Source organism: Mycobacterium montefiorense (assembly GCF_003112775.1).
GTDB lineage: Bacteria > Actinomycetota > Actinomycetes > Mycobacteriales > Mycobacteriaceae > Mycobacterium > Mycobacterium montefiorense.
Genome location: NZ_BFCH01000007.1, coordinates 231,697 through 289,367, shown reverse-complemented (window position 1 = coordinate 289,367; position 57,671 = coordinate 231,697). Strand labels below are relative to the sequence as shown.

The window sequence follows — 57,671 nt, the reverse complement described above, 5'->3', positions numbered from 1 at the left end:
TGTAGATATCCAGCTCGGGATCCCGCTTGGTGGGATCGGATTCGTCGAGGATCGACGCGTCGAGCCATTCGGTCAGCGTGCCGTGCCGGCTGATGTGCGCAGCCAGCAGCATGATTGCGTCGGCGGGGGGCAGCTCCAACGCGGTCAGGTCCGGGCCGTCCCCGGTCAGGCTCGACGTGATCGTCGCGTGCTGGGCCTGCTGCTGGTAGAACACGGACAACGAGCCGCCGCCACTCCACCCGGCGAGCACCACTCGGGAGTAACCCAGCCGGTTTTTCGCATCCTTGATGCACTCGCCGAGATCCTCGACGACCTTCTCCATCAGCAGCGCCGAATCCGTGCCGCGGAACCGGCTGTTGCAGTAGATGACGTGATGGCCGGCCCGGGCCAGCGCGTTGATCATCGGCAGGTAGGCGCCACCGCCGATCGGATGCATGAACACCAGCACGGTGTCCGACGCCTTGTCTTTCGGCTTGAGCAGGTAGCTCTCCAGCACGGTGATCTCGGCCAGCCCGCCGTAGACATCGCGGACGCTGGAATTGTTCTGGAAGGCAACCAGATACGGAATTCGTTCGTAGTCGTGCTTGACGGCTTGTTTCACAGTTTGCGCGCTCCCCATGTCAGTGTTGTCCCAAGTCGTGTGCCAATACTTCGGGTGACGGTGTCAGGCGCCGACGGCGATGACTTGCCAGTCGACGCGTGAGTGCTCGTCGAACTTGCGGCGTGCTCGTTCACGCGCCTTCTCCGGCGCGCCGTGGTGAACCCCTTGCGGCGCATGGCTAATCAGACCCGGGGGCATCGGGATGCCGTAGAGCGAGCCGCCGTGGAAGAACGCGATCTCGTCATAGTCGACATTGCGGTGATACCAGGGCGTGCGTTCGGTGCCGGCAACGCCCTCGGCAGGCTTGGGCAGGAAGTTCATCACGTAGACGCCGGTGGCCTGCATGAACAGATGCACGGTCGGCGGCAGGTGGACGCTGTCGGAGGTGATGACGTTGTAGTCGTCGATATTGAAGGTGAAGGCGAAGTTGTCGCCACGCCATCCTTCGACATCGAGCGGATTGTGTTGGTAGAAAAGTGTTGTCGGACCGCCCTCGTGGACGAGCCGGACCTGGTACTCGTCGCGGCCGTCGTCGTCGATCGGCGCCGGCTCGGGGATGGTGGCCTGCGACGGATCGAACGGGAAGTGCCGGCCCAGCGGGCCAGGCGGTGGCACCCGGAACTCGTCGGTGGCCTCGATCATCAGCAGCGTGGTCTCGCGATCCGGTACCTGGCGCCAGGTGCAGGCCTTCGGGATGTAGACCCAGTCGCCCTCCGAGTAGCGCAGCGGACCGAACTCGGTCTCCAGCAGCCCGGTGCCTTGGTGAACGAAGGACAGCAGATCGCCGTCGACGTGGCGGGCGAAGTAGGGTATCTCGTCGGCGCGACGGCTCAGCAGGATGCGGCAGTCGTCGTTGCTGAACATCAGCAGCGGTCCGCCGTTGGCGTCGGAGGCGTCGCTGGGCTTGAGCTCGCTGGACAGCACGTCGACCGGGCGCAGCGGTCCGGCCGACCGATACGCGGTGGGGTCGTGGCGGCGGTAGATGTTGGCCGTCCGTCCGGTGAATCCGCCGCGGCCCAGCTCGTCGTCCTTGAGGCCGTCTAGATCGGCGTGCAAGCGATGCGGGGTCTTGCCTTTACGCAGGTGAACGAACGATTCCATGGTGACTCCCGAGTGGTGGGCGGCCCGTCAGGCGATCAAAACTGAAAGTGACATTACTTTCTCTTTTGGACGCGCACAAGGGCCTCCCGTCCGCGGTTGCCGGGTTCAGCGGACGCGAAGGACGACCTTTCCTTTAGCGGTGCGGTTCTCCATGGACGCGACGGCGGCGGCGGCTTGGTCCAGCGGGAAGACCTGCGGCTGCGGGGCGGCCAGCTGGCCGGAGCGCAGCAGGCGCTCGAGTCCGGCCCACTGCTCGTCGAGCGCGTTGGGGTGCGTCGCGGTCCAGGCGCCCCAGCCGACGCCGACCACGTCAATGTTGTTGAGCAGCAGCCGATTTACCTTAACGGTCGGAATCTCGCCACCGGTGAAACCGATGACCAGCAACCGTCCGCCCGGGACGAGCGAGCGCAGGGAATCGGTGAATCGGTCACCGCCGACCGGGTCCACGACCATGTCGACGCCGCGGCCGCCGGTCAATTCCTTCACCGCGTCCTTGAAGCCGTCGGCCAGCACCACATCGGTTGCGCCCGCCGCGGTCGCGACCTGGGCCTTCTCCTCGCTGCTGACCACCGCGATGGTGCGCGACGCCCCGAGCGCGGGCGCCAGGCGCAGCGTCGAGGTTCCGATCCCGCCGGCCGCGCCGTGCACCAGCACCGTCTCGCCCTGTTGCAGGCGGCCGCGCACCGTCAGCGCGAAGTACATCGTCAGGTCGTTGAACAGTAGGCCGGCGCCCGCCTCGAAACTCACGTTGTCCGGCAGCTTGAACGCTCGGCCCGGGGAGAGCACCGCGACTTCGGCCATGCCGCCGGTCAGCATCGTCAGGCCGACAACCCGGTCGTCGGGACGGAAGTCAGAGTTGTCCGGTGCCGATCGAACGACCCCGGCGATCTCGGCTCCGAGCACGAACGGTGGGTCGGGCCGGTACTGATAGAGGCCGCGGGTGAGCAACGCGTCCGGGAACGCGGCGCCCGCCGCGTGCACCTCGACGACGATCCCGTCGCTGGTGGGTTCGTCGACCTCGCCGACCTCGATCGCGTCTGGACCATCTAGCCGCGTCACCCGTGCTGCACGCATGCTGCCTCCGTTGTCGATGGGGCCGAAACCTTCCGGCGAGCGCTCGAATAGCCTACTGCCAGCTCAGAATCCGCCGGCGACGCGTACCACCGCGCGACCGGAGAAGGTGCCCGCGCGCAGTTGATCCAGCACGCCGACGACGTCTTTGACGTCAACATCGCTGGTGACTGTGTCCAGATGCCGCGGCCGCAAGGAGTCGCCGAGCAGCGCCCACAGCTCGCGGCGTCGGGCGATCGGCATCAGCACCGAGTCCATCCCGAGCAGGGAGACGCCGCGCAGGATGAACGGCATCACCGTGGTGTGCAGCGCCGGTCCGCCGGTGAGGCCGCTGGCTGCCACGGCCCCGCCGTATTCGATGGTACTGAGCACATCGGCCAGCGTCGCACCCCCGACGCAGTCCACCGCGCCTGCCCAACGCGCCTTGGCCAGCGGTCGCGGCTTGGCGTCGGGATCGGCGGGTAGCCGACCGATAACCTCCGCGGCACCAAGGTCTTTCAGCATTCCGGCGGCTTTCTCCTTACCGCTGGAGGCGACCACCTGGTAGCCGGCGGCCGACAGCAGGTCCACGCTGACCGACCCGACGCCGCCGGAGGCGCCGGTGACGACGATGGGACCGTCGTCGGGCGTGATGCCCCAATCGATCAGCGCTTGCACACTCATCGCGGCGGTGAAACCGGCGGTTCCGATGGCGGCACCCTGGTGCGGGCTCAGCGCGCCCAATGCCACCAGCTGGTCGGCAGGCAGCCGCGCATACTCGGCGTAGCCGCCGTGGTGGCCGGTGCCGATCTGATACCCGTGGGCCAACACCTTGGCGCCCACGCTAAAGTCCGGTGACTGCGATTCGACGACTTCGCCGGTGATGTCGATGCCGGGCACGATCGGATAGTCGCGGACCACGCCGCCCTTAGGCGTCAGCGCCAGCGCGTCCTTGTAGTTGACGCTGGAAAACAGCACCCGGATCGTCACTTCACCGGGCGGCAGGTCAGACAAGCTGAGCGTCTCGACCGACGCGGAAACTTGGTCACCATCTTGGCGGGCTACCAGCGCGTGAAAAGTGTCCATACGACGACGCTAACCTCACCCTATGGATCGCTTTCCACTCGGTCGCTTCTCGGTAGCCCGGATTGGCTTCGGCGCCATGCAACTGCCTGGTCCTGGTGTGCTGGGGCCGCCGCGCGATCGCGACGAGGCGCTGGCCGTGCTGCGCAGGGCCGTCGAACGCGGCGTCGACCATATTGACACCGCACAGTTCTACGGCCCGGATGTCGCCAATGAGCTCATCCGCGAGGCGCTGCACCCGTACCCGGAGAACCTGGCTTTGGTGAGCAAGGTCGGCGGGCGTCGCGATGACGCGGGCGGCTGGCTGCCGGTCAGCGAGCCGGCCGACCTACGCCGCGACATCGAAGCGAATTTGCGGACGCTCGGCGTCGATCGATTGGCCGCGGTCAATCTGCGGCTCTTCGAGAGCGACGGGCCCAACCAGCAGTTCGACGATCAGCTCTCGGTCATGATTGATGCTCGCGACGAGGGGTTGATCGACGGAATCGGGTTGAGCAACATTAACCGTGAACACCTGCTGCATGCCGTGGAGCGCACCGAGATCGCTTGTGTGCAAAACGCTTTCAATCTGGTCCAGCGGGACTCGGCCGCAGTGCTGGACGAGTGCACCAGGCAGGGGATCGCGTTCGTTCCGTTCTTCCCACTGGGGGCGGCTTTCATGCGGCCGAACCCGGTGCTCAATCACGAGCTGGTAGGCAAGGCCGCCGAACGACTCGGGCGCACCCCAGCGCAGGTCGCGTTGGCATGGACGCTGAGCGTGGCGCCCAATGTGCTGCTGATTCCGGGCACCTCCACGGTGGCGCACCTCGAGGAGAACCTGGACGTCGCTTCGATCGAGCTCGACTCGGACACCCGCGAGCAGCTGAACGCAGTCGCTGCCTGATGCCGCCACGCGTTCGACGCGCGACCGCAGCCGACGCCGCGGCGTGCGTGGACATCTACCGGCCCTACGTGCTGGACACTGCGATCACGTTCGAGACCGACGTGCCCACGGCGGGGCAGATGGCCGAGCGCATCGACAAAGCGCTCGCAACGCACGAATGGCTGGTGCTCGAGGCGGATGACAACGTCATCGGTTATGCCTATGCGCAGCAGTTCAATCCACGTGCCGCCTACCTATGGTCGGTCGAGACGAGCGTCTATCTCACTCAGCACAGGCGTGGCGCCGGCGGTGGCCGGATGCTCTATGCCGAACTGCTACATCGGCTGGGCGAACGCGGCTTCCGGCGAGCGTTCGCCGGTATCGCGCAACCCAACGAGGCTAGCAATGCGCTGCATGCGGCGTTCGGCTTTCACCCCGCGGGTCACTACCAGCGCGTCGGATGGAAACTCGGCGCGTGGCATGACGTCGCCTGGTGGCAGCTTGACCTGCTCGGGCCCGACGACGAGGTCGACCCGCCGCGTCCGATCGCTACTTGAGTTCGGCGGACGAGAGACCCAGCAGGCGGCGGGCCACGACCAGCTGCTGAATTTGTTGGGTACCTTCGAAGATATCCATGATCTTCGAATCGCGTGCCCACTTCTCCAACAGCGTCTGCTCTGAATAGCCTGCAGTACCAGCCAATTCGACGGCCTTCAGGGTGATGTCGGTGCCCACCCGGCCGGCCTTGGCTTTGGCCATCGATGCTTCTTTGGAGTTGGGGATCTTGTTGTCGGCTTGCCAGGCGGCGCGCAGGGTCAGCTGGTAGGCCGCCTCCCAGTCGGCCTCCATCCGCAGAAACTCGGCGGCGGCAGCGCTTTGGGCGTGCGCCGGCCTGTCGTAGGAAATCTCCACCCCGGCCTCGGTCAGGATCGTTCGCAGCTCTTCCAGCGAGGCGCGGGCAATGCCCAGGGCCATGGCGGCCACCGCCGGCCGGGTGCTGTCGAAGGTCTCCATCACACCGGAAAACCCTTTGCCGGACTCGATTTCCGGCTTACCCAGCAGGTTGTCTTTCGGTATCCGCGCGTTGTCGAACCGGAGAACGGCGGTGTCGGAGCCCTTGATGCCGAGCTTGTTCTCCAGCCGCTCGACGCTGACACCCGGATGTTCGCGCGGCACGACGAATGATTTGATCGCCGCCCGGCCCTGTGATTTGTCCAGCGTCGCCCACACCACGATATGGGTGGCTCTCGAACCCGCGGTGACGAAGATCTTTTCGCCGTTGATCACATACTCGTCGCCGTCCAGTTTTGCGGTGGTGGATACCGCCGCCGAGTCGGACCCGAACGCGGGTTCGGTGATGGCCATCGCGGCCCAGACTCTGCCTAGCCGCTGCAATTGCTCGTCGGTTGCCACACCCGAGATCGCCGCATTGCCCAGACCTTGGTAGGGGATGGACAGCATCAATGCCGCGTCGCCCCAACAGGCTTCCAGGGTTTGCAGCACCGCAGCCATGTTGGCGCCATTGCGGTTTTCTTCCTTGCCTTCGGCGCTACGGAGCGCTTCGGCTCCCGCCAGGCCCAGGGCGTTGGATTCAGCGGCCCCGGAGAACAGATTGGCCAACGTGTCCAGCTCCACCGGATACGCGTGTTCCTTGAGGTCGTATTTGCGGGCGATCGGGCGCATCATTTCGGCGCCGGCCTGGTGTGCCTTGTCGACCACCGCTTGCATCTTGCGGGGCAGTTCCAGATTGATTGCCATGAAAGGTCTTTCGCTAGATGACGACTTAGATAAGGACTACGCCTTCGGCGACGCCGACGGCCCGCAGGTCGCGGTACCAGCGTTCGACCGGGTGTTCTTTCGTGTAGCCATGGCCGCCGAGCAGTTGCACGCCGTCCAGGCCGATCTGCATGGCCTTGTCGGCGCCCAGTCGCTTGGCCAGTGCCGCCTCGCGAATGAACGGGAGTCCTTGTTCGGCCCGCGCGGCGCCGCGCCAGGTGATCAGCCGCAGTCCGTCCAGCTCGATGGCGATGTTGGCGCACATGAACGCGACGGCCTGCCGATGGGCGACGGGTTCGCCGAATGCCTCGCGTTCTTTCACATACGGGATGACGTAGTCCAGGACCGCGTGCGAGGTCCCGACGGCCAGTGCCGCCCAGCCCAGCCGGGACAGCGCGATCGCCTCGGAATAGTCGTCATCGGTGGCTTCGTCTTCACCCAGCCGGGCATTCAGCGGCACCGACACCCCAGAGAGCTCGAGCTGGCCCAGGGCCGCGGCACGGATACCCATGCTCGGATCCGCCTTGACGGTAAGGCCTTTGGCGGCGGACTCGACGATGAACAACGCGGGCCTGCCATTCAGTTGCGCGCCGACGATGAACAGCTCAACGTCGGCCGCGGCCGGGACCAAAGACTTCACGCCGTCGAGCCGGTATCCGCTGGGTGTACGCACCGCGGTGGTCTTCAGGCGGGTGGGGTCGAACAGTGGCCGCGGTTCTGCAATGGCCACGCAGGCCTGCGGAACATTCTCGCCCGCAAACTCTTTCAGATATGTTGCCTGCTGGTCCGCGCTGCCCCAATGGGTCAGCGCGGACGCCACGCCGCCCGGCGCCAGGATCGGCAGTGCCAGCCCCATATCGCCATAGGCCAGCGCCTCGGCCACCAGCACGTTGGTCACGCTTGAGCGGTGTGCGGCAATGCCGTCGAAATCCTCGGGGATGTTGATCGCGGTGATACCCAGATCGGCGGCCTTCGCGATCAGCTCCGGTGGGTAGCTCGCGGCGGCGTCAGCGTCGGGCGCCGCGGGCCGCAGCACTTCTTCGGCGAATTCCTCTAGGGTCTCGACGATCATCTTCTGCTCGTCGTCGGGCGTCAGGTCGTAGAAATCCTTGCCGCTGGATTTGAGGCGGGTCGGGCCACCGCGGAGGTTCTGCACGCGTTTGAACTGCCGGGAAGCGGCGCCGGCGGTTGAGAAGATCGTTTTTGTGCCGTAGCGCAGGCCCCGGTTTATCGGGTCGCGCAGATGGTATTTGTCCAGGAACTCCTGGCCGACAATCGGCGTGAGCAGCGCCATGGTGATGTCGATCCCGGTGCGTTTGTGCGGTTGCAATCCGACGCCGGTGTTGCGGCCGCGCCGTTTGGCGCGCGGGCGGGAGGTATTTGAGCCGGAAGCAGAGTCCGTCATGTCAGCAGCCTCGGTAGTTGGGGCGATGCAGTCGGAAGACTATCTTACTCCGGAGTAAGATAAAGAGAGCTTGTTAACTAATTCACACCAAGGCTGCGCAGTACACGCTCGTGTAGCAGGCCGTTTGTCGCCACGACGTCGCCGCCGTGTGGGCCCGCGGCGCCGTCCAGGCCGGTGAATGTGCCGCCCGCCTCGCGGACCAGGATGTCGAGCGCGGCCAGGTCCCACACCGAGACTTCCGGTTCTGCCGCGATATCGACGGCCCCCTCGGCAAGCAGGCAATACGAGAAGAAGTCGCCGTAGGCGCGTACCCGCCACACCGCATCGGTCAGCTCGATGAGGCGTTCCCGCAGGCCGCGCTGCGCCCACCCCGACAGGCTGGAGAACGAGAGGCTCGCCGAATCCAGTTGTGCCACCGACGATACCGACAGCGGGCGCGGCGGCGCACCGTTGACCGACACGAAGGCCCCCCGGCCGCTGGCCGCCCACCACCGACGTTGCAGCGCGGGCGCACTCACGACGCCTACCACTGGGACGCCGTCTTCGAGCAGGGCGATCAAACTCGCCCACACCGGTACTCCGCGAACGAAGTTCTTGGTGCCGTCGATCGGGTCGATGACCCATTGACGCCCGGTGAACGTGGTGGTCCCGCCGAATTCCTCGCCGACGACGCTGTCGCCGGGCCGCTCGCGCCCGAGCACCTCACGCAGGTCGGCTTCGACCGCCCGGTCGGCGTCGGTGACCGGAGTCAGGTCCGGTTTGGTGTCGACGTGCAGGTCCAGCGCGCCGAACCGGTCGCGGGTCAGCGCATCGGCGCGGTCGGCAAGCGTTGTCGCCAACGCGAGATCATCCTGACTCATGCCAGCAGTCCTACCACGGCGGTCAGTGGCCGTGTGCGGCGTCTGTCATCCCCGGTGGTTGAAGTTGTCGACGACGCCCCGCAGCGCCTCGGGGTTGCGCAGGAACGGCGTGATGATGTCGACGGGGAGGGGAAACACCACCGTCGAATTCTGGTCGGCGCCCAACTCCAACAGCGTTTGCAGATATCGCAATTGCAGTGACGCGGGGCTCTTCGACAGGGTCTCGGCCGCTTGGCGCAGCTCGTCGGAGGCCTGCAGTTCTCCGCGGGCGTTGATGACCTTGGCGCGGCGCTCGCGCTCGGCTTCGGCCTCGCGGGCCATCGCCCGTTGCATCGACTCGGGTATCTCGACGTCCTTGATCTCGACCACCCGAACCTCGATGCCCCACGGCTCGGTCATCTTCTCGATGATGGTGCGCAGATCGCTGTTGAGGTCTTCGCGATGTGCCAGCAGCGTGTCGAGATCGGCGCGGCCCAAAAGCGACCGCAGTGTCGTTTGGGCGATCTGCGAGGTGGCGACCGCATAATTCTCGACCGCCAGAATCGCCTTCAGCGGGTCGGTCACCTGGAACATGACGACGGCATTCACCCGGGCCGGGACATTGTCGCGGGTGATCACCTCCTGCGGCGGAATGGTCAATGTAACCAGCCGCTGGTCAACCCGAATCATCTTGTCCACCAGAGGAATTAGTAGCCGCAGCCCTGGACGATAGAGCGGGCGGACATGACCCATCCGGAACACCACGCCACGTTCGTACTCGCGCAGTACCGACAACGACCGCCACGCAAGGACGACCAGGACAACGATCAGCGCGGCGATCATCGCGATTGCTACTCCGGTCATGTCGTTCTCTCCTTGTTGGCATCCCGGCTGCCCCAGCGAGTCGAATACCGGTCGATGGTGGCGGCGATTTGGTCCTCGATCGCGGTACGGTGCGGTAGGTGCTCGGGCGCGTTGGACGGCGTGTTCCACAGGTGGCGCACAAGGGGCAGGCCCAGCACAACCACGACCAGGATTGTTCCCGTCAGCACCAGCAGATCGCTCACGGAATGATTGGCAACCGAGGTGGCCAGCGGCAGGATCACCCCCAATGAAGCCACGCAGCAAGCGATTCCACGGTGGAACCGCCCGGCATCCGAATGCGGCCAAGGGTCGATGTCACGGCTGATCTCCCGGCCGTGATCCGACGTCGTGCAAGTGGCTTTGATCGGACAGCTATTGCACACCACGGGTAGCGCGCGATAACGCATCACCCGGTGCTGCGGATCGAACGAGCTCGGCCACAACCAGTGTTCCTGTGGGCACACCCAGGCGTCATGGTCGGGCCGGTAGGCGAATTGCCCGGTGCGCCACTGGGCGGCGCGGGCCGACGCGTGCCGCGCCATCGCGTCGAAACCCCATCCGATGGCCACCAGCGCCACCGAATATCCGGCGATCAGCCACACCGATGTGGTCGGAGGCGGCATCGGTCAGCCTTTCGCCGACGCGGTAGCACCGGCGGCGGTCTCGGTGTAGAGCGGGTGCTCCGGCAACTCCTCAACGGTCGTACCGGAGCGGAAATTGCGCAGCGCGGTCCATGCGATCCAGACGAAGGGCACCACACCGCCGACGATCATGATGGCATCGCCGGGGAGCCGCAGCCATTCCAGTAGCGAGTTTCCGGGTTTGGTGATGTAACCCAATGATCGAGCTTCGAAGTAGCCTTCGCCGACCGAGTGATAGAGCTGCATCACACCGAGCGGCAAGAGGGTGGCGAACACCATCCACGCCAAGCCGATGTTCATGCACCAGAACGAGATTCGGGCAAGTCTATCGGGCCACTTCTGCGGTGGAATCACGTAGCGGAACGCGAACATAGCCAGACCCACGGCGAGCATGCCGTAGACACCCATCATCGCCCCGTGCGCATGGTTGGCGGTCAGGGCGGTGCCTATCTCGTAGTAGGACACCACCGGCAGGTTGATCAGGAAACCAAAGATGCCTGCTCCCAAGAAGTTCTAGAAGCCGACCGCGACGAGGAACATCACCGCCCATCGATGCGGGAACGGTTTTGCGTCGCCCGACTGCTGGCGCGCACCCAGCTGCAGGAACGCCCAGGCCTCGACGGTCAGGAAGGTCAGCGGGATGACCTCGCCCGCCGAGAAGAACGCGCCCAGCGCCATGTGCTCGACCGGGGTACCGGAGAAGTACAGATGATGCATGGTGCCGATCACGCCGCCGGCCGAATACAAGATGACGTCGAGGAAGATCACGCCCAACGCAATCCGCTCACGCACCACTCCCAGTAGCACGAATATGTAGGCCACCATCACCGTGGTGAACAGCTCGAGGAAGTCCTCGACCCACAGGTGCACCACCCAGAACCGCCAGAAGTCGGCGACACTGAAATGGGTGTCGCTACCGGCCAGCAGTCCAACGGCGTAGAACGCGGGGATCGCCAGCCCCGCGAAGAAGAACATCCACGGCATGTTCATCTTCGACTCGCCTTTGAGCCGGGCGCGCATGCCGCGCCAGATGATCGCGATCCAGACGAACAACCCGACGACCAGCAGGATCTGCCACAGCCGCGGCAGGTCAAGATATGCCCACTGCTGCGAGAGCAGACCGCCCTGCGGAATGACGCCGTAGATGGACAGCGCCTCACAGATCATCGATCCGAACACCACCGCCGCGACCGCGCCAAGCAACACGTAGGTGAGCAGTCCCTGACGTTTCGGCTCGCGGCCCGCGATGAACGGCACCAGGAAGATGCCGCCGGCGAGAAAGGCCGCCGCGGTCCAGAACAGCGACAGCTGGACATGCCAGGTGCGGGCCAGGTTGTAGGGCAGCACTCGGGCCAGGTCCAGACCGAAGAATGTCGACAAATCGGCCCGGTAATGCTCGACGGCCCCACCCAGCACGGTTTGCGCCAGGAACAACACCGACACCACGGCGAAGATCCAGATGCAGGCCCGCTGCGCCGACGTCAGGCTGACCTCGCCGGGCTGGCGAAACGACAGGTTCGAGGCCTCGGCGCTGTGCCAGCCGACGTTCTGACTCCATCGCCCGTAGACCGCGAACATGATCCCGATCCCGCCCAGCAGTGCGATCAGCGACAGGCCCGACCACACGATCAACGCGGCGGTGGGACCGTTGTCGACTCGCGTCTCGGCCGGCCAGTTGTTCGTGTAGCTGTACTTGTGGCCGGGCCGTTCGGCGGCGGCGGCCCATGCGGTCCAGGCGTAGAACGCCGTCAAGTCGCGGATCTGCGTCTTGTCGGTGATGAACTTTGGCTTTAGCCCGTACTTGGTTGAATCCTCGCCGAAGTAGGTCGCGTAATAGTTTTGGATGTGGTCAAACGCCTCGGCTTGGCGGTCGGTGAACACCAGCGTTTTGGTGTTGGCGTTGTAGCGGTTGGTCCGGAATTCGGTGACCAACCGGTCATGCGTATCGGCCACGCCCTGCGCGCGCAGTTGATTGGACACGTCGTCGGTTGCCATCCGCAGGTACTCGGCGGTGTAGTCGGGGCCCAGGTAGGCGCCATGCCCCAGGATCGAGCCGTACTGCATCAGGCCGCGGGATTGAAAGAGTTCCTGCCCGCGGGTGATGTCTGCACCCGTGAACAGTGTTTGGCCTGATTCGCTGACCACCTTGTCCGGCATGGGCATTGACGCCGTGTAGGTGCGATAGGCCAGGATGCCCATCACGAGAAACCCGAAGATCATCACCAGGGCAACGCCCTGGAGCCAGCCCTTTCCGATGAGGGGTTGCGACGTTGGCTGATGAACGCTCTGGTCGGTGGTGATTTTGACGACCTTCCTGTCGGGCGGTGGGTTCTAGCGGCGTCGACCAGGGGCGACGCCAGCTGAACATCCACGGCGGGCTGGGCTGCGGTGGCAACAGTATTGGCCGCAGAATTTGACCGATAGGGACCAATGGCCTTGATTCGGTGACCAATACCATTGGGGGACAGAGGCTTCGGGGCCCAAACCGTAGCCAATCAGGGCGCGGCGGAGAAGGGACTTTTGGCCCTAACGTGCAACACCTCGGGGCGGGATGATGTTACTGCGGGTTGCAGATAAGCCGCACGTAGCTCGGAAGGTCGCTGATCATGAACCGCCTGACGACACTGGACGCCGGTTTCCTCAAGGCCGAAGACGCCGATCCACGGGTCAGCCTGGCCATTGGTGGTGTGGCGGTCATCGAAGGTCCGGCACCGGACCAAAGCGCGTTGACGTCGGCATTCGCCGACCGGATGCGCGCCTGTCCCCGGTTCGGTCAGCGGTTGCGGTTGCGCCCGTTCGACCTCGGCGCTCCGCAGTGGGTGGAGGATCTAGGCTTCGACATCGGCCGTCATGTTCGGCGGGTGGCGCTGCCACAGCCAGGAGACGACCAGCAGCTGTTTGCGGTGGTCGCCGATTTGATGGCGCGGCGTTTGGACCGGGATCGACCGTTGTGGGAGATCTGGGTCATCGAAGGTCTCGCCGACGGCCGATGGGCGATGCTGACCAAGATCCACCACTGCATGGCCGACGGAATCGCGGCCACACACATGCTCGCCGGGCTGTGCGATGACGGCGTCAGTGACAGTTTCGCCCATCACATCAGGGCCGCAAACGAAGTGAAAAAGCCTGCACCCGAGGTCAATCCGCTGGCCATGTTGGGCGGGCTATGGAACATGTCTACCGCCGTGGTTGCGGGTGCCGCTCGAGCGGCCCAGGGCGCAGCCGAAATTGCCCTCGGTCTGCTGCGTGCGGCACCGTCGCCGCTGAACGGGCGCATCGGCGATCTGCGTCGATACAGCGGGGCGCGGGTGCCATTGGCCGACGTCGAGCAGGTATGCCGGGCTTTCGATGTAACGATCAACGATGTTGCGCTGGCAGCGATTACGGAAAGCTACCGCAAGGTGTTGGTCAAGCGCGGCGAGCGACTGCAGCCGGGTTCGCTGCGCACGCTGGTGCCGGTGTCGATGCGATCCAGCCAAGCCTTCGACAAGACCGACAACCGCGTTACGGTGATGCTTCCGCAGTTGCCGATCGACGAAGAGAACGCGGTGCAGCGGTTGCGAATAGTGCACGCGCGGCTGCACCGGACGAAGGTGGGCGGGCAACGGCAAGCCGGAAATACGTTCGTGTCCATGGCAAATCACGTTCCGTTCGCGTTCAGTGCGTGGGCCCTCGGGTTGCTCACGCGGCTGCCGCAACGTGGCGTCATGACGTTGGCCACGAACGTGCCCGGTCCGCGCCGGCCCCTGCGAGTGATGGGCAAAAAGGTGCTGGGTGTGTTCCCGGTCCCGCCGATTGCGATGCAATTGCGAACCGGCGTCGCGATGCTCAGCTATGCCGATGATCTGTTCATCGGCATCCTCGCCGACTACGACGGTATCGCCGACATCGACGAGCTGGCTCGTGGAATCGAAGCCGCGGTGGCTCGTCTGGTGACCATCAGCAAGCGGCGCGAGGCGCACTACGCGCGCGGACCGTTGTCCCTGGTCGTGTGACGATGAGCAAAAGCCATGCGGATCTGGTCGACCGCGCCGACATCGAGGATCTGCTGCGTCGCTTCTATGACCAGGTGCTGACCGACGAGGTGCTGGCCGAGCCGTTCGCGCAGCTGCGGTCGGAGGGATTGGATGCGCACATCCCCGTGATGTGCGACTTCTGGGAGACGGTGCTGTTCCGCGCGGGCCGCTACCGCGGCAGCGCGCTCACCGTGCATCGGGTGGTTCACCAGCGGACTCCGCTATCCGGCAAGCATTTCGTGCGTTGGTTGACCGTCTGGCGCGACACTGTCGACGAGATGTACCGGGGGGCGGCGGCCGAGCGGGCCAAGGTACAGGCCGCCAGGATTGCGTGGGCGATGCACCGGCGGCTGACGGGTGTTGACGCACAGGAACTCGACGCGCTGCTTGCGGGCTGACCGGCTCAGGCGAAAGAGGCGTTGGGATCGGGTTCTGGACCGAAGGTGAAGTGGCGTCCGGTGATTTCGGTCGGGGTCACCCGGACGTAATGCTTCTTGATGGTTGCGGTCCACGGCATCAGCTGAACGCGTTCGGCTTCCTCGATCTCCGCCGCGGTGCGCAGCACCCGGGCGCGGCCGCGGACAATCACACTCCAGCCCTCGGCGACGTCGTGATCGTCGGCCTCGAACACCACCACGCTGTTCGCGACGGCGGAAAACAACTTGGTGCCCTCGGCGGTGCGGAACAGCACGGTCCGGTCTTGCACCGCATAGTTCACTGGGAAGATCTCGGGTTCACCGGCGAAACTCGTCACGAGTCGGCCCAGGGCGGCGCCGCCCAGCCTGCGCCAACTCTCGCCTTCGGATAAAACGACCGCGGGCTCATCAGTCATCGACCTCACCTTTCCTCGGCGCAGCAGTGCCCACGACGCTACGGTGAATCCGCGTGCGACAGTAGGGCCCTAGGTCAACTCCGCCGAACGCCGCCATCGGCCGGGGACCATCCTGGCCGCGGCCGTCCTACCATGGCGATGTGTGGGAATTCGGTCTGCTGCTTTTGCTCGTCGCGGTCTTGGGCTTATTTCTTGCCCAGCGGTTCGTCCCGCGCGGCCCGCGCGGCGAGCTCCTCAACGGGACATTGCTGGTGACCGGGGTGAGCCCGCGACCCGATGTCAGCGGGGAGCAGTACGTCACGCTCGCCGGCGTGATCAACGGGCCCACCGTCAACGAGCATCCCGTCTACTGGCGGTTGGTGGTCGACGTCGACCAATGGCCGGCCATGGGTGAACTGCACCCGGTGGTGTATTCCCCGAAGAATCCGGACAACTGGAAGTTCGCCCCGCCCGAATCACCCGCGGGCTAGCTCGACGATCACTGCTTGCATTGTGGGTGTCAGGTGGCATTCTGATGTCATGGCGGGCAAAGACATCGAGCGGATGCGGGCAAAGAGTGCTCTCGAAGTGATCAGGCAGCACCCGGTCCTGGTGCTCTTCGCGGTGTCGCCCGCGATCGCGGTGCTGGGCGTCATCTGGTGGGTCGCCGGGGCGGGGTGGGCCATCGCCGCGGCCACCGCCCTGCTGCTCGCCAGTGCGGGCTTCATCGTTTTTAGGAGCTGAATCGCACTCAGCCCCAACATAATTGGGCCATCGCGGGACGGTCTGCGATCAGCCGTGGCTGATGCGCAACAGCTCGGTGAGGTTCGGCAGCTTGACGCGCGGGCGCCCGTGCGGCTCGCCGGCCGCACGTTCGTGGGCATCGATGATGTCCCAATGCGCCGAGGTAACCAGCTTCGGCTGACGCGACGCCAGCCAGTCCGCCAGCTTGTCGGCGTGGTCGTTCGGGAACTCGGATAGCTCTGCAGCGCCGGTCAGATCGTTGATCAGGGTATCGACGGTGTCCTGGGAGTCCTTTTTGTTGGTGCCGATCACACCGGTCGGCCCACGCTTGATCCACCCGACGACGTACTCGTTGCGGCGGCCCTGGACCCGGCCGTCGGTGTTAGGGATGGTCGCGCTCTTGTCGTCGAACGGCAGGCCGGGAGTGGGCACGCCGCGGTAGCCTACCGAGCGCACCACCAATTGTGCCGAGAGCTCCTCGCGTTCCCCGGTGTCCTTGGCCGATACCCGCCCACTCTCGTCGGCGACCAACTCGTTGCGGCCCAGCACGATTCCCTCGACCCTGTCGTCGCCTTTGATCTCGATCGGAGACGTCAGGAACCGGAAAACCATGCGGCGGTGTCCCGGACGGGGCTCGCGGCTGGCGTAGTCGCGCAGCACCTTGATGTTGGTCTTGGTGGTCTTGCCGGCGGCTTCCGCTTCCTCGTCACTGATGCCCTCCAGCTGCGCGGGATCGACGATGACGTCGACGCCTTCGAGGTCGACGAGCTCACGCAGCTCCAGCGTGGTGAACGCGGTCTGCAGCGGCCCGCGCCGGCCGACGACCACCACTTCTTCCACGCCGCGTGGGCGCAGCGATTCCAGCGCGTGATCGGCGATATCGGTTTCCGCCAGCGCGTCGGGGTCGGTGATCAGAATGCGTGCCACGTCGAGCGCGACATTGCCGTTGCCGATGACGATGGCCCGGGCGCCCGACAGGTCGGGCGAGATCTGCTCGAAGTTCGGGTGCGCGTTGTACCAGCCGACGAAGTCGACGGCGGCGACACTGCCGGGCAGCTCCTCGCCCGGGATGTTCAGGGAACGATCGGACTGCGCACCGACCGCGTAGATCACGGCGTCGTACTGCTCGGCGAGTTCGGCGGCCTCGACGTGCTCGCCGACCACCACATTGCCGAAGAAGCGGAAGCGTGGATCACCGGCGGTTTTTTCAAACTGCTTGCTGATCGACTTGATCTTGGGGTGGTCGGGCGCGACGCCGGAGCGCACCAGGCCCCACGGCGTCGGCAACATTTCGAGCATGTCGACGGCGACGTCAATCTCATCGGAGGAATCGGCGGCCTTCAGCAAAGACGCCGCGGCGAAGAATCCCGACGGTCCGGAGCCGACGATGGCGACATGGAATGGACGCATATACAAGCCTTCTGTTCATGCCCGGCTGCGACGCAAGGGGCTGAGAACGGGCTGGGCGTCGCAGTCGCGGGCGCACATGATGGTGATTCGATGCTAGACGCTGAACCCCGGCAGTTGGTCAAAGTGCCGCACGTCGTGACCTGAGCATTCGCCTCCGACCAGCGCGCCGGTAACGTGGTCGGCTGTGGAACCCGACCGTCAAGCCGATATCGCCGCCCTCGACTCCGCCCTGACCACGGTGGAGCGGGTGCTCGATGTGGATGGTCTGCGCAGCCGCATCGAGAAGCTCGAGCAGGAGGCGTCCGATCCCAAACTGTGGGACGACCAAGCCAACGCGCAGCGCGTGACCAGCGAGTTGTCACACACTCAGGGGGAGCTGCGCCGTATCGAGCAGCTGCGGCAGCGGGTCGACGACCTGCCGGTGCTCTACGAGCTGGCCGCTGAGGAGGGCGCCGCCGACGAGCTGGCCGAGGCGGACGTCGAGCTGAAGGCTTTGCGTGCCGACATCGAAGCCGCCGAGGTGCGCACCCTGCTGTCGGGCGAGTACGACGAGCGCGAGGCGCTGCTCACTATTCGCTCCGGCGCCGGCGGCGTGGATGCCGCGGACTGGGCCGAGATGCTGATGCGGATGTACGTCCGATGGGCCGAAGCGCACAAATATCCGGTCGAGGTGTTCGACACGTCTTACGCCGAAGAAGCCGGCATTAAAAGCGCCACTTTCGCGGTGCACGCACCGTTTGCCTACGGCACGTTGTCGGTGGAACAGGGCACGCATCGGCTGGTCCGAATCAGCCCGTTCGACAACCAAAGTCGGCGTCAGACATCGTTCGCCGAAGTCGAGGTGCTGCCGGTGGTGGATACCACCGATCACATCGACATTCCGGAAGGCGATGTGCGCGTTGACGTCTACCGTTCCAGCGGCCCGGGTGGCCAGTCGGTGAACACCACCGACTCCGCGGTTCGTTTAACCCATGTCCCGACGGGTATCGTCGTAACTTGCCAGAACGAAAAGTCGCAACTGCAGAACAAAGTTTCGGCAATGCGAGTGCTTCAAGCAAAGTTGTTGGAGCGCAAGCGTTTAGAAGAGCGCGCTGAGCTGGACGCGCTGAAAGGGGAGGGCGGCAGCTCCTGGGGTAACCAGATGCGCTCCTACGTACTGCACCCGTATCAGATGGTCAAGGACCTGCGGACCGAGTACGAGGTTGGCAATCCTGCGGCCGTTCTGGACGGGGACATCGACGGGTTCCTGGAAGCGGGCATCCGGTGGCGCAATCGAAAAGATGACGACTAATACAACTTTTCTTTCTATGGCGATGACGCAGCAGTGGCATAACTTTTGGCACGGCCACATCGGGGGATGGATTCTCGACCAGGGTCTGCGCATCGTCATGTTGCTGATCGCGGCCGTGCTGGCGGTCCGATTTGTCACCTGGGTAGCCCAGCAGGTCACCCGGCAGCTTGACGTCGGATTTGCCACTAGCGACGCGTTGGTGCGCTCGGAGGCGAACAAGCACCGCCAGGCCGTGGCGTCGGTGATCCAGTGGGTGTCGATCGTCCTGATCGCGATCTGGGGCGTCGTCGAGATCGGCGAGGTGCTGAACTTTTCCGTCGGCGGTTTGGTCGCCCCCGCCACCGTCATCGGCGCGGCGCTGGGTTTCGGTGCTCAGCAGCTGGTCAAAGACCTGCTCTCGGGTTTTTTCATCATTGTCGAGAAGCAGTACGGCTTCGGTGACCTTGTCTCGCTGACCGTCAGTGGGATCAACGCCGAGGCGCGCGGCACGGTCGAGAATGTGACGTTGCGGGTGACCCGACTGCGCTCGTCGGACGGTGAGTTGTTCACCATCCCCAATGGCCTGATCGTCAAGACCATCAACCTCTCCAAAGACTGGGCACGCGCGGTGGTGGACATCCCCGTCTCGACCAGCGCCGACCTCAACCGGGTCAACGAGGTCTTGCATGAGGCCTGCGACCACGCCATGGACAACCCGCTGCTTGGTGAGTTGTTGCTGGACGCGCCCACTCTGATGGGCCTGGAGAAGATCGAAGTCGACACCGTCACGCTGCGCATGGTGGCCCGCACACTGCCCGGCAAACAGTTCGAGGCGGGCCGGCAGTTGCGCGTGGTGGTCATGCGCGCACTCGCGCGCGCCGGCATCGTCACCATGGCCGAGGCAACGGTGAGCCTGATCGACGACGACCCGGGGGCCAGCGCCGCGCAGGCCGCCGAGGCGTCGCGTGAAAGCGAGCACGAGTCGGTGAAAAAGTGAAGCTGACTCTCAACGTCCTCGAGAAGCACCGCGACGACGAGGAACGCCGTTGGCCGCGCTATGTGTTCGGTGGCCGGATGCGCACCTCGACGGTGGCATTGATACTCGCCTTCCTCGCCATCTGGTGGGTCTATGACGTGAACCGTCCGCAGCCGGCTCCCAAGCAGGCGCCGTCGCAGGTGGTGCCGCCGGGCTTCGTCCCCGACCCGAACTACACCTGGGTGCCGCGCACCAGGGTGCAGATGCCGGCACCGACCAACACGTTCGTGCCGACTCCGACCAGCACGGTGCCGCCGCCCCTGCCCACCACGTCGACGCCGCCGCCACCGCCTACGACCCCTTCACCGCCGCCGTTCCAGCTGCCCTGCTTGCTGCCGCCGCCCTTCTGTCCGCCCAGCCCGAGTCCCTCTCCACCCGCCCCACAGCAACCGCTGCCGGAGCCCGGTCCGGCGCCCACATCGGCGCCACCGGCGAGCTGACCTTCGCGTTGCAGCGAAGTTCACCGCTACACTGGCGTGCCGTGATGATCACCCTTGACCATGTCAGTAAGAAGTACAAAGCGTCGGCACGCCCGGCGTTGGACGACGTCAACGTCAAAATCGACAAGGGTGAATTCGTCTTCCTGATCGGCCCTTCGGGTTCGGGGAAATCGACATTCATGCGGTTGCTGCTGGCTGCGGAGTCGCCGACCAGCGGGGACGTGCGGGTCTCGAAATTCCACGTCAACAAGCTGCCCGGCCGGCATGTGCCGAAGCTGCGCCAGGTGATTGGCTGCGTCTTCCAGGACTTTCGTCTACTACAACAAAAGACGGTGTATGAAAACGTCGCCTTCGCGCTGGAAGTCATCGGCAAGCGCGCCGATCAGATCAACCGGGTGGTGCCCGATGTGCTCGAGACAGTTGGTTTGTCCGGCAAAGCCAACCGGCTGCCCACCGAGCTGTCGGGTGGTGAGCAGCAGCGGGTTGCGATCGCGCGCGCGTTCGTCAACCGGCCGCTGGTTCTGCTGGCCGACGAGCCGACCGGCAACCTCGACCCCGACACCAGCAACGACATCATGGATCTGCTGGAGCGGATCAACCGCACCGGGACGACGGTGCTGATGGCGACGCACGACCACCACATCGTCGACGCGATGCGGCAGCGCGTCGTGGAGTTGTCGCTCGGCAGGCTGGTCCGCGACGAACAGCGTGGCGTCTACGGGATGGATCGCTAGTGCGCTTCGGCTTCCTACTCAACGAGGTCCTGACCGGGCTTCGCCGCAATGTGACGATGACGGTCGCGATGATCCTGACGACCGCGATTTCGGTCGGCCTGTTCGGCGGCGGGCTGCTGGTAGTTCGGTTGGCCGAGCACTCGCGCGCCATCTATCTCGACCGCGTCGAGACGCAGGTCTTTTTGACCGAAGACGTGTCCGCGAACGATCCGGCCTGCAGCACCAATCCGTGTAAGGCGTTGCGGACCAAAATCGAGGGCCGCGATGACGTCAAATCGGTTCGCTTCCTTAATCGTCAGGACGCCTACGACGACGCGATCCGAAAGTTCCCGCAGTACAAGGACGTTGCGGGCAAGGATTCCTTCCCCGCGTCGTTCATCGTCAAGTTGAACAATCCCGAGCAACACAAGGATTTCGACGTTGCGATGCAAGGCCAGCCGGGAGTGTTGTCCGTACTCAACCAGAAAGACCTGATCGACCGGCTGTTCGCGGTGCTGGATGGCTTGGGCAGTGTCGCGTTCGCCGTCGCATTGGTGCAGGCAGTCGGTGCGATCCTGTTGATTGCCAACATGGTTCAGGTTGCCGCATATACGCGGCGCACCGAAATCGGGATCATGCGACTCGTGGGCGCCAGTCGCTGGTACACCCAGCTGCCCTTCCTGGTGGAGGCGATGCTCGCTGCCGCTCTTGGTGTGGCGATCGCGGTAGGCGGTTTGCTCGTGGTGCGGGCATTTTTCCTGGACAACGCGTTAAATCAGTTCTACCAAGCCAATTTGATCGCTCGGGTTGACTACGCCGACATCCTTTACATCTCACCGATTCTGTGCCTGCTCGGCGTGTCGATGGCCGGGTTGACGGCATACGCGACGCTGCGCCTATACGTACGGCGTTAGCTGTGGCCGATAAGTCCGGTGGGCGCAAGGCGAGTGGCGGCAAGCGGGACAGCAAAAAGGTTGTCGCCACCAATCGCAAAGCCAGGCACGACTACGCCATCGTCGAATTATTCGAGGCTGGAGTGGCTTTAGTCGGCACCGAGGTGAAAAGCCTGCGGCTGGGCCAAGCTTCGCTCGCCGACGCGTTCGCAACTGTCGATGACGGCGAAGTGTGGTTGCGTAATTTGCACATTCCCGAGTACGAGCACGGTAGCTGGACAAACCATGATCCTCGCCGCAATCGCAAGCTGTTGTTGCACAGGGCACAGATCGACACGCTGATCGGAAAAATCCGCGATGGTAATCTCGCCTTGGTGCCGCTTTCGCTGTATTTTTCCGAGGGCAAGGTCAAGGTCGAACTCGCACTGGCACGAGGCAAGCGAGCGTACGACAAACGTCAGGACCTAGCCCGCCGTGACGCCCAGCGCGAAGTTGTTCGTGAGCTGGGGCGACGAGCAAAGGGTATGAACTGATCGGAGCCGCTTACGCTCAGCTGTCCGCCGTTTCGTACGGGGTCAGCGATTTTATGGGCGGCGTAGCAGCACGGCGGGTTGCCGCGCTGCGCGTGATGTTGGCCGCGTACCCGGTCGAGGCAGTGTTGCTGGGCCTGCTGGCACTGAGCGTGGGCGGGCCCATTCATTCCGGTGCCATCTTGTGGGGCTGCCTGTACGGCGTCGGCCAGGCGTTCGGAATGTGGGCGTTCTACGCAGCACTGGGCTCCGGCCCGATCTCGGTGGTGGCGCCGTTAGCGGGCGTACTCAATGCCGCCGTACCCGTGGCGGTAGGTGTCGCTCTGGGGGAGAGACCCGGCTCAGCGGCGTCGGCCGGCGTCGTGCTGGCAATCGTCGCGGTCACGTTAGTCAGCCGCGAGGCCACGGTCGAGGGCAAGACACAATTCCGGTTCACTCCAAAAGTGGCCTGGCTCACAATATTTGCCGGCTGCGCGTTCGGGCTGGACTTGGTGTTCTTGCACCAGTCGCCGCACGACTCCAAACTGTGGCCGCTGATGTTCGCCCGGCTGTCGGCCACCGTGGTGATCACGATTCTGGCGGCCTCGAGACGTAACCTGCGGCTGCCGCGGGGGCAATCGATGAAGCTGGCTCTGGCCGTTGCGGTGCTGGATATCTGTGCGCTGGTGACCCAACTGATAGCGATACAGTCGTGGCTGCTGTCGTTGGCCAGCATCATGATTTCTCTGTATCCCGCCGCCACCGTCGTACTGGCGATGATGGTGTTACGCGAGCGGGTGAGTCGCTGGCAGGGCATAGGCATGGTGATGGCCATGGGATCTGTGGCCATGATCGCCGCCAACTAACTTCTGCGCCGCGACCTACTATGGACCCGGCGGGACTATGTCGGGAGAAGACGTTGCGTGAAGACCCGGTAATTCGGGAGTTGTCTGTTGCCGTCGAACGCACCCCTGATGTGGTCGAGCTGCGGTTGCATCTGGCCGGCCTACTGGCCGACCGGGGACGCTACGCCGAAGCCGTGGGTCACTGCAGCGCGGCGCTGGGTCAAGATGCCGGGAACGCCAACGCGTTAAGCCTGTTGCAGCGATGCAGCACGGCGCTCGCGGCGCCCGCTGCGGCGGCAGCAGCCGAAGAAGCACCCGCGGCGGGGCGACCTGCCGCGAACGACCAGTTCGACTGGTCTAGCGCCGAACGGCAAGTCGCCGACATCATCGAGCCGGCATTCGTCGAGGTGCCCGCCGACGTCATCAATGAAGGTGACTTCGACGTTTTGAAGCGCAGCAGCGTGGGGCTCGACGATGTAGCGGGCATGGCCGATGTGAAACGGCAAATTGAGCTTTCGCTACTCGGTCCGATCCGAAATCCCGAGCTGATGAAGGCATACAAGGTCTCTGCACGCGGTGGCTTGTTGCTCTACGGGCCGCCCGGTTGTGGCAAAACCTATATCGCCAAAGCTATTTCGGGTGCGCTCGGGGCGAATTTCTATCAGGTGGGAATCGCCGACGTTCTGCACCATTGGTTCGGCGAGAGCGAACGCAGCATCCGTTCGGTCTTCGACAGCGCTCGCCGCAACGCTCCCTGTGTGCTGTTCTTCGATGAACTGGACGCCCTAGGGCATCGGCGATCGGCGCTGAGTGGAACCTCCGGGATGCGTCCGATTGTCAATACGTTGTTGGAAGAAATGGACTCGGCCACTTCGACCAACGACGGGGTGTATGTGCTCGGTGCCACGAATGCACCCTGGGATGTCGACCCGGCTCTGCGTCGGCCCGGCCGGTTCGATCGCATGATCTTTGTGGGATTGCCCGACGCCGAGGCCAGGACGGGGATTCTGCGCTCGCACATGGTGGATCGGCCGGTGGCGGGCATTGATTTGAAGTCGATCGCGAAGCGTACCGATGGGTTTTCCGGTGCTGACCTTGCGCATGTGTGCGACAGCGCAACGCAATTGGCGATGTCGGCGTCCATGCGCAGCGGGCAGGTTCGTCCAGTGACGATGGCCGACGTGGATGAAGCCGCGGCGCAGATCCGTCCGAGCACCGGGCCGTGGTTCGAGGTCGCACGCAACATCGTCGAATTCGGCAACAACGATGGAACTTACGACGATCTAGCAAAGTATCTGCGGCGCAGGAAAATTCGGTAGCCGCCGATGACATCGCAGCCCGGTGTCGATCAAGCCGACCAAGCGATTCGCATTGCTGAGGCGTACTTCGACACCGAGAATTACGAACGCGCGCGTGAAGTTCTGCGCAGTTCGTTGTCGCAACACCCGGACGATCCGGGCCTGTTGGCCCAGCACGCTCGCGCCGAATATCTGCTCGAAAACTATGATGGCGCGGCGCGCAGCGCACACGCCTCGTTGTCCGTCTCGCCGCAGCACGAATTGGCTATGCGGATCTACGCCTTGTCCCTCGATGGTCTCGCTCGGCACGGTGAGGCGCTGTGGATGGCTTGGCAGGGAGTAAGGTCCCATCCGAATGAGACTCTGCAACACCGGGTTTACGCTCGACTACTGCAGAAATCTTTGCAACTGCAATCGGCGCTCGTGGTCGTCGACGAGGCGTTACGGCTCGACCCGGCGAGTCCTGACGGGCTGGTCTTGCGGGGCTCGATCCTGCATGACATGGGCCGCATCAGCGAATCGACTGAGTCGTATCGACAAGCGTTGGCTTTGGATGCGAACCATGCTGCGGCGCTGAACAATCTGGCTGTCAATCGGCTTCAGCGCGGCAAGTTCGGCCACGCTATGCGCGGGTTTCTCGGTGCCGCCGGTAGCGACCCGGCGCTCGGCGAGCTGGTGCGCAGGAATATCGGCGCGGTGCTGGCAAAGATGTTGCGGCGGCTGACTGTCGTTGCCACTGTTCTGGCGGTCCTGATCCAGATTGTCGGGATTGCCCGCGGCGACGGTCATCCGACCGGGACACTGCGCGTGGTCACCGGCTTGGTCACGGCGGCACTGATCGTCATTCTTGGCTGGCTGCTACACACCATCCCACGCTCGGTGCTGTCGTCTGTCTTACGGCAGCGGGGCTTTGTCGTTGCCCGTCTCGTCCATGCGCTGCTGGTAATCGGTCTCGGAGCGTGGGTTACCGCCTTCGGTGGATCGACCTGGACGATCGCGGCAGCCGGCATTCTGACGATCATCGGTCTGATTCTGGCGCGCGTGGGGCTAACGTTGGATCGGTAATAGGCCTAGCATCCGACCATGGCCACGCGTGCTGTCACCACACTCGACAAACCGGATGTGCTGAACGGTCTGTTCGCGGTGTGGGACTCGATCGATGCGCTGCTCGCCGCGCTGCCCGAGGCGCAGTGGCGGGCGGTGACCCCACTGCCAGGCTGGGACGTGCAAGGCGTGGTGTCGCACATCATCGGCACCGAGTCGTTCCTGGAGGGGGTTTCCGCACCCGAACCGGACATCGACGTCAAGGCCCTCGACCATGTGCGCAACGACATCGGGGCAATGAACGAGTGCTGGGTGCGCCACCTCGGCGGGCAATCCGGCAGCAGCGTTCTGGCGAAATACCGCGCGGTGACCGAAGGTCGTCGCGATGCCTTGCGGGCGATGTCCGAGCAGGACTGGAACGCCGAGACGTTCACGCCCGCGGGTCCAGACAGTTACGGGCGATTCATGCGGATCCGCGTCTTCGACTGCTGGATGCACGAGCAAGATATCCGCATGGCGATCCAGCGGCCGTCGACCGACGCGGAACTGCAAGGATCCGCCTCTCAACTGTCCCTGGATGAGGTCGCCGCCACATTAGGCTTCGTCGTCGGCAAACGCGCCAAAGCGCCCGACGGCTCACGCATCCATTTCGATCTGACCGGACCGCTGACGCGCAGCATCCGCATCAACGTCGACGGGCGCGCTCAGTTGGTCGAGGACTTCGACGGGCGCGAGCCCACCGCGACGGTCCGCGCGGACGCGCTGCAGTTCACCAGGCTCGCCGGCGGGCGACCGATGTGCCCGGCGCGACCGCAGGATGTCGAACTCGCTGGTGACGCCGACGTCGCCGCCCGGATCGTCGAACGACTGAACTTCGTGATCTAGGACCAGCCTGCCCAGGGTGTCGGGCAGATAATTCCGTTGCCGCTGGTTGCAGCTGCCGTAGAATGGGTTGTCCTGCCGAAAAGCGGTAGGTGCGAAAAGTGCTAGAGCGCGAAAACACAAGACAAGGGGCTGAACGGTTTCGACTTCGCGCATCGAATCAAGGGAAGCGTGCCGGTGCAGGCAAGAGACCACCGTAAGCGTCGCTGCAACCATATAAGCGCCGATTCACATCAGCGCGACTACGCACTCGCTGCCTAAGCGACTGCGTGTCCGTCAGACCGGGAAAGCCCTCGACCCGGACCCTGGCGTCAGCTAGAGGGATCCACCGGTGAGTTCGGTCGCGGGACTCATCGGGACACCAACAGCGACTGGGATCGTCATCCTGGCTAGTTCGCGTGAACAGGAGATCCGAGTAGAGGCATAGCGGACTGCGCACGGAGAAGTCTTGAGGGAATGCCGTAGGACCCGGGTTCGATTCCCGGCAGCTCCACCAAAGGGCCGCAGCGATGCGGCCCTTTCGTTTGACTGGATCATGAGCAGTAATTTCGACGCACAGGTGGGTTACGTACGACAGCGAGGAGCGCCTGTGGGCGGCAAACGATTGCTTGTACTGATCGGTATCGCCGGTGTCGCGGGGTTGGCGGCATGTAGCAACACGACCACCACACCCGCAGAGCCGCCGTCGATCGCCAGCGAGCCGTTCGGTCAGGTGGATGGGACCCCGGTGACCCGCTACACGCTCACCAACGGGCACGGCATGCGTGTGCGAATCCTGACCTACGGCGGCATCATTCAGTCGATCGAGGTCCCCGATCGCAGCGGGCATGTCGACAATGTGGTGCTGGGCTTTGCGACCCTGGCCGATTACCTGAACAACACCGGATCCGCCAAGACCTATTTCGGCGCGATCGTCGGCCGCTATGGCAACCGGATCGCCAAGGGAGCTTTCTCGTTGAACGGCAACGAGTATCACTTGCCGATCAACAACAACGGCAACAGCCTGCATGGCGGCACTACGGGTTTCGATGCAAAGGTGTGGCAGGCCAGTCAACGCAACGCTAGCGACAGCGTGAGCCTGAAGCTCCAATATGTCAGTCCCGCAGGCGAAATGGGCTACCCCGGAACACTGACGACCACTGTCACCTACACCCTGAACCAGAAGAGTGAACTGCGCATCAACTACCACGCGACCACCGATGCGCCGACCGTGATCAACCTGACCAATCACAGCTACTTCAACCTGGCAGGTGAGGACACCGTAGACATCTACGGCCAGAGGGTCACCATCCATGCCGATAACTACACGCCAACTGACCCCACGCAGATCCCTACCGGCCAGATTGCCCGGGTGCAGGGCACACCTTTCGATTTCACCTCACCGACCGCGATCGGCGCGCATATCACCGCGAATGACCCGCAACTGTTGTCGGCCCACGGTTACGACCACAACTGGGTGATCAACCGCGGCGACAACACGGGGCTGGTGGAGGCGGCCAAGGTCGAGGATCCGCAGACGGGGCGCACCCTGACTGTGTCCACGACCGAGCCCGGGGTGCAGTTCTATACGTCTAACTTCCTCGACGGGGCGTTCACGGGCACCAGCGGGCATATCTACCGGCAGGGCGCGGGATTCGCGATGGAGACCCAGCATTACCCGGATTCGCCGAATCACCCGAACTTTCCGACCACCACGCTCAACCCGGGCCAGACCTACGATTCGACAACGGTTTTTGCCTTCGGCGCGCAATGAGCGCCGGTGTCAGCGCGCAAGCCAGTTCGCGCGCTTTCGCATTGTTTCAAGCAGATCAAGAGACCTACGGGTTGGCCTATGCCTGGGGTGAGCCGCTTTAATCGTCAATGACGCCGATGGCACGTTGTGCACGCCCGACACTGCAGCACGAGAACGTGAGGAGCCCTGATGACCTATCGCCGTCTTGCGTGGGCGCTCGGCGCCGTGGTGGCGGCGGCGGCCGTCATTCCCGTCACGGCCCACGGCGAGCCGCCGACGAAGTGCCTGACCAACACCCCCAAGGGCAAGCAGGTCTACGTGCCCTGCGATCTGCTCAACGCCGGCGCCAATTTCCCGCCGGGGCAGCGTTGTCCTCCACCGCTCGAGCAGTACCCGAAAGATGTGGCGGACTGGTGTGGCGAAGGGCCAGGCCTCGCCAGCACCACGCCGACGAGTCCCACGACTCCGACGAGTCCTACCACTGCGACGAGTCGTCCCACCCCGACGAGTCCCGCGCCCACTACGAGTACTACGAGTACTACGACTACTACGAGATAGCATCGCGCTGCCACCAGCGCATTGGCGTCCGTAAATCCCGAGATCGACGTTAGCGTGCAGTTCACCGGCGTTTCTTCGCGCCAGCGTCGATCTCGAGGAAGAGTCGCAGATAGCACCGCGCCGCCAGGCTGAGGCCGGGCATTACAACAGGCCGAGTTCTCGCCCCCGGCTGACTGCCGCGCTGCGGTGCTCAACGCGCAGCTTGCGGTACACGGCGCGCTGGTGGGTCTTCACGGTATTGAGAGAGACGTAAAGCCGCTCACCGATTTCACGTCGCGATAACCGGGTGGCGAGCAGACGGAGAACCTCAAACTCCTTGGGGGTCAGCTCCTCACCTACCGCGACCCGCTCGTTGCGCGAAGTCACCGCGACGCCCGCGCTCCGCTCGGCCGAAGCGAGCAGCGTCGAGGCGATGCCGGCGTCCGGGCAGCCGCGCACCATGGTGGCGACCTCTTGGAGGATGCTCTTCGCGGTCTGGCGGTCGCCGAGATGTTCGGCGATCTCCGCTCTGACCAACAGCGTCTTGGCCACCTCGAGGACGGCTCCACCTTGGCGGGCCGACATGACCGCGATGACGGCGGCGGCCTCCGCGGCAGCCGTGTCACCGTGCACACGCAGGAGTTCGGCCGTGGCAAGCGACACCATCACGTCCACGAGGTGTTCCGCGTCCGCCAGGTCCCGGGAGCTGCCGGAAGCCTGACGGATCTGACGTTCGGCGTCTACGAGCTGCCCATCTTCGGCCGAAATCAGTGCCAGATGGCCCAACGCGTAGATGCGGGCGCGACGATCACCGGCCTTTTCGGACAGCTCGACGGCCCGTCGGAAGGCGGCTTGCGCCTCCTGGGTGTTACCCGAAAAGTACAGCGCGGATCCATAGATGCAGTAGGCGCTTGATCGGCCTGGCGGCGTTTCGCCGAGGTCGAGGGTGATCGCCCGGCGAGCCGTCTCGAGTGCCACGGTGACTTCAGCCGTCTTGAACGAGTGAACCGCGCGCAACAGGACGACTTGAGCGCTGAAGACGCCACCATCGGTGGCTGAGCGAGTGTCGACAGCCTCGATCCACTCGGCGGCGTCATCGAGTTGGCCAACGCTCAGGGCGATCCAGGCGCGGGCCACGCCCAGCTGCGGATCCTGTAGCACGGTCTCCTCGGGAAGCAGGTCAAGCATGCCGGAGACGGTCGACAGGCCACCCCCGTTGAATTCATCGACCCAGTCCGCGGCGATCAGGTCAGCACCGCGAGCGAGGTCGTCGCCAGCGACCAGATGGCGCACCGCCTCATCGATGAGGCCCTCGCTCTCGAACCAGGCCGCGGCTCGTCGGTGCAGATCGGCGACGAGATCGGGTTCGGTGCGACGCAACTCGGTGCGCAACAACTCTCCGAACAGGTGGTGATAGCGGTACCAGTGACGTGACATGTCCAGCGGCACCACAAACAGGTTTTCGCGCTCGATCTCCTCCAGGACCGAGGCCGAGTCAGATGTTTGCAGCATCTCGTCGCATAGCGGGCCGCTGAGTCGTCCCAAGATCGAGGTGCGCAGCAGAAAGCTGCGCAGCTCGGCGGGCTGACCGCCGAGCACCTCGGCCATCAAGTAGTCGACGATGTGACGGTTATCGCCGGCGAACGTCCTGATGAACGTGGCGCTATCGGCACGCCCGGCAAGTGAGAGGGCGGCAAGGTAGAGGCCGGCCGCCCACCCTTTGGTGCGTTGGTGCAACAGTTGAATATCTGCGTGGGCCAAATCCAGCCCAAGGACATCGTTCAGCAGATGGCCCGCCTCAATGGCCCCGAAACGCAAATCGTCTGCTCGAACCTCGGTGAGCTCGCCGCTGGCCCGCAGCCGGGCCAACGGCAGCGTCGGATCCGATCGGGTGGCCAATACCAAGTGAAGATTCGCCGGCATCCGGCTGACAAAGAATGCGAATTGCTGATGGACCGCTTGACTTACCACCAGGTGGTAGTCATCAACAATGAGCACCATCGGGCTCGCGATCGTGTCCAGCTCATTCAGCAGGGTAGGCAGAACGACCTGTACGGGGTCCGCGCCCATCGCCAGGAGGTCGACCGCGCGCATCCCCACCCCGGGATTGATCTGCTGCAGCGCGGCGATCGTGTACATCCAAAACCACACCGGGTCGTTGTCGGAGGGATCAAGCGACAGCCAGCCGCACCGCCGGTCCTCCCCGGCCCCCAGAGTCCACTGCGCCAGCAATGTCGTCTTGCCCCAGCCCGCCGGCGCACTCAGTAGGGTCAGCTTGCCGTGGCTCCCCGCCGACAGCGCGTCGAGCAGGGCGGCGCGGTGAACGAGCTGGGCCCCGATGGTCGGGACGTGCAGCTTGGTGGCGAGCAGGACTGCGCGCGCGGCGGCTTCTCCGGCGCCGCTATCGCTACGCCCAGCTGAGCCGACCATGTCCGAACCCCCCGCACTCCGCGAATCGGTTGAACCGAGCGTCCGGGCGGCAACACTCGGTGTCGACCCATCCTGGGCGGGTGCCGACTTCTGCGCATCCCAGTTGTTGCCCGTTGGGCCGGATGGGCTCGTGCTGCGTGGCGATCGCGGTGACCCTATTGAATCAGGTGCGTTCTCCGCGAATACCTCTGGTGCACGCGGTCGGTGCCCGTTTGGGCTGGTCGGCCTGCGTACCTCCAATGGTCCGATGATGTTCTCGTGAGCCGCGCTCACGCTGTGCCCGCTCACCGAATTTCGCCTCTTTCCAATCGATGCGATGGCTGGTCGCGGCGATCCAGAACTCACTGAACACGTTGGCAGCGCGGGCACCGCCGCCGCAATCGCCCAGCGGCTGATCTTTAGGGCCGGGTCGGTGTATGGCTAGTGGCCTGGATTTTTGACGGACCGGTCAATCCGGGCGGCGCATGAGTTGCGTCAGTTGAGCTCGAGACGTGATGCCGAGCTTGGCAAACGCATTGTGCGCGTGGGTCTTCACCGTGTGAGGGGACAGGTGCAGTTGTTGCGCGACGGAGCGGTTGGTCGCGCCTTCGGCGATCAGATGGACCACGGTGAGTTCCGATTCGGTGAGGCTGTCCCAGCCCGTTTTTGCCCGCGGGTGGTTGACGATGCGTCGTTCCACGCCCAACCCGCGCAACGCGCGGCCGACCCGGCGGGCATCGGCGGTCGCCCCGCACTCGATGTAGGTGTCGAACGCCGCATTGAGCTGGCCAAGCGCCTCAGCGTCGCGCTGTGCGCGACTCAGCTCGGCTCCGGCGTCCTCGGCAGCGCTGGCATAAAGCAGCGGCCTTGAAGACGCGCGAAGCAACTCCGCAACTGCCACCAGCGCCTTTGCATCGTGTTCGAGGATCCCGCGGGCATACCGAGCCACCGTCGCCAACAGCGGCACCGCAGGTCGTTCACGCTCAAGCACCTCGGCGGCCTGCAGGACCCGCGCGCGCAAGCCGGCATCACCGGCGGCCGAGGCCACCCGCGCAGCCAAGATCAGCCGCACCAACGCATGGGGGAAAAAGGGGTGTCCCCAGCAGGCTGATGTCGCCAAGCCAGCGCGCTGCCTCATGAACGTCGTCGCGATACCACGCCGCCCGCGTCAGCACATACGCTGATGCTCGATGTTGGCCAGGTGAACCCACGGAGTGGGCATCGCGTGCATCATTGGCCGTCTGCTGCAGCAAGCTCCGGTTGTCGGTGTGCGCCGCCACCTCAGCGAGGGTCAGCATACGATGTACGTCCTGCTCAGTCGCGCCTGTCGGCTGTGGGGGCGGCAGAGAATCAGCCGCGTCGCGAGCGGCCGACAGCCGCCCCGCAGCGAGGTGGACCCAGCCACTGAAGACGGTCCAGGTAGTAAGGGCCAACGAGTTGCCTTCCCGGCTGGCTTGCCCTATGCCTTCGGCGACCCGGGCGGTCGCGTCGTCCAATCGGCCGACGACTGCCAGCAGGTTTGCGTGGAACATCCCGGCATAGGCATGTGCCAAGGCCGTTTCATTCGTGTAGGCGATGGGGCGAAGCTGTTCGAGGCGGGCTAGGGCGCGGGCCGCATACCCCTCGCCAGAATCGAGCAAAGCGTGGGTGACCTCGGCCATGATGGTGGCCTCGAGATCACCGGTGGCGGCTGCAGCGGCGGCGGCTTCGTCGGCTGCGGTGCGCCATTGCCCGCTTTTGTCCTGCAACGCCAGGTTGAAGGCCAGCCACGCCAGATGCCGTGTCCGGGTGACCTCGCTGATGCCGCTCAACTGCAGCGCTCGGCGGTTCTCCGCTACCCGACGCGGCGAGCTGTGCTTGGTATGCGTCGGAAGCCGGAGGCGGATCTCAGCCTCGACTTCGGGCGAAGCCGCCTCCGCGATGGCCACGGCGGCCAATTCTTCCGCCTCGCCATAGCGGCTGGCCCGGTTAAGCCACTCCGCCGTTTCCGCGACCAGGGATCCACGCTCAGCGTCGTCGGCGGGCAACAGCTGCAACGCGCGTTTGCTCAAGTCCGCGGCCGCGCTCGCATCGCCGCGGCCGACGGATTGCGCGGCTTGGCGCAGTGCATTGATCGCCTCCCGGTCTCCCGGCTCGGCGCTGCGTGCCAGCTGGGTGGCCACTTCGGCTGGCGCGGCGCCCATCCCCAGCATGACCGACGCCGACTGGCGCTCCATCGCTCGCCGCAACGACTGCGGCAGCGACTGCCGGGTGGCCTCGCGCAACAGGTCGTGCCGAAACCTCAACTGCTCGCCGTCTTCGACGAAAAGATCCGCGCGCACCGCCTCCTCGAGCGCCGACAGCAACGACGTCGGCGAGCGTTCCAGCATCGCGGCCAGCAAGCCGGCCGAGAACCGGTCCGGCAGCACCGCGGCCACCCACACCACCTCGGAAGCACTATTGGAGAGCAGGTCCAGCCGCTGCTGCATACCGGCGCCCAGCCGTCGCGGCAGCCCGTCACCGGCTGCCACGGCCAGGCCGCCGCTGACATTCAGACGGCCCTCCTCGCCCAGACCCCCGACAAGCTCGCTCACCAGGAACGGATTTCCGTGCGCCTTGGCGGCCAGATTCAGGAGTGAGGGATCCGGCCGCGCCCGCACCGCGTCTTGGACCATATCGGCGACCGCGTCCGGCGTCATGGCCGCCAATTGCAAGAAAGTGGCGTTCTGGCGGTGCAACGCCGACAAGGTCTCGTGCGCCGCCGGTCCGCCGGTCCCGGTGCGCGCGGTCAACACCCATAACACCGCCACATCCGGCCGCGCGGTGGCCAACGACCGCATCGCCAACAGCGTGCCCTTGTCCGCCCAGTGCAGGTCCTCTAACACAATCACCAGCGGGGTCACCGCAGCCGCCGCGTTGATCGCATTGTGCAGATCGTTGACTACCCAATAGCTCAGGTCCGTTGAGCCGCCCAGCCGGCGCAGCGCCTCGGCGTCTCCAACCGGGGGATCGGCGCGCAGCGTCGCCATGAACAGCGAGAAAAACGGCACCGTCTGCTGATACTCGAACGCTTCGCCGAACAGTGTTCGCACACTTGCCTTTTCGGCGAGCGCCAAGACCTCGGTCAATAACCGGCTCTTCCCGATGCCCGGCGGGCCCTCGATGACCAGTACGCCCCCGCGCCCCTGCGCGACCGCCGCGATCAGCCGGCTGATCACCTTCAGCTCGCCCGCCCGCCCGCGAATCGGCGGTATCCGCATTTTCCCTGACGCCCTCGCGGTGCTCACGCGAACTACCGCCCTCCGACGTGAAGTCGGTGGGCGTAAACCCTCCCGGTTGTGTCGTCCACAGTCCTCGCCACCGCTAGCGCTGGTAGTCAGTGTAGGAGGAGGCGTGTTTGCTGCGCCATCCGCGGTGCTGGCGACGGCGGAACGCTGGCGGGCCACCCTGATTCCATTCGTCTGCCCAGTGCTGCCGTTGCACTCACCCGGGTGAATTAGCTCTCCGGGTGATGACGAATCACCCCGCCGCGATGAACGCTGGATCAGCAGTTGGCGAGCGGAGGGTTACATGCAGTCGACGATGTACCGGATCTGCATTCGCGGCCGCGTGACTGAGCGACTCGGGTCCGCATTAGAAGGGATGCGGCTCGAAGCCGCCGGGACCGAAACCGTGTTCACCGGCGAAATTCGCGACCAGTCGCAGCTTTACGGACTGCTCGATCGGGTCCGTGATCTAGGCCTTGAGCTCATCAGCGTGCAACCGCAGCTCGCGGCCGACCCGACAACAAATGCCCACATCAGGAGGGACCCGTAATGCAAGCCATCGCTGTTCCAGATCATGTAATGCAAGCCATCACGGTTTCAGATCGCGACGCCGGTGTCGCCGGCCTGTCGCTGACGGAGCTGCCCTATCCCGAGGCGGCCGACAACGAAGTCATCGTGCGCGTACACGCCGCGGGCTTCACACCCGGCGAACTTGACTGGCCGCACACCTGGATCGATCGTGCGGGCCGTGACCGGACACCGAGCGTGCCCGGCCACGAGCTGTCCGGGGTGGTGGTTGAGTTGGGTTACGGCACTACCCTTTTGAGTGTCGGTCAGCGAGTGTTCGGACTCACTGACTGGGCCCGCAACGGCTCGCTAGCCCAGTACACCGCTATGGAAGCCCGGAATCTCGCACCGCTGCCGATGGACATCGACCATACGGTGGCCGCGGCGCTGCCGATCTCTGGATTGGCCGCCTGGCAGGGCCTGTTCGACCACGGCCGCCTGGCCGCTGGCAAACGGTTCTGGTCCATGGTGCCGCGGGTGGGGTTGGGTCGATCGCGGTGCAGCTCGCTGGCGAGGTCGGTGCGCGTGTCATAGGTACCGGCCGCACCGCAGACCGAGACCGGGCAGCGGAGCTCGGCGTCCACACCTTCCTGGACCTGGAGACCGAAAAGCTGGAAGACGCAGGCGAAGTCGACGTGGTGTTCGATGTGATCGGTGGAGACATTCTGACCCGTTCGGCGGCTCTGGTGCGGGCTGGCGGAACGCTCGTCACCATCGCCGAGCCGCCAAAGACCCTGCCGCGCGACGGCCGGGCGATTTTCTTCCTTGTCGAAGCCGATCGCGGCCAACTCGCCGACCTCGCAACACGAGTGCGGGATGGGCGCCTCAAGCCGGTGGTGGGTGCCGTGCTACCGCTGGCCGAAGCTGCCGCCGCATTTGCTCCCGGCAAGCGCACCCCTGGCAAGACGATCCTGCGTGTAGCCGAAGACTGAAGGTAGCCAAAATGGCCTTAAAGATCCCATTGGCGGCATTGGCAGTCGCAGTGATACTCGCGCCCGCGGCTCACACCGAGCCGACGCCACAGAATTCAGGTCAAAACCCGGTTGTCCGGCCAGTTTTCAATCAACCTGCCAATGTTGCGGGCAAGTCACTCGAGGCAGTGACCGTCAGCTATCCGCCCGGAGCCAAAAGCGGTGCTCACCACCACGCGAAATCGGCGTTCATCATGGCCTACGTGATTTCCGGAGCGATCCGCAGCCAAGTTGAAGGTGAGCCTGCACGCGTCTACCAGGCCGGTGAGACGTGGAGCGAAGCTCCGGGCGCGCACCACACGATCAGTGAGAATGCCAGTGCCACCGAACCCGCTGAATTGCTCGCAGTCTTCCTGGTCGACACCGGAGACGGTCCGCTCACCACCGCTGACGACGCGAAAGTCACTGGCTCGTAACAGCTGTACGCACCGAGCCGCGTCAACGATTCCACACCAGCAAGGAGTCGAGAGATGACCATCGTTACCCCGATCTACACCGGAGTGGCCGCTCAGATCGGCACCGCCATCCCGCCGACATGAGCGATTACGCGAAAGTCGACTTGACCATCGACGCACTGCTGACCACGACCCGTTCAGCGTCGTGCGATCGGCGATGTGTACAGCCGCACATGGGACCGGATCGTCCGACAGTGCGGCATTTATCGCCGAGCATTTCGGCGTGGAGCTACCTGCTCGCCGCGCGTTCTCAGGGCTTGGGAACCACGTGGCTGCATTTCGACCGATGGTGAGCTCGCGATGACGCTGCGCGACACGGCACCGACCAGGCGCGCGATGGTGGTCGCGGTGATGGTGTCGATGGTTGCGTTTCTCGACTCCACCGTGATCAACCTGGCTTTGCCGGCCACCGAGCACGACCTCGGCGGCGGTCTGGCGATGCAGCAGTGGGTCATCGACGGCTACCTGTTGGCGATGGCGGCCGCGATTCTGCCCGGCGGGTCCATCTCGGATCTGTTCGGGCGCGTTCCAGTAATGCGGTTCGGGCTGTTGGCTTTTGGGGCAGGCTCTGTGCTGGCGGCCGTTGCCAGCTCACCGGCGTTGCTGATCTCCGCGCGCCTTATCCAGGGCCTGGGTGCGGCGTTTCTCGTGCCTGGCTCGCTGGCGCTGATCAACACGGTATTCGACAAAGCGCACCAGTCTGCTGCGATCGGTGTCTGGACGGGGTGGACGGGAACCGCCTTCGCGTTGGGTCCCTTGCTTGGCGGGATGTGCGTCGATTTCCTCGGCTGGCGTTGGATTTTCGTGTTGTCAGCGATCCCCATGGGGATCGGATATGCGCTGACGTTCTGGCTGTGCCCAATGTCGGGGCGGGTTGAAGGCGCCCGCGTCGACACCGCCGGGGTGGGCCTTTCGACGGTAGGGCTGTCCGCGACCGTGTATGCGTTGATCGAATCACAACGCAATGGCTGGACCGATCCGATGGTCAGCACACCATTGGTCATCGGGATTGCTGCTCTCGGCGGGTTCGTAAGCTGGCAGCGCCGCAGCAAGTCGCCGATGCTTCCGTTGCCGTTGTTCACCTTTCGCAACTTCGCTGCCGCCAACCTCGTCACCGCGTTCGTCTACGGCGCGTTGACACTGGGATCGCTGGCCATCGCCCTCTACACCCAAGAAATCGGCGGATACTCCGCCACCGCGGCCGGACTGGCCACCCTGCCGATCCCGGTGGTGTCGTTCGTGTTCGCCCGTCATGTCGGCCGCATCGCCGCGCGGGTGGGACCACGAGCATTCCTGATCGCGGGCCCCGCCCTAGCGGGGATCGGGCTGCTGCTGATTCGCCCGAAACCCAATGGATTCCACGCAATCGCCGACCTGGTCCCCGGGATGACCGTGTTGGCCATCGGGCTGGTCGCGACTATTACACCGCTGACGTCGGTGACGCTGGCCTCGGTGCCGATCGAACGCAGCGGCCTGGCGTCGGCAATCAACAACGCCGTCTCGCGGCTCGCCGCGCTGATGTCGATCGGGTCCATAGGCCTGATCAGCGTTGGCACGCCGAGCGCCACCGGTTTCGCCCACGTGCTAGAAGTGAGCGCGGCACTATTCGTGTTGGGCGCGTTGTGCGCCGCGCTGTTGATAACCAACCCGCCCGCCGGGTGCCAACCCGTTCCCTGCGACATCGCGGCGCTGTGCCGCGACCGGCCCGGTGTGCAACCCGCCCTGGCCAGCAGCGCTTCGGCTGCGAGATGAACGCTGCTGCCACGGCGCGCCGGTATGGTGGCCACGGCGGGAATCAGCGCGACCACTATGGCGTTTGCCCTGCGGTGGCGTGGTCAACGATCTGTCCTAATGTCAGCCCATCGAGTATTCCGGAGTGGGAGGCACTCGGTTGCTGACACTTCTTAAGCGAGCTTGGGTTCCGCTGGTCGTAGTCGCGGCTCTGATTATCGGCGGCGTTGCAGTGGACCGACTCAACGGCGTCTTCCCGGGACCGGGCTTGCCCAAGCCTGATCCCCGCGATGCCACCCCGCCGTATGCGGCCAAGACCGCCGTATACGAAATATTTGGACCACCCGGTACGACCGGCGTCGTCAACTGGATGGACGCGGAGTCACTACCGCAGAAGGCCAACTTCACCGCGTTGCCATGGTCGACGACGATCGTCGCCGAGATGCCCGGCATCTTCGCCTACGTCGTCGCCCAAGGTGACAGCTCCTCCATCGGATGCCGGATCACCGTCGACGGCAAATTGGTCGACCAACAACAGGTCGTCAACACCCGCGACGCGCAGGTTTCCTGCTTGGACAAATCCGCATGACGAGCGACGCGCGCGACGCTGAGGACACCGACGAAATCCCGGTCCCGCAGCGCACCGTAGTCGAGCGCAAACCACGTGTGGCCCGCACCCTCCGCGTCCTGGCGCTGCCGATCATCGTGGTCTGGCTGCTGATCGCGGTCGGCGTAAACGTCTTTGTCCCACAGTTGGAGAAGGTTGCCGAGGACGTCTCGGTGCCGCTTTCGCCGTCCGACGCGCCTTCGGTAACCGGGATGAAGCACATCGGGGAGAAATTCAAGGAGTACGACTCCGACAACCTCGTCCTGGTGACCCTGGTCGGTGACAAACCTCTGGGCGAGGAGGCTCACCGGTATTACGACGATCTGGTCACAAAGCTGCAGCAGGACCACGAATACGTTGAGCATGCGCTGAATTTCTGGGGGCAGCGATTCACGTCCTCGGGTGTCGAGAGCTACGACCACAAAGCCGCCTACGTCCAGGTCAACCTGCGCGGTGACCAAGGCGGAGCCGTCGGCGACAAATCGGTTGCCGCGGTTCGCAAAATCGTCGCGGACTCGAAGCCGCCGCCAGGGGTGAAGGCTTACGTCGCCGGCCAGGGAGCCCTGACCGCCGACACGATCGTTGTCGGCGACGCGAGCCTGGCCAAGATGACGATCATCACCATCATCATCATCGCGATCATGCTGATATTCGTCTACCGATCCATCGGCACCGTGCTGCTGACGATGGTCATCCTGTTCGTCGGACTGGCCACCGGCCGAGGCGTGGTAGCGCTGCTGGGCGAAACCGGCATCATGGGGCTGTCGACTTTCGCCGTCAACTTGCTGACGGCGTTAGCCATCGCGGCGGGTACCGACTACGCGATATTCATGGTCGGCCGCTATCAAGAGGGCCGCGCACGGGGCTGGACCGCGAAGCCGCCTACTACGACACCTTCGCCGGGGTCACCAAGGTGGTGCTGGGTTCGGGTTTGACGATCGTCGGGGCGCTGGCCTGTTTGCATTTCACTCGGCTGCCGTACTTCAGTTCGCTGGCGTTTCCGTGCGCCGTGGGTCTGCTGGTGGTGGTGGCCGCCGGGGTGACCCTGACGCCGGCGCTGATCGCGTTCGCAAGCGGGTTCGGCCTCTTCGACCCGAAGCGCGAGTTCAACTACACCCGGTGGCGCCGTCTGGCGACGGCTATCGTGCGGTGGCCGGCGCCGATCCTCGCCATCTCCGTCATCCTGGCGATCGTCGGCGCCCTGGGCTTGGCGGGCTTCACCCCGCGCTACAACGACCTGTATTACCTGCCGCAGAGCGCGTCGTCGGTGAAGGCATACACCGCGGCCGATCAACACTTCACCCAGGCCCGTTTGAACCCGGACCTGCTGATGATCGAATCGGACCACGATCTGCGCAACACCACCGACATGCTGGTCCTGGACAAGATTGCCGGCGCGATCTTCCGGGTGCCCGGCATCGAACGGGTGCAGAGCATCACCAGACCACTCGGGCCGCCAATCCAAGACGGATCGATTCCGTTCCAACTCAGTGTGCAAAGCGCGCCGATCCGCGACAACCTCAATTACCTGAAGTCCCGTGTCGGCGACATCAAGAAGATCACCGGCTTCCTCGACACCCAGATCGCGCCCTGTTAGAGCGCCAGTACGCGGTGACCCAGAAGCTCGCGAGTGCCGCGGACGACAGCTCGAAAACCACGGGGGAGACGGCTGCCATCACGGACGAGATCCGGGACCATATCGCGGATTTCGACGACTTCTGGAGACCGATTCGCAGTTACTTCTACTGGGAGAAGCACTGCTACGACATCCCGATTTGCTGGTCGCTACGATCGCTCTTTGACGCGCTGGATGGGTTCGATCGGCTGGCCGAGAAGTTCCACGCCCTCACCAGCGACCTCACCGACACGGCTGCAGCCACCCGCGAATTGTTGGCGATCATTCCCGAGAATATCGCCGTCACGAAGGCGATCCGTGACACGACGCTGACCATCTACAGCTCGTTCGACAGCCTGATCGATCAGTTCGACCGGCTGACCGACACTAACGCCGTGATGGGCAAGTCTTTCAACGACTCTCGCACAGAAAGCCTGTTCTACCTGCCACCCGAGATCTTCCAGAACCCTGACTTCCAGTTGGGGTTGCGATTGATGGTATCGCCGGACGGAAAAGCCGCTCGCTTCATCATCACCCACGCGGTGGACCCGGCGACGACGAAGGGAATCGCGTCCGTCGATCAGGAGCGCCAAGCGGCCAAGGAGGCGCTGAAACTCACGTCGCTGGAGAACGCCGATATCTATCTCGGCGGCACGGCCGCGACGTTTTACGACATCGCCAACGGCGCTAAGTACGACCTGATGATCGCCGGGGTGGCCTCGATCGTGCTCATCTTCATCATCATGGTGATCGTCACCCGCGCTTTGGTCGCAGCGGGCGTCATCGTCGGCACCATTGTGATGTCGCTAGGGGCGGCCTTCGGATTCTCGACACTGATCTGGCAGCACCTTGGCAATTTCCAGTTGCACTGGGTAGCAACCGAATTCGCGTTGATCGTGCTCTTGGCGGTGGGATCCGATTACAACTTGATGCTGGTGTCGCGGATAGAGGAGGAGATCGGTGCCGGCCTGAAAACGGGACTCATCCGTGGTATGGGTGTGACCGGCCCGGTGGTGACTGCTGCCGGTGTGGTGTTCGCCGTCACCATGGGCACGATGATCACCAGCGATCTGCGGGCGATCGGCCAATTCGGCACGACGATCGGAATCGGCCTGTTGTTCGATACCTTCGTCGTCCGATCGCTCATCACGCCGTCGATCATGACGGTGATGGGACGCTGGTTCTGGTGGCCGAAACGGGTGCGGGTCCGCCCGGCCAGCCAGATGCTTCGGTCCGTCGGGCCGCGCCCGCTGGTTCGTGCTCTATTACACCAGCCGCGGCACGGGGTCCCGCCGACATAGCACCCGATATTGTCCGCGCTGCCGATTGCGGATTGGGCTGCACCGACAACACGTCTTGTCCATAGCTTGTTTAACGAATTTGCGAATGGCGCCAACGAATTTGGTTGATTTCACGCCACCGAGATGGGGTCAACGCGCGTAGTCTGACCTTTATGGTCAAGACCAAGACCTGCGTACACTGCGGCCATACCTTCCATCCGGACGCCCGGCCGCGTGACCTTTCTGATCCGGAATGGCTTCCGGTGGCATCTGTCTATTGTTCGCGTGAATGTAGTGACCGGTTCCATTGCGATATGGGGCATCGCTGCTCCACCCATGTGAAAGAAAAGGCGCAGCGCGAGGCCGCCAAGACGGCGCACTCCAAAACGTAGACCGATCGACACCGCGTTTAACATCGCCGCACGCCGGCTCCACCGCGCGACCTTCTCGGTATCCGTGACCTCGCAGTCCGCCTCATCTGCCGCACAGGCTTTTCGGCTTTCTGGCTCTCAGCCACCCACACGTCGGTTCACCTCGCGCCGCCAAAACTCGCCCGGGTGAAACAACTCCTGGGGTGATGACGGCTCACCCCGCCGGGCAGCAGTCTCGGTATGACGGCGTGGTCGATACGAAGAACGGCGGTTCGGTCGGAGCCGTCAGGAGAGCCTGAAGGGACCCGAATATGCATTTTGACGCCAAGAAGGTCATTGTCGTCGGAGGTAGCGCCGGCATGGGCCGGCAGGTCGCCGTTGATATCGTGCGCCACGGCGGCCGTGCGGTGATCGTCGGACGCTCGCAAGACCGTGTCGACGACACCGTGACCGACCTGACGAGCGGGGGTGGCCAAGCCTGGGGGATCACCGCCGACTTGACCGATCGCAGCGCGGTCGCCGATGTGCAGCGTGCGATTTCTGAGCAGCACGGCGATGCGACACTGTTGGTCAATGCGGCCGGATTCTTTATCCCCAGACCGTTTCTCGAGTACGACGCGCAGTTCTACGACTCGTACCTGGATCTCAACTATGCCTTGTTCTTCCTGACGCAGACCGTCGTCGCGGGCATGATCGCGCGCGGGGAGGGCGGTGCGATCGTCAACATCGGCAGCATGTGGGCACATCAGGCCATTGGTCTGACCCCATCGTCGGGATACTCGATGCAAAAGGCCGGCTTGCATGCGCTGACCCATAACCTGGCCATCGAGCTTGCCGGGCACAAGATTCGGGTCAACGCGGTGGCGCCGGCTGTCGTCAAGACCCCGCTCTACGAGGGCTTCATCCCCAAAGACGAGATTGACGCCACCTTAGATACTTTCGCGCCATTGCATCCGTTGGGACGTGTTGGCACTCCCGCCGACGTCGCCAACGCCGTCATGTATCTGCTGTCTGATGAGGCGAGCTGGGTGACCGGCGCGATTCTCAACGTCGACGGTGGCATCATGGCCGGCCGCAACTAACCCGATGGAGGAGTATCCGTGCCACACGAATATAACAAGAACCCTGCCGCTGTTGATGCGTTGAGCCCCGAGCAGTACCACGTCACCCAGGAGAACGGCACCGAGCTTCCGTTCACCGGCGATTATCACAACAACCATGAACCCGGCATCTATGTTGACATTGTTTCTGGTGAACCGCTTTTCGCTTCGGTGAACAAATTCGACAGCGGTACCGGTTGGCCCAGCTTCACCGAGCCTATCGACGCGGATAACGTCGTCGAGAGGCGAGACCGGAGCCATTTAATGGACCGCGTCGAGGTGCGTTCCGCCCACGCCGACAGCCATCTGGGACACGTATTCCCGGATGGCCCAACAGAAGCCGGAGGATTGCGCTACTGCATTAACTCGGCATCGCTGCGGTTTATCCACCGCGACAACCTTGACGCCGAAGGCTACGGCCAGTACCAGAGTCTGTTCACGAACGCGGTACCGGCGCACAGGGAAGGAACAGGAAAATGAACGACACCAAGCAGTTGACCGAAGATCTGGCGATCCTCGAGCAACTCAACAATGACTACGTCCACTCCGACCAGTTCAACGACGTCAAGCGTTTCAGCGAGTTCCTCGCTGAAGACTTCATCGTGCAGACTCCTGGCGTCACCCGCAACCGTGAAGAGTTCCTCGACTACATCGGTAAGCCGCGCCCCTTCAGGGATCTTGCTGTGCACGACGTCAACATCCGCATCCTCAGCGACGTTGCTCTGATCCACGCCCGCGCCACATACACCACGCTCTCCGATGGAGTGGACCAGGAAGCTCTGTACACGGACACATATCAGAAGCGTGCGGGCACCTGGGTCTGTGTCGCAGCCTGTGCGATCGCTCCGGGCGCTTAGGCGACAGCCAATTCTCAGTCGATACGAAGAACGGCGGTCCAGTCGCGGTCGCCAAGAGAATCGGGAAGGAGCCCCGCACATGCATTTTGACGCCAAGAAGGTCATTGTTGTCGGCGGCAGTGCCGGCATGGGCCGCCACGTCGCGATCGACGTCGTCGATCACGGCGGGAGCGCGGTGATCGTCGGACACTCGAAAGCGCGTGTCGACGACACCGTCGCTGAACTAAAGGGCCGGCGTGGCGAGGCCTGGGGCATCGCCGCCGACTTGACCGATCGCACCGCCGTTGCCGATGTGCAGCGTGCGATTTCTGAGCAGCACGGCGATGCGACACTGTTGGTCAATGCGGCCGGATTCTTCATCCCCAAGCCGTTTCTCGAGTACGACGCGCAGTTCTACGACTCGTACCTGGATCTCAACTATGCCTTGTTCTTCCTGACGCAGACCGTCGTCGCGGGCATGATCGCGCGCGGGGAGGGCGGTGCGATCGTCAACATCGGCAGCATGTGGGCACATCAGGCCATTGGTCTGACCCCATCGTGTGGGCACTCGATGCAAAAGGCTGGCTTGCATGCGCTGACCCACAACCTGGCCATCGAGCTTGCTGTGCACGAGATCCGGGTCACCGCGGTGGCACCTGCCGCCGTCAAGACCCCCGCTCTCGAGCGGTGGGTCCCCAAGGGCGAGATCGACGAGACGCTTGACGCTTTCGCGCCACTGCATCCGCTGCGGCGAGTCGGCACCCCCGCCGACGTCGCCAACGCGGTCACCTATCTGCTCTCCGAACAATCCAGCTGGGTCACGGGCGCGATTCTCAACGTCGACGGAGGCTTCATGGCCGGCCGCAACTAACCCGATGGAGGTCCTGGCACGGTAGGGAACTGGGCCGAAACATTTTGGGGCGCTGGACAATCGACCGCGGACCCAGCTGAGGCGCATCGTTGAGAAGGGATTCCAGTGACAAATGACATCCTGAGGCCGGGTGGCCCGCCGGCTAAGTCCGTTGGCCGCACCGAGGGCAAGTCGGTGTTCCTGGGGACGGTCGGTGTTCGCCACATCGTCGATAAGGTTGCGGCGGAAGGGCGGTTTTCCGTCCTCGAGCATCCGATGTCACCGCGAGCGCTAGCCTCGGCGCTGCATCGTCACCATAACGAAGATGAGTACAGCTGGATCATCGAGGGACGGGTAGGCGCTTTGCTTGGCGACGAGGTGCTCTACGGCGGACCCGGCGACTTCATCTTCAAGCCACGAGGCCAATGGCATACCTTCTGGAATGCGGGCGATGAGCCCGCCCGCATCCTTGAGATCATCTCCCCCGCGGGATTCGAGCAGTTCTTCGATGAACTTTCTGACCTCGGCGGTGTGGACCAGATATCGACAGAGAACCTAGATGAACTCTGTGCGCGGTATGAACTGGAGATGGATGTCGACAGTATCCCCGAACTATGCAAACGCTTCGGCCTAGAATTTCCCGGTGTGCCTATTTGGCAATGAACCGTAGGGTGTCGAAATCTCGCTATGCCCAAGCAATGTCGGCGGTAACTAGTCAAACCCGAGCCTGAAAGGTTCATCATGAAGATCGTAGTCATTGGCGGTGGTGGGCTTATCGGCTCGAAAGTAGCGACCAAGCTGCGCGCGCAGGGACACGACGTGATCGCGCCTCTCGCCGATCGGGTGTCGATTCACTTACCGGTGCGGGCCTAGCCAACGCCGTCGACGGCACAGATGTCCTGGTCGACGTCGCCGACTCGCCATTGTTCGACGATGAACCCGTGATGCATTTCTTCACGACCACGACCACGAATCTTCTTGCTGCTGAACAGGAAGCTGGAGTCAGTCACCATGTGGCGTTGTCGGTGGTGGGCGCGCAGGTCATGCCAGATAGCGGCTACAACACGGCTAAAGCAGCTCAGGAAAACCTGATCAAGAATTCTGGCCGGCCGTATTCGATCGTGCGAGCAACTCCGTTCTACGAATTCGCGCTTGGCTTGGCAGATTCCGCCACAGACGGAGACGTTGTCAGGTTGCCACCTGCATTGTTCCGTCCTATCGCCGCCGACGATGTCGCCACCGCCGTGGCCCGCGCGGCTGTGGCGCGCCCGACCAACGCAGTACTGGAGATCGCTGGACCCGAAGCAATGGGGATGGACGACTTTGTCCGCTTGGGCCTTGCCGCCAATGGTGATCAACGTCGGGTTGTGACTGACGCCCAGGCGCCGTACTTCGGTGCGGTGATCGACGATCACACCCTCGCACCAGACGAGACCGCCACTATCTTCGCTACTCGATACTCCGACTGGATCGACGCAGACTCCAGCCGCCGCATTTAGGGAAAAATGTTGGATACGACGGGCTCCAAATCGAAATCGACAATCAAGGTAGTGCAGGAAGTACAGTCACCGTTGATACCTGAGGATGCCCACGTCTTGACTGTCCTCATCAACCATCCACCGGGCGCACCCGGTTACCCGCCACATCGCCTTCCTGGCGGCCCGGGATTCGGTTACATGATTGCCGGTGAAATGTTGTTCGAGCTCGAGGGTGCAGCACCACGGGTCCTTCGCGCCGGCGACGCGTTCTGGGGACCCGGCGGCGACGTGATCCACTATCAGGACGCCAACAATCGCACTGACATCGTTTGCAGCTTCGTCCTCACATTGTTGTGCCGGCCCGGGCAACCGATGCTCGAACCGGTTACCGAAGAGGAGCTTGAGGAGCGAAAGGGACTGCGCGTCGTGCGAGGCTAGCGACCCGGCAACATCAGCGGGTTCGGAGCCGCGCCGGCACCTGGAGACTGGAATGGGAAGGACGGAAAGGGATGGGCGCCGGGCGCTTGCATCGGGAACGGCATGTTCCCGTGGGCGAGCGACGTCATCACGCCCGGGCATTGCGTCTGTATCGCCATGCTGGCGACCATCCCGGCGATCGTCGGCGAAAGTCCGGTGTTCCCAGATAGTTGCGATGTGATCGACGCGAGGGTCGCACCTGGTTTCACCAGCGACGGGCAGATCGACTGACCGATGCTGGCAATCCTGTCGCTGAATGAGCCGCTGTTGGCAATTCCTGCGCCGTTCAGTGCGGTGGTTATTGGGTCGTTCGACGGGTCGGCTTGCGCGAGAGCAGGCAACGTCGATCCAGCCGCGATAATGCCCGCCGCAACCGCTACTGGACGAAGCCCTGCTAAAGCAGCAGTGATGATATCTGCCCATCGCGCCGACAGGCGAACCGCCGAGGCGCGACGAACCGTCTGCCGGTTCCGTGCGCGGGACATCATCAATGCCGTCATGCATTGCTCCTCAGTGCTTTGGGGGAAGTGCACAGCTGCGCACTCCTGACACTTCGGTTCGGTTGACCGATTCGTTACATCCATCTCCCGCTCGCGGCGGCAAGGCCACGCGAACGAGCAGGGCTAAACCGTGTCGACGTGGAACGAATCGGCAGTTCAGATGTCCTGGCAGAGTATCGGTTTCAATTCCCGGCAGCTCCGTTGGCCGCAGACGTCGTTGACTTGGATGACGACTTTGTCGTTGCCCGTATTTCGCTGTAGCGATCCGGCCAGCCATGGCACTTCGTATGGTGTTCCCCATGGACGCCGTCACGTCTGGCCATCGCGAGGTCGGCCGTGTGCCCGTCAACCGTCGCCGATTGCTGCAGCTGGCGGGCGGCGCGGGGGCGCTGGCGATCGCGAGCGGGTGCGGGCAATCCGTGACTGAGCCCGCGACGGCGTCCGCGGTTCCGCTTAGTGCAGCTTCAGCTGCCATGTTGTGTCGAGATGCTTGGGGCGCTCGTCCCGCCCGTGCCGGCGGCAGGCCTCACACCATCACCCGCATGACTCTTTACCACGAAGCCGTCGTCCTGGGAGACAACCGGAACGCCCCGGGTCGCCTCCGGCAGGACCAGCGCTACCACCAAGACAAGCTGGGATGGGTCGACATCGCCTATCACGTCGGCATTGACCGCGACGGCAACATCTACGAACTGCGAGCGCCGCAGATCGCGGGCGATACAGCGACGGACTACGACACGACAGGGCACTTCCTGGTTCTGTGTGAAGGAGACTTCGACAAAGAAGTCGTCTCCGAAACCCAACTTCACGGAGCCGCTCTCGCCTTCGCCTGGGCCACCCAAACCTTTCACGTCGCCACCGGCACTCTGGCCGGCCACCGCGACCTGGCCCAAACCTCATGCCCGGGCACGAACCTGTACGCGCATCTTTCGTCGGGAGACCTCAAGCACCGCATCGACGATTTACTGGCCGCTGGACCGGTAAACCTCGAACGCATCTGTGGGACCGATGCGGCGGCAACTGTCGCGGCAATAGAGGCGGGCTAATCCTCAGGTCCCGCAAGGACAAATTTGTCGCGCACTCAGGTCTTCGCTGGCGCTGGGAAGCACAGCCCGCGATGCATCGCAGCGCTGGCGTCGTCCAGCGGCACTCTCGATGGGTCGCGCAGTACCAGCGTCGCGGCCCCCGCGAGCAGGAAGCAGACGCCGGCCAGCAGAGTCGTCATGCGCAGCCCCATTCCGCTAAGCACCAAGGGGGTGACGAGAGCTCCGATGAAACCGCCCACCTTGCCCAGACACGACGACAGCCCGTGTCCAGTACTGCGCACTGTGGTGGGGTAGCACTCCGCGCCGAGCAGTATCAGCCCATAGTTCGGCCCGAAAGTGGTGCCGAATAGCGACAGTCCGAACACCGCCGCGAACAGTGTGACGGTTTGGGTCAGCCCCGGAATGGCCGTGATGAGCAGCATCGACACCGCGCATAACACCAGCCCGCAGATTTGCAGAGTGGTGCGGCGCATCCGGTCCACCACGGCCAACCCTGCGAGCGCGCCGCCTAGTCCAAAGCAGATCATCAGCACGGCGTTGATCGCCACATTGGTGATGGTCTCGGTGGACGGTGAGATGCTCTTGATCAAAAGCGGTTGGCTCACCGCATTGCCGTAGGTGGCGATGTTGAAGAAGAACCAGCTGCCGCCGGTCCCGATGAGTGTGATCACAAAGGTGCGGTTGGTCAGCATCTCGGAGAGCCGGACCCTTACCCGGGCCTTGCCGGTGGCGGCGACTGGTTGTGATGTCGCGGAGAACACCGACAGGTCGCGTTCGGCGCGCTCGCGGTCCTGGGCGACCCGCAACGTCCAACGCGGCGACTCCGGCATATGTCTGCGGTTCCACAGCACCAGCAGTGCAGGCAGCGCACCGAGACCCAGGATGAGCCGCCAGGCCAGATCATGCGGCGTTCCCACGGCCAGAATCAGCAGTGCCGCCAGATACGCGGCGACCTGACCGAGCGCAAAGAACAGGAAGGCGAAACCGACCAGCCGGCCCCGGTTGGAGCGGTTGGCGTACTCCGTGGTGATCACACTGGACGCCGGGTAGTCGCCGCCGATACCGATGCCGAGGACAAACCGTGCGACCAGCAACCAGGTGAAGTTCGGCGCGAACGCGGACAGCAGTGCACCCACCACCATGATGGCCGCCTCGAGGCCATACACCCTGCGCCGGCCGAGGAGATCGCCAAGCCTGCCGAACACAAACGCGCCGACGGCCACGGCTAGCAGGGCCGAGCTGGTCAGCAGCGCCACCTGTCCCGAGCTCAGCCCAAACTCCGGCTTGACCAGCAGGATGACGGTGCCAATGACGTTGAGGTCGTAGGCGTCAGTGAAAAAGCCGGCGCCCGCAGTCGCGGCGGCCTTGAAGTGGAACAAGCTCAGCGGGGCATTGTCGAGGGCTTCTTCGACCGGATCCGGCGGTGTCTGGGCGGCTGGCTTATTGGCATCCAGGGTCTGCGTCATCTACTTCTCCCTGATGGTGAGGAAAGATCAAATACCTCCTCAGTTTCGGGATCTATGCGAAGGTCAAATCGAACGCCGTTGACGCGCGAATTAACAACGGGAGAATGTGCTCGCCCGTCTTCCGGATAAGTGAGGCACGTCTCAGGAGCAGGTCACACCCGTATTTCTCGGCGAACGCGTAGCCGAATACACCGCTTTGCGTAACCGCGTCTTTTTCCGATGGCTACCCGCGATGCGTACACCGGATAGCCGACGCCCGGATTGCGCCGGGTCAGCCGACGAATGGGGAGCGGTCAGGACATGAGACGCGTGCTATTTCTCGGGGATGTCGTCGGTCCCGCTGCGGTGGACCATGTCTGCGAGCGGATGCCCGCGCTGCGTTCGCAATACAACGTTGACTTGGTCGTGGTGAACGCGGAGAACGCGGAGCGCAGCGGACCGCACATCCGGACCGGGTTCGGGCTCAGCATCGAAGTGGCAGAGCGCCTGCTGGAGTCAGGCGTCGACGTCATCACCGGTGGAAACCATTCCTGGGACGGGGAGATGGCCGAGGTGGACAAGGTGCTCGCGCACCCCAAGGTGCTGCGTCCGTTCAACATGCCCGATGGCGTGCCGGGTTCCGGGGTGCTCCAATTGAGCGTCTCCGGAACGGATTTCACCGTGATCAACCTGATGAGCAGAACCGCCGTGGTCGAGCCGGACCCGCTGTTCGGCAGGTGGCTGACCGAACGACAACACGTGGCGCCGCCGTGGCCAGCGTGGCAGTCGATCGACCGACGCGGCGCGGTGATCGTGGATTTCCATGGGTTGAGCATCAACGAAAAGCAATCGTTCGCCCACGCTGTCGACGGCACTGCCGCCGCAGTGCTGGGTACCCACACCCACGAGGCGACGCTGCCGCTGCATTTGCTGCCCGGGGGTACTGCTTTGGTCACCGATGTCGGAATGACCGGCGCCACCGGTGGTGTCATCGGTATCGATCCGGAGCATTGGGTGGCCAGGATGCGCGGAGAAGACCATGTCACATTGGCGCCCTACCGGCTGGCCTCAGGGCCGATGACGATGGGCGCGGTGCTGCTGACCATCGACGGCACCCGGTGTACCGCGATGGAGCGGGTGCACTGACTACGGCCTAGCGGATCGGTACCTCGGACCTTCCACGGTCACAAGAAGGTAACGCTTGGTTGCCAACGACCGAAAAGCAATACATGGCAACCGGCAACATGACGATGAAAGTCAAGGTTACCGCCGTGTTCGCGCTCGGCGCCTTGTTCGTCACGGCTCCCGCGACCGTTGATTTTGCTGCCCGCGCCGAGGGTCCGGGGACCGCGCTGTACAGCGGCGTCAGCCGGATTCGCGAGGCATGCGGGGTGATCGGCAACGACCCGCGGTTGACCGAAGCGGCGCAGCGGCACGCCGACGACATGCTGCGCAACGGTGTGAACGGTCATATCGGTTCGGACGGATCTTCACCGCAGGTGCGTATCACCGACGCGGGCTACCGGACCCCCTACAGCGGTGAGGTCGTCTTCTGGGGCACCGGATCCGCCGCGAATCCGGGCGAAGCGCTCGACTTGTGGATGCAAAGTCCTCCACACCGGGCGATCATCCTGAACTGCGCATACTCCGCGGCTGGCTTCGCGACCGCCTCAGACGGCAACAAGATGACTATCGTCGGCGACTTCGCCGCCTGACGCCATCACGCCGTAGTCTTCCCACGTGAACGCGATCGACCCCGACAAGCTCGACATTTGCCTACAGGTGCTGGCAGACATCGAGTCGTTGCCTCCCGAGCATCCTGATGCCATTACGGTGCGCCGGGCCACCGCCGGCATATTCAAGTCAGTCAAGAAGGCCCGCCGCAATGCCAAGCGCGACGAAATCGCGGCCGCCGACCGCGCCGTGGTCGCCGCTACCGCGACCGGCGCCCCCGGCCGCATCGACGACGAGACACAGGGCCTGCCGTTGGTATACACGGCGGTGGGCGCCTCCGCGGGCACGTTGCGTCGGTCACGCGCCTGCTATATCTGCAAGAACCATTACACGGTGGTCGACGCCTTCTACCACCAGCTCTGCCCGGGCTGCGCCGCCCTCAACCGCGCCAAGCGCGACGCGCGCACCGACCTCACCGGTAGGCGCGCTCTGCTCACCGGTGGCCGCGCCAAGATCGGCATGTACATCGCACTGCGCCTGCTCCGCGACGGCGCCGACACGACCATCACCACCCGCTTTCCGAACGACGCCGTGCGCCGCTTTGCCACGATGCCCGATAGTGCCGACTGGCTGGATCGGCTACACGTCGTGGGCATCGATCTACGTGACCCGGCTCAGGCCGTCGCGCTCGCGGACACCGTGGCTGCGCAGGGCCCGCTGGACATCCTGATCAACAACGCCGCCCAGACGGTGCGCCGAGCCCCCGGTTCCTACGCGGCGCTCGTCGAGGCCGAGCGCACGCCGGCGCCGGAACTAGTCGACGTGATCACGTTCGACCGCGTCAGCGACGCCCATCCCAAGGCACTTGCCGGAAGTCTGGCAGAACACCAAACTCCGCACGCCATAACCGAATTGGCTCTCGCCGCTCGAAGCGCCTCGCCGGACCGGATCGCTGCGGGCATCGCAATCGACGCCGGTGGCCTGCTGCCTGACACCGCGCCCATCAACAGTTGGACCCAGCGCGTGCACGAAGTCGACCCGATGGAACTGCTCGAAGTTCAGCTCTGCAACCAGACCGCGCCATTCATTCTGGTGAGCCGGCTGCGCCCGGTGCTGGCCGCTTCACCCGCGCGCCGTAAGTACGTCGTGAACGTGTCCGCGATGGAGGGGCAGTTCAGTCGCCAATACAAGGGCCCGGGGCATCCGCACACCAACATGGCGAAGGCCGCACTGAACATGCTCACTCGCACCAGCGCCGGCGAGATGCTAGAGCAGGATCGCATTCTGATGACCGCCGTCGATACGGGCTGGATCACCGATGAGCGTCCACACCCGACCAAGTTGCGGCTTGCCGACGAGGGTTTTCATGCCCCGCTCGATCTCGTCGACGGCGCCGCCCGGGTGTATGACCCAATCGTGCGCGGGGAGTCCGGCGAAGATCTGCGCGGCTGCTTCCTCAAGGATTACTCGCCGAGCAATTGGTAGCTGCCTTCTCGTTGACAAAAGCTGCGGTGAAATCGCCGAGCCGATGGCGCAGCCGCCGCTAGCGGGAGAGCTGGAGGTAGCGATGGACGTGGGCGACCGCCATGCCGCCTTCGCCTACGGACGCCGCCACGCGCTTGACCGATCCGGAGCGAATATCGCCGACCGCGAAGATCCCCGGGGCGGTTGTCTCGAGAGCGAAGGGCTCGCGGTCGGCCTTCCATTGGCCCGCTTTCAACGCGTCGGTCCCGGTGAGGATGAACCCGTGCTGGTCGCGCGCGATCGCCGGGGGGAGCCAATCAGTCGTTGCTTTGGCACCGATGAGAACGAAGAGCACCCGCGCATCCCGTCGAGATGTCGTGCCGGTCTCGCGATCGATGACCTCGATCGCCTCGAGTTGTTCGTCTCCGTGCACGGCGACAACCTCGGATCGCGTTTGAACCCGGACGTTCGCTTTTGTTGCGATCTGCTCGATGAGGTAGTGGGACATGCTCGCCGCGAGCGACTCTCCCCGGACCAGCAGCGTCACCGATCGCGCGTGATTGGAGAAGAAGATGGCGGCTTGCCCGGCCGAGTTGCCGGCGCCGATCAGATAGACATCGTTTCCCTGTGCCAGACCGGCGTCGCTGCGTGCCGCACCGTAGTAGACACCGGAGCCGACGAATCGCTCGATCGAGTCGACATCGAGGCGTCGCCACTCCACGCCCATCGCGAGCACGATCGACTCCGTTCGGAGAACGTCGCCTCCGTCCAGTGTCACGGTCAGCTCGGCGGGGTCGATGCCTTCGACCCGACGGGTGACGACGATCTCGGCGCCCAGCCGCTTCGCCTGCCGCAGTGCCCGGCTCGCGAGCTCGTCACCGGAGACGCCGTATGGGAACCCCGTGTAGTTCTCGATCCGCGTCGAGGTACCGGCCTGTCCGCCGGGGGCGAAGGACTCGATTAACGCCGTTTGCAGGCCCTCGGACGCGCTGTTGACCGCCGCCGTCAGACCTGCCGGCCCGCCGCCCACGATCACGACGTCGTAGTGCGCCCGGCCGGGCGTGGCCGTTAGTCCAGCGACAGTGGCAACGGCACGCATCGTCGGGTTGATCAGCCGGGTGCCGTCGCGCACTACCACCACCGGATAGCCGGTGGTTTCGCCTGCGATGAAGGCGTGAGCTGCAGGATCGTCCGGGTCCAGGCGTTCATAAGGAATCTGATTGCGATGCAGGAAGCTGTCGCAGCTGTGCACGCCCGGGTCGACGCGCGGGCCGATCACGAACATTGCTGGCTCGTGTGGGTGCCCATTCGCGTTTTTGAGCATCTCGATGCGTTCCAACGCGGCCGCACCGACCGCTTCGGAGATCTGGGGGGCCATGGCGGCGAGCGTGTGGAACACCTCGACCGTCAGTTTTAGTACGCGCGATGGTTCGACGGCTCGCATGCTGGCGGGCAAAGGGGTACCGAGCGTCATCGGGATCTCGCCTCCGACTTCGCCCGGAAGTCGGACGCCAATCACCTGCTCGACTCCGTTAACCAATTTCGTCAGCTCGGCCTTGCCTTCGACCATGATCGCCAGGGATCGGCCTTCGCCCTCATGGCCTACATACTCGCCGGGGATGAGGTGGATGTCCTCGACGGTGCCAGCAAGGTACTCGAGTTCTTTTTCCCCGAGCGTCGAGAAGAGCGGAATCGTGGACAGCTCCTCGATAGTGAAAAGGATTGCCTCCCAAGAGCTTTCGGGGATCCGCTGGTTCACAGAAGCGGCTTCGCATTCGGTGTCGAATCTTCGATGCGGTAATCGTCCGCCACGTACTCACGGCGGCACATGAGGCATCCGCCCCAAAGTTGGGGATCGAGCTCGGTTGGCGCATGTTCAGCTCGTGCATCGGTTTCGTTTCCCGGCAGCTCCGGGAAAACGTTGTTGCCGCTGTCGCCAACGCAGCGCAGCCCAATAACGCATTACCAATGCGAGTCAGTTTCGACGTCATCTTCGACTCCTTCAGCTGAAGGTCCGTCGCCGCCACTCTGCTTGGTCAGGCTGGCGGCGGTGGCGGACCGCCCGGAATTGCCCCGTCGCAGCCGCCAGGTGGAGGCGGGGCCGGGAAAGGTTCGTCGCCGCTGACGCAGTCGAAGTGGTAGGTGTAACTGTCTTCCCACTGATGCCAGTACGACCCGTCGGCGTACTTTGCGCCGTCGCAGATATATCCCCACATTCGCGCACCTTCGCACCAGTTCCGCGTGATGTTGGGCAGATGCGGGTCTGGTGGGCTAGCGGTAGCAACGCCAGCGGAAAACACAGTCGCCGCAGCACAGCCCATCAGCGCAGCACCGATTCGACTAAATTTCGACTTCATTTCGACTCCTATTCAAAGTGTGTGGGTTGAGGTCAGGCGGGCGGGATCGCCCCGTCGCAGCCACCAGGCGGGGGGAGGGCCGGGAAAGGCTCATTGCCGCTGACGCAGTCGAAGTGCCAAATACGAGGACCCTCGCCGTACTCGCCGGTCGACTGGGACCACTGATGCCAGAACGATCCGTCGGGATACTTGGTGCCGTCGCAGACATTTCCCATAAATCGCTGGCCCTCGCAGTAGTTCGACGGGAGGTCCGGCTGGTGTGGGTCTGGCGGGTCGGCGTTGGCGACGCCAGCGGAAAACATAATCGTCGCAGCACAGCCCAGTAGGGCAGCGCCGACGCGAGCGAGTTTCGACTTCATTTCGACTCCTATTTCAGAACTTGTGGATGAGCCTCGGCAACGTAGCGTGAGCGGCCACACCTCTGGTTGCTTGGCGGCAATCCTTACTATAGCTAACAATATATATTGCAGGGTAAAACATATACAACTGACTGAAAAATATGCGGTTGGTGAGTTACGGCACAGGCGACGAAGGGCTCGGCGCGTTGCTCGCCCACCCCCTTAGGGATTGGGACCCGTCGCGGCCGCCCTTTTGAACGCCGGGCTGCTTTGAGCTGAAGCCCAATGCGTCAGTTGCGCAACGTCTTTCTGATGGGAGCAGGGACCCAGCTGTCCAGCGCCTTGCGCCCAATCAATTGACAGCCGTGCGTGTAGGCCAATTGCTTTGCAGCAGAGGTAAACTCCTGGTTGCTCACCACGATGCTGCGTGTGCACCCGTGATGACGCGCACCCGCTACCACCTGCTGAACCGCTGCGACGCCGACCGCTTTACCGTGTCGTTTGCACTGAACGGCCGCATATTGGCCATCTTTTTGCGCGATCAGGTCGACGCCGTAGTCGCCGACGGCAGGGGTGAAGCTGACCTCCCATCCCGCGCGCTGCATGCGTGCGGCGACGTAGTCCTCGAACTCCACGCCGTCCATTGCGTCGATCTCCCCGATGCCCGCGTTGGCCCGCAGCCGCCGCGACCGACGGTAGGCCGGCTGTATCAACGCGGCGAAAAGTAGGCCACAACATGCCCCGGCTAGGCCTAGCGAGACGCGGTGCCCCAGGAAGCCAAGCAGAAGCCCGAAGTAAATCGGGAGAAAGACGAATGCCGTCTTCATGTCGAAGACACCGTATGCATGCGCCGATGATAGGGATCAGCAGCGACAAGGTCGTGAATATGGGGCCTGCTTGTCGTCATGCTCGTCACCGCAAGCCCGAGCGCTTGAGGTGAAGGGCGCCGTCTGGTGATTCTGGCTAAGCTTCACCGCACAGCGCCGGCGAAGCAATGGGGGGCATCGTGGCTGATGAGTTGGATGTAGATGTCGTCGCGCTACACCTCGGTAGCAACCGTGTGCTCAATGGCATTGGTGACGCCGCCATGGACTTCGTCGGTCATGAAGACGGGCTGGCCGACGCTGTGCCGGGTTGGGTCGGGTCCTCGCAGCTGGCGTTGGGCGAGCTCGCGGCCCGTTGGGAGGCCCGGCACAACCAACACAAAGTCCGGGTGGGCGGTTTGGGTACGCATGTCGCCGAGGCCATGGTCGGTTACTCCACGAACGAAGACCGTTCGGCCAGTGCGCTCAGGTCGGTGCGGGAATAGGGGTAGCGGGTGGGTTCGCTGACTCCGGCATACGTCAAACGCTGGGATCTGAACGCGATTCACGCGGTGTTCCAGACGGCCACCGGACGCGCTAATACCTTGCAGCGCTTGGGCGACAGCCTGCAACAGGCACACAATGTACTTGCCGAGTGGCAAGGTGAGGCAGGCGACGCTTTTCGCGTCGACGTCGGCTTGATTCGCCGCGACATCGAGGCGGACGGCGCGGAATCTCGGCAGGTAGCGGCGGCGGTCTCGCGCACCGAGGCGGATGTGAGCGCCTGAAAGCGCGAGCTGGATGACATAGAACAGGCCGCCCAGGCTAACGGCTGGGCCATCACGCCGGACTGGCGAATCGACATCGGTCCCAAGGGGATTCCACCGAATCGAATTGACCTCGCCAACAAACTGCAGACTTTGCAGGGCGAACTCAACGTCTGTAAGGTCCGTGCCCACACCGCCGATCACGAGCTTGCCACCGCGATCGGCGCCGCCGTCGGCGCAGTCTCGCTGGATGCTGCTGGATCGGCGCCAGATGGTGCCCCGGCGCCACAAGGGCCGCCGAACCCTGGCCCGGGAGGCAAGCCGAAGACGTGGCAAGAAATGTTGCTGCCCCCTGGCGCCGCGGACGCTTCACCTGGCGGTGCCCCGCCGAAGGATCCGTCGGTGCCTGCGGGCCAGCCGCGTTCGTTGGAAGGCATGCTATTGCCCGAGGGCGCCGTTGCGTTCCCTGCGCCGAGCCCGGCGGAGATGGAAAGCGCCAAGGCTTTGCTACGCAAAGTGATGCTCGGTGACGGCGTCCCGCCGGATCAGATCGAAGCGCGCGTGAACGAGATGGTGGCCGGTGCTCAGAAGTGGATCGACCAGGGAGGAATTCCTCCTTACCGTCCGCCCGAACCAAAGCCCTTGCCGCCGCCGGGATTCGGCGAAGGTTTCGGTGATCGTTGGCGTGCAACTGAAGAGAGCATCCATAACCTTCTCGGGGTAGGACAAGGCGGGGCGCCGGGCGCGCTGCAGGCGTGGAAGCAAATGCTCGAGGGCACGCTCGAGACGGTCCAAAACCCGGCGGCCGCCGCGGCGGGCGAAGTCAAAAACATGTTGGACTCGCCCAGCGCGGCCTACTACCTGGGCGGTAAAGCCTCCGATG

The 57,671-nt window shown here is 64.0% G+C and carries 53 protein-coding genes, 1 other RNA gene and 6 pseudogenes (2 of these 60 only partly in view); 40 read left to right on the top strand and 20 right to left on the bottom strand.

All coding sequences use genetic code 11. From position 1 onward, the window contains the following. The 4 genes and pseudogenes from DB708_RS05030 to DB708_RS05015 all read right to left on the bottom strand — a co-directional run. On the bottom strand, nt 1–619 hold the 5' portion of the coding sequence (locus tag DB708_RS05030; RefSeq protein ID WP_108920837.1) for an alpha/beta hydrolase. 587 nt of this gene lie to the left of the window's left edge; 619 of the gene's 1,206 nt are visible here — the first part of the coding sequence; the start codon lies at nt 617–619; the stop codon falls past the left edge of the window. A 1-nt stretch (nt 620) separates the two neighbouring features. Beyond that, nucleotides 621–1,702 (bottom strand): annotated as a pseudogene (locus tag DB708_RS05025) (homogentisate 1,2-dioxygenase). 105 nt (nt 1,703–1,807) lie between these two features. Continuing rightward, nucleotides 1,808–2,776, bottom strand: coding sequence for an NADPH:quinone oxidoreductase family protein (locus tag DB708_RS05020; protein WP_108920836.1), 969 nt, complete (start codon nt 2,774–2,776; stop codon nt 1,808–1,810). A 63-nt stretch (nt 2,777–2,839) separates the two neighbouring features. Further along, on the bottom strand, nt 2,840–3,838 hold the full coding sequence (locus DB708_RS05015) for an acrylyl-CoA reductase family protein (RefSeq protein WP_108920835.1): 999 nt from the start codon (nt 3,836–3,838) through the stop codon (nt 2,840–2,842). Between the two features lie 22 nt (nt 3,839–3,860). On the opposite strand from DB708_RS05015, the gene DB708_RS05010 reads away from it, so the two are divergent. Together DB708_RS05010 and DB708_RS05005 are read left to right on the top strand one after the other, a co-directional pair. After that, the gene (locus DB708_RS05010) at nt 3,861–4,718 is read left to right on the top strand and encodes an oxidoreductase (protein WP_108920834.1); all 858 of its coding nucleotides are present in this window, start codon (nt 3,861–3,863) and stop codon (nt 4,716–4,718) included. Further along, nucleotides 4,718–5,254: a GNAT family N-acetyltransferase gene (locus DB708_RS05005; RefSeq protein WP_108920833.1), complete on the top strand. Its 537-nt coding sequence runs from the start codon at nt 4,718–4,720 to the stop codon at nt 5,252–5,254. The genes DB708_RS05010 and DB708_RS05005 overlap by 1 nt, the downstream gene beginning before the upstream one ends. Here the strand turns inward: DB708_RS05005 and DB708_RS05000 are convergent. The 6 genes and pseudogenes from DB708_RS05000 to DB708_RS04975 all read right to left on the bottom strand — a co-directional run bounded on the left by DB708_RS05000 (nt 5,247) and on the right by DB708_RS04975 (nt 12,442). Further along, complete coding sequence (locus DB708_RS05000; protein WP_108920832.1) at nt 5,247–6,455, bottom strand: acyl-CoA dehydrogenase family protein; 1,209 nt, start codon at nt 6,453–6,455, stop codon at nt 5,247–5,249. The genes DB708_RS05005 and DB708_RS05000 overlap by 8 nt on opposite strands. A 25-nt stretch (nt 6,456–6,480) precedes the next feature. Beyond that, the gene (locus DB708_RS04995) at nt 6,481–7,878 is read right to left on the bottom strand and encodes an acyl-CoA dehydrogenase family protein (RefSeq protein WP_108920831.1); all 1,398 of its coding nucleotides are present in this window, start codon (nt 7,876–7,878) and stop codon (nt 6,481–6,483) included. A gap of 77 nt (nt 7,879–7,955) precedes the next feature. Then, a complete protein-coding gene (gene hisN / locus DB708_RS04990; protein ID WP_108920830.1) occupies nt 7,956–8,738 on the bottom strand; it encodes a histidinol-phosphatase in 783 nt (260 codons plus the stop codon). Nucleotides 8,739–8,783: 45 nt separating this feature from the next. After that, on the bottom strand, nt 8,784–9,581 hold the full coding sequence (locus tag DB708_RS04985) for a slipin family protein (RefSeq protein ID WP_108920829.1): 798 nt from the start codon (nt 9,579–9,581) through the stop codon (nt 8,784–8,786). Further along, entirely contained in the window at nt 9,578–10,204 is a 627-nt protein-coding gene (locus DB708_RS04980) for a hypothetical protein (RefSeq protein ID WP_108920828.1), read from the bottom strand. Before DB708_RS04980 ends, DB708_RS04985 begins: the two co-directional genes overlap by 4 nt. A 3-nt stretch (nt 10,205–10,207) precedes the next feature. Then, nucleotides 10,208–12,442 (bottom strand): annotated as a pseudogene (locus DB708_RS04975) (nitric-oxide reductase large subunit). 386 nt (nt 12,443–12,828) lie between these two features. Here DB708_RS04975 and DB708_RS04970 point away from each other — a divergent pair. Together DB708_RS04970 and DB708_RS04965 are read left to right on the top strand one after the other, a co-directional pair. Beyond that, nucleotides 12,829–14,217, top strand: a complete 1,389-nt coding sequence (locus DB708_RS04970; protein WP_108920827.1) for a WS/DGAT/MGAT family O-acyltransferase — start codon at nt 12,829–12,831, stop codon at nt 14,215–14,217. 2 nt (nt 14,218–14,219) lie between these two features. After that, a complete protein-coding gene (locus DB708_RS04965; protein ID WP_108920826.1) occupies nt 14,220–14,636 on the top strand; it encodes a group III truncated hemoglobin in 417 nt (138 codons plus the stop codon). Between the two features lie 5 nt (nt 14,637–14,641). Here the strand turns inward: DB708_RS04965 and DB708_RS04960 are convergent, their stop codons facing one another. Beyond that, complete coding sequence (locus DB708_RS04960) at nt 14,642–15,070, bottom strand: pyridoxamine 5'-phosphate oxidase family protein (RefSeq protein ID WP_108920825.1); 429 nt, start codon at nt 15,068–15,070, stop codon at nt 14,642–14,644. 140 nt (nt 15,071–15,210) lie between these two features. On the opposite strand from DB708_RS04960, the gene DB708_RS04955 reads away from it, so the two are divergent. Further along, on the top strand, nt 15,211–15,540 hold the full coding sequence (locus tag DB708_RS04955) for a hypothetical protein (RefSeq protein ID WP_108920824.1): 330 nt from the start codon (nt 15,211–15,213) through the stop codon (nt 15,538–15,540). Between the two features lie 49 nt (nt 15,541–15,589). Continuing rightward, on the top strand, nt 15,590–15,793 hold the full coding sequence (locus tag DB708_RS04950; protein ID WP_108920823.1) for a hypothetical protein: 204 nt from the start codon (nt 15,590–15,592) through the stop codon (nt 15,791–15,793). 48 nt (nt 15,794–15,841) lie between these two features. Here DB708_RS04950 and DB708_RS04945 read toward each other — a convergent pair whose 3' ends face one another. After that, the gene (locus tag DB708_RS04945) at nt 15,842–17,203 is read right to left on the bottom strand and encodes an FAD-dependent oxidoreductase (RefSeq protein WP_108920822.1); all 1,362 of its coding nucleotides are present in this window, start codon (nt 17,201–17,203) and stop codon (nt 15,842–15,844) included. A 184-nt stretch (nt 17,204–17,387) separates the two neighbouring features. Between DB708_RS04945 and prfB the strand changes: the two genes are divergently transcribed. The 13 genes from prfB to DB708_RS04880 all read left to right on the top strand — a co-directional run bounded on the left by prfB (nt 17,388) and on the right by DB708_RS04880 (nt 28,423). Further along, entirely contained in the window at nt 17,388–18,494 is a 1,107-nt protein-coding gene (prfB, locus tag DB708_RS04940) for a peptide chain release factor 2 (protein WP_108920821.1), read from the top strand. After that, nucleotides 18,484–19,470, top strand: coding sequence for a mechanosensitive ion channel family protein (locus DB708_RS04935; RefSeq protein ID WP_235616632.1), 987 nt, complete (start codon nt 18,484–18,486; stop codon nt 19,468–19,470). The genes prfB and DB708_RS04935 overlap by 11 nt, the downstream gene beginning before the upstream one ends. Next, nucleotides 19,467–19,949, top strand: a complete 483-nt coding sequence (locus tag DB708_RS04930) for a hypothetical protein (RefSeq protein WP_108920820.1) — start codon at nt 19,467–19,469, stop codon at nt 19,947–19,949. The genes DB708_RS04935 and DB708_RS04930 overlap by 4 nt, the downstream gene beginning before the upstream one ends. Nucleotides 19,950–19,993: 44 nt before the next feature. Next, nucleotides 19,994–20,683, top strand: coding sequence for a cell division ATP-binding protein FtsE (ftsE, locus tag DB708_RS04925; RefSeq protein WP_108920998.1), 690 nt, complete (start codon nt 19,994–19,996; stop codon nt 20,681–20,683). Continuing rightward, nucleotides 20,683–21,576, top strand: a complete 894-nt coding sequence (gene ftsX / locus DB708_RS04920; protein WP_108920819.1) for a permease-like cell division protein FtsX — start codon at nt 20,683–20,685, stop codon at nt 21,574–21,576. Before ftsE ends, ftsX begins: the two co-directional genes overlap by 1 nt. Before the next feature lie 2 nt (nt 21,577–21,578). After that, nucleotides 21,579–22,088, top strand: coding sequence for an SsrA-binding protein SmpB (gene smpB, locus DB708_RS04915; protein WP_108920818.1), 510 nt, complete (start codon nt 21,579–21,581; stop codon nt 22,086–22,088). A 53-nt stretch (nt 22,089–22,141) separates the two neighbouring features. Then, nucleotides 22,142–22,930 (top strand): EamA family transporter, encoded by a 789-nt coding sequence (locus tag DB708_RS04910; protein ID WP_108920817.1) that lies wholly within the window; start codon nt 22,142–22,144, stop codon nt 22,928–22,930. Between the two features lie 53 nt (nt 22,931–22,983). Then, the gene (locus DB708_RS04905) at nt 22,984–24,228 is read left to right on the top strand and encodes an ATP-binding protein (protein ID WP_165839734.1); all 1,245 of its coding nucleotides are present in this window, start codon (nt 22,984–22,986) and stop codon (nt 24,226–24,228) included. Nucleotides 24,229–24,234: 6 nt separating this feature from the next. Further along, nucleotides 24,235–25,272 carry a tetratricopeptide repeat protein gene (locus tag DB708_RS04900; protein ID WP_108920815.1) on the top strand — a complete coding sequence of 346 codons (1,038 nt, stop codon included), beginning with the start codon at nt 24,235–24,237 and terminating at the stop codon, nt 25,270–25,272. A gap of 18 nt (nt 25,273–25,290) precedes the next feature. Beyond that, complete coding sequence (locus DB708_RS04895) at nt 25,291–26,136, top strand: maleylpyruvate isomerase family mycothiol-dependent enzyme (RefSeq protein WP_108920814.1); 846 nt, start codon at nt 25,291–25,293, stop codon at nt 26,134–26,136. A 125-nt stretch (nt 26,137–26,261) separates the two neighbouring features. Beyond that, nucleotides 26,262–26,629, top strand: a transfer-messenger RNA (tmRNA) gene (gene ssrA, locus DB708_RS04890). Between the two features lie 93 nt (nt 26,630–26,722). Next, nucleotides 26,723–27,886, top strand: coding sequence for an aldose epimerase family protein (locus DB708_RS04885; protein ID WP_108920997.1), 1,164 nt, complete (start codon nt 26,723–26,725; stop codon nt 27,884–27,886). Nucleotides 27,887–28,054: 168 nt separating this feature from the next. Further along, entirely contained in the window at nt 28,055–28,423 is a 369-nt protein-coding gene (locus tag DB708_RS04880; protein ID WP_133250977.1) for a hypothetical protein, read from the top strand. A gap of 141 nt (nt 28,424–28,564) precedes the next feature. Here the strand turns inward: DB708_RS04880 and DB708_RS04875 are convergent, their stop codons facing one another. Both DB708_RS04875 and DB708_RS04870 read right to left on the bottom strand, forming a co-directional pair. After that, a complete protein-coding gene (locus DB708_RS04875; protein WP_108920812.1) occupies nt 28,565–30,832 on the bottom strand; it encodes a LuxR C-terminal-related transcriptional regulator in 2,268 nt (755 codons plus the stop codon). A 448-nt stretch (nt 30,833–31,280) separates the two neighbouring features. Next, a pseudogene (locus tag DB708_RS04870) lies at nt 31,281–34,050 on the bottom strand (helix-turn-helix transcriptional regulator). Between the two features lie 310 nt (nt 34,051–34,360). Here DB708_RS04870 and DB708_RS04865 point away from each other — a divergent pair. From DB708_RS04865 to DB708_RS04795, 14 genes and pseudogenes are all read left to right on the top strand, one after another. Then, entirely contained in the window at nt 34,361–34,606 is a 246-nt protein-coding gene (locus DB708_RS04865) for a hypothetical protein (protein ID WP_108920811.1), read from the top strand. 29 nt (nt 34,607–34,635) lie between these two features. Continuing rightward, nucleotides 34,636–35,555 (top strand): annotated as a pseudogene (locus tag DB708_RS04860) (NADP-dependent oxidoreductase). 11 nt (nt 35,556–35,566) lie between these two features. Further along, nucleotides 35,567–36,010: a cupin domain-containing protein gene (locus DB708_RS04855; RefSeq protein WP_108920810.1), complete on the top strand. Its 444-nt coding sequence runs from the start codon at nt 35,567–35,569 to the stop codon at nt 36,008–36,010. A 339-nt stretch (nt 36,011–36,349) separates the two neighbouring features. Beyond that, entirely contained in the window at nt 36,350–37,801 is a 1,452-nt protein-coding gene (locus DB708_RS04845; protein ID WP_108920808.1) for an MFS transporter, read from the top strand. Between the two features lie 142 nt (nt 37,802–37,943). Continuing rightward, nucleotides 37,944–38,369, top strand: coding sequence for an MmpS family transport accessory protein (locus DB708_RS04840; protein ID WP_201263429.1), 426 nt, complete (start codon nt 37,944–37,946; stop codon nt 38,367–38,369). After that, nucleotides 38,366–41,303, top strand: a pseudogene (locus DB708_RS04835) (MMPL/RND family transporter). Before DB708_RS04840 ends, DB708_RS04835 begins: the two are co-directional and overlap by 4 nt. 152 nt (nt 41,304–41,455) lie before the next feature. Continuing rightward, on the top strand, nt 41,456–41,674 hold the full coding sequence (locus DB708_RS04830; RefSeq protein ID WP_108920807.1) for a ferric uptake regulation protein: 219 nt from the start codon (nt 41,456–41,458) through the stop codon (nt 41,672–41,674). 290 nt (nt 41,675–41,964) lie between these two features. Beyond that, on the top strand, nt 41,965–42,735 hold the full coding sequence (locus DB708_RS04825; protein ID WP_108920806.1) for an SDR family NAD(P)-dependent oxidoreductase: 771 nt from the start codon (nt 41,965–41,967) through the stop codon (nt 42,733–42,735). A gap of 18 nt (nt 42,736–42,753) precedes the next feature. After that, the gene (gene msrB, locus DB708_RS04820) at nt 42,754–43,233 is read left to right on the top strand and encodes a peptide-methionine (R)-S-oxide reductase MsrB (protein ID WP_108920805.1); all 480 of its coding nucleotides are present in this window, start codon (nt 42,754–42,756) and stop codon (nt 43,231–43,233) included. Then, the gene (locus DB708_RS04815) at nt 43,230–43,610 is read left to right on the top strand and encodes a nuclear transport factor 2 family protein (protein WP_108920804.1); all 381 of its coding nucleotides are present in this window, start codon (nt 43,230–43,232) and stop codon (nt 43,608–43,610) included. The genes msrB and DB708_RS04815 overlap by 4 nt, the downstream gene beginning before the upstream one ends. 79 nt (nt 43,611–43,689) lie before the next feature. Then, a complete protein-coding gene (locus DB708_RS04810; protein WP_108920803.1) occupies nt 43,690–44,460 on the top strand; it encodes an SDR family NAD(P)-dependent oxidoreductase in 771 nt (256 codons plus the stop codon). A 105-nt stretch (nt 44,461–44,565) separates the two neighbouring features. Then, the gene (locus tag DB708_RS04805; protein WP_235616631.1) at nt 44,566–45,102 is read left to right on the top strand and encodes a cupin domain-containing protein; all 537 of its coding nucleotides are present in this window, start codon (nt 44,566–44,568) and stop codon (nt 45,100–45,102) included. A gap of 78 nt (nt 45,103–45,180) precedes the next feature. Beyond that, a pseudogene (locus DB708_RS04800) lies at nt 45,181–45,938 on the top strand (SDR family oxidoreductase). A gap of 6 nt (nt 45,939–45,944) precedes the next feature. Then, nucleotides 45,945–46,355, top strand: coding sequence for a cupin domain-containing protein (locus tag DB708_RS04795; RefSeq protein ID WP_108920802.1), 411 nt, complete (start codon nt 45,945–45,947; stop codon nt 46,353–46,355). Here the strand turns inward: DB708_RS04795 and DB708_RS04790 are convergent. Further along, entirely contained in the window at nt 46,352–46,894 is a 543-nt protein-coding gene (locus DB708_RS04790) for a DUF732 domain-containing protein (RefSeq protein ID WP_165839733.1), read from the bottom strand. The two genes, DB708_RS04795 and DB708_RS04790, sit on opposite strands and share 4 nt — an antisense overlap. Nucleotides 46,895–47,436: 542 nt before the next feature. Here DB708_RS04790 and DB708_RS04785 point away from each other — a divergent pair. Continuing rightward, nucleotides 47,437–47,940, top strand: coding sequence for an N-acetylmuramoyl-L-alanine amidase (locus tag DB708_RS04785; protein ID WP_235616630.1), 504 nt, complete (start codon nt 47,437–47,439; stop codon nt 47,938–47,940). Between the two features lie 35 nt (nt 47,941–47,975). On the opposite strand, the gene DB708_RS04780 is transcribed toward DB708_RS04785, so the two are convergent. After that, nucleotides 47,976–49,406 (bottom strand): MFS transporter, encoded by a 1,431-nt coding sequence (locus DB708_RS04780; protein WP_108920800.1) that lies wholly within the window; start codon nt 49,404–49,406, stop codon nt 47,976–47,978. 300 nt (nt 49,407–49,706) lie between these two features. Here DB708_RS04780 and DB708_RS04775 point away from each other — a divergent pair, with 300 nt between their 5' ends. The 3 genes from DB708_RS04775 to DB708_RS04765 all read left to right on the top strand — a co-directional run bounded on the left by DB708_RS04775 (nt 49,707) and on the right by DB708_RS04765 (nt 52,544). Further along, a complete protein-coding gene (locus DB708_RS04775) occupies nt 49,707–50,531 on the top strand; it encodes a YmdB family metallophosphoesterase (protein ID WP_165839732.1) in 825 nt (274 codons plus the stop codon). 98 nt (nt 50,532–50,629) lie between these two features. Beyond that, nucleotides 50,630–51,100: a CAP domain-containing protein gene (locus DB708_RS04770; protein ID WP_201263428.1), complete on the top strand. Its 471-nt coding sequence runs from the start codon at nt 50,630–50,632 to the stop codon at nt 51,098–51,100. Between the two features lie 25 nt (nt 51,101–51,125). Then, the gene (locus DB708_RS04765) at nt 51,126–52,544 is read left to right on the top strand and encodes an SDR family NAD(P)-dependent oxidoreductase (RefSeq protein WP_108920798.1); all 1,419 of its coding nucleotides are present in this window, start codon (nt 51,126–51,128) and stop codon (nt 52,542–52,544) included. A 58-nt stretch (nt 52,545–52,602) separates the two neighbouring features. Here the strand turns inward: DB708_RS04765 and DB708_RS04760 are convergent, their stop codons facing one another. From DB708_RS04760 to DB708_RS04745, 4 genes are all read right to left on the bottom strand, one after another. Beyond that, on the bottom strand, nt 52,603–54,282 hold the full coding sequence (locus tag DB708_RS04760; protein ID WP_235616629.1) for an FAD-dependent oxidoreductase: 1,680 nt from the start codon (nt 54,280–54,282) through the stop codon (nt 52,603–52,605). Between the two features lie 277 nt (nt 54,283–54,559). After that, complete coding sequence (locus DB708_RS04755) at nt 54,560–54,880, bottom strand: hypothetical protein (protein ID WP_108920797.1); 321 nt, start codon at nt 54,878–54,880, stop codon at nt 54,560–54,562. Between the two features lie 32 nt (nt 54,881–54,912). Then, nucleotides 54,913–55,239: a hypothetical protein gene (locus DB708_RS04750; RefSeq protein WP_108920796.1), complete on the bottom strand. Its 327-nt coding sequence runs from the start codon at nt 55,237–55,239 to the stop codon at nt 54,913–54,915. Between the two features lie 269 nt (nt 55,240–55,508). Next, nucleotides 55,509–56,045, bottom strand: coding sequence for a restriction endonuclease (locus tag DB708_RS04745; RefSeq protein WP_108920795.1), 537 nt, complete (start codon nt 56,043–56,045; stop codon nt 55,509–55,511). Nucleotides 56,046–56,224: 179 nt separating this feature from the next. Here DB708_RS04745 and DB708_RS04740 point away from each other — a divergent pair, with 179 nt between their 5' ends. The 3 genes from DB708_RS04740 to DB708_RS27525 all read left to right on the top strand — a co-directional run. Continuing rightward, a complete protein-coding gene (locus DB708_RS04740; protein WP_235616628.1) occupies nt 56,225–56,527 on the top strand; it encodes an RNA 2'-phosphotransferase in 303 nt (100 codons plus the stop codon). 9 nt (nt 56,528–56,536) lie between these two features. Further along, the gene (locus DB708_RS27530; RefSeq protein ID WP_235616627.1) at nt 56,537–56,809 is read left to right on the top strand and encodes a hypothetical protein; all 273 of its coding nucleotides are present in this window, start codon (nt 56,537–56,539) and stop codon (nt 56,807–56,809) included. Nucleotides 56,810–57,190: 381 nt separating this feature from the next. Then, nucleotides 57,191–57,671, top strand: partial view of a hypothetical protein gene (locus DB708_RS27525; protein ID WP_235616626.1) — the 5' portion only. 689 nt of this gene lie beyond the right edge of the window; the window shows 481 of its 1,170 coding nt (coding positions 1–481); the start codon lies at nt 57,191–57,193; the stop codon falls past the right edge of the window.

Coding starts and splice junctions, on each gene's coding strand:
- DB708_RS04810 (WP_108920803.1), top strand. CDS start 43,690: ATGCATTTTGACGCCAAGAAGGTCATTGTTGTCGGCGGCAGTGCCGGC.
- DB708_RS04785 (WP_235616630.1), top strand. CDS start 47,437: ATGACTCTTTACCACGAAGCCGTCGTCCTGGGAGACAACCGGAACGCC.
- DB708_RS04775 (WP_165839732.1), top strand. CDS start 49,707: ATGAGACGCGTGCTATTTCTCGGGGATGTCGTCGGTCCCGCTGCGGTG.
- DB708_RS05015 (WP_108920835.1), bottom strand. CDS start 3,838: ATGGACACTTTTCACGCGCTGGTAGCCCGCCAAGATGGTGACCAAGTT.
- DB708_RS04880 (WP_133250977.1), top strand. CDS start 28,055: ATGACCTATCGCCGTCTTGCGTGGGCGCTCGGCGCCGTGGTGGCGGCG.
- DB708_RS04780 (WP_108920800.1), bottom strand. CDS start 49,406: ATGACGCAGACCCTGGATGCCAATAAGCCAGCCGCCCAGACACCGCCG.
- DB708_RS04995 (WP_108920831.1), bottom strand. CDS start 7,878: ATGACGGACTCTGCTTCCGGCTCAAATACCTCCCGCCCGCGCGCCAAA.
- DB708_RS04790 (WP_165839733.1), bottom strand. CDS start 46,894: ATGACGGCATTGATGATGTCCCGCGCACGGAACCGGCAGACGGTTCGT.
- DB708_RS04970 (WP_108920827.1), top strand. CDS start 12,829: ATGAACCGCCTGACGACACTGGACGCCGGTTTCCTCAAGGCCGAAGAC.
- DB708_RS05020 (WP_108920836.1), bottom strand. CDS start 2,776: ATGCGTGCAGCACGGGTGACGCGGCTAGATGGTCCAGACGCGATCGAG.
- DB708_RS05010 (WP_108920834.1), top strand. CDS start 3,861: ATGGATCGCTTTCCACTCGGTCGCTTCTCGGTAGCCCGGATTGGCTTC.
- DB708_RS04865 (WP_108920811.1), top strand. CDS start 34,361: ATGCAGTCGACGATGTACCGGATCTGCATTCGCGGCCGCGTGACTGAG.
- DB708_RS04985 (WP_108920829.1), bottom strand. CDS start 9,581: ATGACCGGAGTAGCAATCGCGATGATCGCCGCGCTGATCGTTGTCCTG.
- DB708_RS04745 (WP_108920795.1), bottom strand. CDS start 56,045: ATGAAGACGGCATTCGTCTTTCTCCCGATTTACTTCGGGCTTCTGCTT.
- DB708_RS05005 (WP_108920833.1), top strand. CDS start 4,718: ATGCCGCCACGCGTTCGACGCGCGACCGCAGCCGACGCCGCGGCGTGC.
- DB708_RS04980 (WP_108920828.1), bottom strand. CDS start 10,204: ATGCCGCCTCCGACCACATCGGTGTGGCTGATCGCCGGATATTCGGTG.
- DB708_RS04750 (WP_108920796.1), bottom strand. CDS start 55,239: ATGAAGTCGAAACTCGCTCGCGTCGGCGCTGCCCTACTGGGCTGTGCT.
- DB708_RS04815 (WP_108920804.1), top strand. CDS start 43,230: ATGAACGACACCAAGCAGTTGACCGAAGATCTGGCGATCCTCGAGCAA.
- DB708_RS04960 (WP_108920825.1), bottom strand. CDS start 15,070: ATGACTGATGAGCCCGCGGTCGTTTTATCCGAAGGCGAGAGTTGGCGC.
- DB708_RS04900 (WP_108920815.1), top strand. CDS start 24,235: ATGACATCGCAGCCCGGTGTCGATCAAGCCGACCAAGCGATTCGCATT.
- DB708_RS04945 (WP_108920822.1), bottom strand. CDS start 17,203: ATGCGTCCATTCCATGTCGCCATCGTCGGCTCCGGACCGTCGGGATTC.
- DB708_RS04855 (WP_108920810.1), top strand. CDS start 35,567: ATGGCCTTAAAGATCCCATTGGCGGCATTGGCAGTCGCAGTGATACTC.
- DB708_RS04845 (WP_108920808.1), top strand. CDS start 36,350: ATGACGCTGCGCGACACGGCACCGACCAGGCGCGCGATGGTGGTCGCG.
- DB708_RS05000 (WP_108920832.1), bottom strand. CDS start 6,455: ATGGCAATCAATCTGGAACTGCCCCGCAAGATGCAAGCGGTGGTCGAC.
- DB708_RS04770 (WP_201263428.1), top strand. CDS start 50,630: ATGACGATGAAAGTCAAGGTTACCGCCGTGTTCGCGCTCGGCGCCTTG.
- DB708_RS04830 (WP_108920807.1), top strand. CDS start 41,456: ATGGTCAAGACCAAGACCTGCGTACACTGCGGCCATACCTTCCATCCG.
- DB708_RS04825 (WP_108920806.1), top strand. CDS start 41,965: ATGCATTTTGACGCCAAGAAGGTCATTGTCGTCGGAGGTAGCGCCGGC.
- DB708_RS04935 (WP_235616632.1), top strand. CDS start 18,484: ATGACGACTAATACAACTTTTCTTTCTATGGCGATGACGCAGCAGTGG.
- DB708_RS04795 (WP_108920802.1), top strand. CDS start 45,945: ATGTTGGATACGACGGGCTCCAAATCGAAATCGACAATCAAGGTAGTG.
- DB708_RS04965 (WP_108920826.1), top strand. CDS start 14,220: ATGAGCAAAAGCCATGCGGATCTGGTCGACCGCGCCGACATCGAGGAT.
- DB708_RS04755 (WP_108920797.1), bottom strand. CDS start 54,880: ATGAAGTCGAAATTTAGTCGAATCGGTGCTGCGCTGATGGGCTGTGCT.
- ftsE (WP_108920998.1), top strand. CDS start 19,994: ATGATCACCCTTGACCATGTCAGTAAGAAGTACAAAGCGTCGGCACGC.
- DB708_RS04875 (WP_108920812.1), bottom strand. CDS start 30,832: ATGGTCGGCTCAGCTGGGCGTAGCGATAGCGGCGCCGGAGAAGCCGCC.
- DB708_RS04895 (WP_108920814.1), top strand. CDS start 25,291: ATGGCCACGCGTGCTGTCACCACACTCGACAAACCGGATGTGCTGAAC.
- DB708_RS04950 (WP_108920823.1), top strand. CDS start 15,590: ATGGCGGGCAAAGACATCGAGCGGATGCGGGCAAAGAGTGCTCTCGAA.
- hisN (WP_108920830.1), bottom strand. CDS start 8,738: ATGAGTCAGGATGATCTCGCGTTGGCGACAACGCTTGCCGACCGCGCC.
- DB708_RS04910 (WP_108920817.1), top strand. CDS start 22,142: ATGGGCGGCGTAGCAGCACGGCGGGTTGCCGCGCTGCGCGTGATGTTG.